Annotated in this window: 45 protein-coding genes and 1 pseudogene (1 of these 46 running past the window's edge); 27 read left to right on the top strand and 19 right to left on the bottom strand. The window is 71.8% G+C overall.

Annotation, left to right across the window (positions count from 1 at the left end):
• Together IH48_RS0131615 and IH48_RS0131610 are read right to left on the bottom strand one after the other, a co-directional pair.
• On the bottom strand, nucleotides 1-184 hold the start of the coding sequence (locus tag IH48_RS0131615; RefSeq protein WP_030912540.1) for a hypothetical protein. The gene continues 203 nt to the left of window position 1, outside the view; only the first 184 of its 387 coding nucleotides appear in the window; the start codon lies at nucleotides 182-184; its stop codon lies beyond the left edge, outside the window.
• Nucleotides 185-503: 319 nt separating this feature from the next.
• On the bottom strand, nucleotides 504-1,577 hold the full coding sequence (locus IH48_RS0131610; RefSeq protein WP_037843837.1) for a hypothetical protein: 1,074 nt from the start codon (nucleotides 1,575-1,577) through the stop codon (nucleotides 504-506).
• 124 nt (nucleotides 1,578-1,701) lie between these two features.
• On the opposite strand from IH48_RS0131610, the gene dapE reads away from it, so the two are divergent.
• The 4 genes and pseudogenes from dapE (at nucleotide 1,702) to IH48_RS0131590 (ending at nucleotide 5,687) form a co-directional block, all read left to right on the top strand.
• A complete protein-coding gene (gene dapE / locus IH48_RS0131605; protein WP_030912525.1) occupies nucleotides 1,702-2,778 on the top strand; it encodes a succinyl-diaminopimelate desuccinylase in 1,077 nt (358 codons plus the stop codon).
• 201 nt (nucleotides 2,779-2,979) lie between these two features.
• Entirely contained in the window at nucleotides 2,980-3,738 is a 759-nt protein-coding gene (locus IH48_RS0131600; protein ID WP_030912523.1) for a TIGR00730 family Rossman fold protein, read from the top strand.
• A gap of 774 nt (nucleotides 3,739-4,512) precedes the next feature.
• A pseudogene (locus IH48_RS37560) lies at nucleotides 4,513-4,893 on the top strand (DivIVA domain-containing protein); the annotation flags it as partial.
• Nucleotides 4,894-5,087: 194 nt separating this feature from the next.
• On the top strand, nucleotides 5,088-5,687 hold the full coding sequence (locus IH48_RS0131590) for a DNA-3-methyladenine glycosylase I (protein ID WP_030912516.1): 600 nt from the start codon (nucleotides 5,088-5,090) through the stop codon (nucleotides 5,685-5,687).
• Between the two features lie 24 nt (nucleotides 5,688-5,711).
• On the opposite strand, the gene IH48_RS0131585 is transcribed toward IH48_RS0131590, so the two are convergent.
• Nucleotides 5,712-6,515: an enoyl-CoA hydratase/isomerase family protein gene (locus IH48_RS0131585; RefSeq protein ID WP_030912513.1), complete on the bottom strand. Its 804-nt coding sequence runs from the start codon at nucleotides 6,513-6,515 to the stop codon at nucleotides 5,712-5,714.
• A gap of 280 nt (nucleotides 6,516-6,795) precedes the next feature.
• On the opposite strand from IH48_RS0131585, the gene IH48_RS36020 reads away from it, so the two are divergent.
• Nucleotides 6,796-6,963, top strand: coding sequence for a DUF3117 domain-containing protein (locus tag IH48_RS36020; protein WP_003966491.1), 168 nt, complete (start codon nucleotides 6,796-6,798; stop codon nucleotides 6,961-6,963).
• A 147-nt stretch (nucleotides 6,964-7,110) separates the two neighbouring features.
• On the opposite strand, the gene IH48_RS0131575 is transcribed toward IH48_RS36020, so the two are convergent.
• The gene (locus IH48_RS0131575; RefSeq protein WP_078850187.1) at nucleotides 7,111-7,827 is read right to left on the bottom strand and encodes an O-methyltransferase; all 717 of its coding nucleotides are present in this window, start codon (nucleotides 7,825-7,827) and stop codon (nucleotides 7,111-7,113) included.
• A 100-nt stretch (nucleotides 7,828-7,927) separates the two neighbouring features.
• On the opposite strand from IH48_RS0131575, the gene sigE reads away from it, so the two are divergent.
• The 4 genes from sigE (at nucleotide 7,928) to IH48_RS0131555 (ending at nucleotide 11,167) form a co-directional block, all read left to right on the top strand.
• Nucleotides 7,928-8,701, top strand: a complete 774-nt coding sequence (gene sigE / locus IH48_RS0131570) for an RNA polymerase sigma factor SigE (RefSeq protein ID WP_199810044.1) — start codon at nucleotides 7,928-7,930, stop codon at nucleotides 8,699-8,701.
• A complete protein-coding gene (locus tag IH48_RS36430; protein WP_078850185.1) occupies nucleotides 8,698-9,642 on the top strand; it encodes an anti-sigma factor family protein in 945 nt (314 codons plus the stop codon). The genes sigE and IH48_RS36430 overlap by 4 nt, the downstream gene beginning before the upstream one ends.
• A 129-nt stretch (nucleotides 9,643-9,771) precedes the next feature.
• A complete protein-coding gene (locus tag IH48_RS0131560) occupies nucleotides 9,772-10,281 on the top strand; it encodes a sec-independent translocase (RefSeq protein ID WP_030912504.1) in 510 nt (169 codons plus the stop codon).
• Between the two features lie 103 nt (nucleotides 10,282-10,384).
• Nucleotides 10,385-11,167 carry a hypothetical protein gene (locus IH48_RS0131555; protein ID WP_234434457.1) on the top strand — a complete coding sequence of 261 codons (783 nt, stop codon included), beginning with the start codon at nucleotides 10,385-10,387 and terminating at the stop codon, nucleotides 11,165-11,167.
• 56 nt (nucleotides 11,168-11,223) lie between these two features.
• Here the strand turns inward: IH48_RS0131555 and IH48_RS0131550 are convergent, their stop codons facing one another.
• From IH48_RS0131550 to IH48_RS0131540, 3 genes are all read right to left on the bottom strand, one after another.
• Nucleotides 11,224-12,384, bottom strand: a complete 1,161-nt coding sequence (locus IH48_RS0131550; RefSeq protein WP_030912502.1) for an Mrp/NBP35 family ATP-binding protein — start codon at nucleotides 12,382-12,384, stop codon at nucleotides 11,224-11,226.
• A gap of 123 nt (nucleotides 12,385-12,507) precedes the next feature.
• Complete coding sequence (locus IH48_RS0131545; protein WP_051840957.1) at nucleotides 12,508-13,086, bottom strand: DUF1003 domain-containing protein; 579 nt, start codon at nucleotides 13,084-13,086, stop codon at nucleotides 12,508-12,510.
• Nucleotides 13,087-13,180: 94 nt separating this feature from the next.
• Nucleotides 13,181-14,461, bottom strand: a complete 1,281-nt coding sequence (locus tag IH48_RS0131540; RefSeq protein ID WP_030912496.1) for a magnesium transporter MgtE N-terminal domain-containing protein — start codon at nucleotides 14,459-14,461, stop codon at nucleotides 13,181-13,183.
• Nucleotides 14,462-14,628: 167 nt separating this feature from the next.
• Between IH48_RS0131540 and IH48_RS0131535 the strand changes: the two genes are divergently transcribed.
• The gene (locus IH48_RS0131535; protein ID WP_030912495.1) at nucleotides 14,629-15,366 is read left to right on the top strand and encodes a hypothetical protein; all 738 of its coding nucleotides are present in this window, start codon (nucleotides 14,629-14,631) and stop codon (nucleotides 15,364-15,366) included.
• Between the two features lie 477 nt (nucleotides 15,367-15,843).
• Here the strand turns inward: IH48_RS0131535 and IH48_RS0131530 are convergent, their stop codons facing one another.
• Both IH48_RS0131530 and IH48_RS0131525 read right to left on the bottom strand, forming a co-directional pair.
• Complete coding sequence (locus IH48_RS0131530) at nucleotides 15,844-16,350, bottom strand: hypothetical protein (protein WP_030912494.1); 507 nt, start codon at nucleotides 16,348-16,350, stop codon at nucleotides 15,844-15,846.
• A 38-nt stretch (nucleotides 16,351-16,388) separates the two neighbouring features.
• Complete coding sequence (locus IH48_RS0131525; RefSeq protein ID WP_030912493.1) at nucleotides 16,389-17,513, bottom strand: magnesium and cobalt transport protein CorA; 1,125 nt, start codon at nucleotides 17,511-17,513, stop codon at nucleotides 16,389-16,391.
• A gap of 487 nt (nucleotides 17,514-18,000) precedes the next feature.
• On the opposite strand from IH48_RS0131525, the gene IH48_RS0131520 reads away from it, so the two are divergent.
• The 4 genes from IH48_RS0131520 to IH48_RS0131505 all read left to right on the top strand — a co-directional run bounded on the left by IH48_RS0131520 (nucleotide 18,001) and on the right by IH48_RS0131505 (nucleotide 21,071).
• Nucleotides 18,001-18,600, top strand: a complete 600-nt coding sequence (locus IH48_RS0131520) for a suppressor of fused domain protein (RefSeq protein ID WP_030912491.1) — start codon at nucleotides 18,001-18,003, stop codon at nucleotides 18,598-18,600.
• Between the two features lie 72 nt (nucleotides 18,601-18,672).
• Entirely contained in the window at nucleotides 18,673-19,311 is a 639-nt protein-coding gene (locus IH48_RS0131515; protein ID WP_030912489.1) for a DUF6758 family protein, read from the top strand.
• A gap of 92 nt (nucleotides 19,312-19,403) precedes the next feature.
• Entirely contained in the window at nucleotides 19,404-20,270 is an 867-nt protein-coding gene (locus IH48_RS0131510; RefSeq protein ID WP_030912485.1) for a PHP domain-containing protein, read from the top strand.
• A 195-nt stretch (nucleotides 20,271-20,465) separates the two neighbouring features.
• Nucleotides 20,466-21,071 carry a MarC family protein gene (locus IH48_RS0131505; RefSeq protein ID WP_030912483.1) on the top strand — a complete coding sequence of 202 codons (606 nt, stop codon included), beginning with the start codon at nucleotides 20,466-20,468 and terminating at the stop codon, nucleotides 21,069-21,071.
• Nucleotides 21,072-21,180: 109 nt separating this feature from the next.
• Here IH48_RS0131505 and IH48_RS36725 read toward each other — a convergent pair whose 3' ends face one another.
• Nucleotides 21,181-21,333 (bottom strand): hypothetical protein, encoded by a 153-nt coding sequence (locus IH48_RS36725; RefSeq protein ID WP_199810043.1) that lies wholly within the window; start codon nucleotides 21,331-21,333, stop codon nucleotides 21,181-21,183.
• 329 nt (nucleotides 21,334-21,662) lie between these two features.
• Here IH48_RS36725 and IH48_RS33785 point away from each other — a divergent pair, with 329 nt between their 5' ends.
• The gene (locus tag IH48_RS33785) at nucleotides 21,663-22,496 is read left to right on the top strand and encodes an NYN domain-containing protein (RefSeq protein WP_107059420.1); all 834 of its coding nucleotides are present in this window, start codon (nucleotides 21,663-21,665) and stop codon (nucleotides 22,494-22,496) included.
• Nucleotides 22,497-22,526: 30 nt separating this feature from the next.
• Here IH48_RS33785 and IH48_RS0131490 read toward each other — a convergent pair whose 3' ends face one another.
• Together IH48_RS0131490 and IH48_RS0131485 are read right to left on the bottom strand one after the other, a co-directional pair.
• Nucleotides 22,527-23,372 carry an alpha/beta fold hydrolase gene (locus IH48_RS0131490; RefSeq protein WP_030912480.1) on the bottom strand — a complete coding sequence of 282 codons (846 nt, stop codon included), beginning with the start codon at nucleotides 23,370-23,372 and terminating at the stop codon, nucleotides 22,527-22,529.
• A 149-nt stretch (nucleotides 23,373-23,521) separates the two neighbouring features.
• Nucleotides 23,522-25,189 (bottom strand): DEAD/DEAH box helicase, encoded by a 1,668-nt coding sequence (locus IH48_RS0131485; RefSeq protein WP_037843831.1) that lies wholly within the window; start codon nucleotides 25,187-25,189, stop codon nucleotides 23,522-23,524.
• A 596-nt stretch (nucleotides 25,190-25,785) separates the two neighbouring features.
• On the opposite strand from IH48_RS0131485, the gene IH48_RS0131480 reads away from it, so the two are divergent.
• Entirely contained in the window at nucleotides 25,786-26,505 is a 720-nt protein-coding gene (locus IH48_RS0131480; RefSeq protein WP_234434456.1) for a ferritin-like fold-containing protein, read from the top strand.
• Nucleotides 26,506-26,525: 20 nt separating this feature from the next.
• Here IH48_RS0131480 and IH48_RS0131475 read toward each other — a convergent pair whose 3' ends face one another.
• From IH48_RS0131475 to IH48_RS0131460, 4 genes are all read right to left on the bottom strand, one after another.
• Nucleotides 26,526-26,846 carry a hypothetical protein gene (locus tag IH48_RS0131475; protein WP_051840952.1) on the bottom strand — a complete coding sequence of 107 codons (321 nt, stop codon included), beginning with the start codon at nucleotides 26,844-26,846 and terminating at the stop codon, nucleotides 26,526-26,528.
• Between the two features lie 213 nt (nucleotides 26,847-27,059).
• Entirely contained in the window at nucleotides 27,060-27,287 is a 228-nt protein-coding gene (locus IH48_RS0131470; RefSeq protein WP_030912470.1) for a DUF3107 domain-containing protein, read from the bottom strand.
• Nucleotides 27,288-27,469: 182 nt separating this feature from the next.
• A complete protein-coding gene (locus IH48_RS0131465) occupies nucleotides 27,470-28,108 on the bottom strand; it encodes a TetR/AcrR family transcriptional regulator (protein WP_030912468.1) in 639 nt (212 codons plus the stop codon).
• Nucleotides 28,109-28,254: 146 nt separating this feature from the next.
• Nucleotides 28,255-28,530: a hypothetical protein gene (locus IH48_RS0131460; RefSeq protein WP_234434455.1), complete on the bottom strand. Its 276-nt coding sequence runs from the start codon at nucleotides 28,528-28,530 to the stop codon at nucleotides 28,255-28,257.
• A 127-nt stretch (nucleotides 28,531-28,657) separates the two neighbouring features.
• Between IH48_RS0131460 and IH48_RS0131455 the strand changes: the two genes are divergently transcribed.
• The 6 genes from IH48_RS0131455 to moeZ all read left to right on the top strand — a co-directional run bounded on the left by IH48_RS0131455 (nucleotide 28,658) and on the right by moeZ (nucleotide 35,755).
• Nucleotides 28,658-29,617, top strand: a complete 960-nt coding sequence (locus tag IH48_RS0131455) for an alpha/beta fold hydrolase (RefSeq protein WP_030912464.1) — start codon at nucleotides 28,658-28,660, stop codon at nucleotides 29,615-29,617.
• Nucleotides 29,618-29,867: 250 nt separating this feature from the next.
• Nucleotides 29,868-31,556, top strand: coding sequence for a DUF3492 domain-containing protein (locus tag IH48_RS0131450; RefSeq protein WP_078850190.1), 1,689 nt, complete (start codon nucleotides 29,868-29,870; stop codon nucleotides 31,554-31,556).
• 13 nt (nucleotides 31,557-31,569) lie between these two features.
• Nucleotides 31,570-32,670: a hypothetical protein gene (locus tag IH48_RS0131445; RefSeq protein WP_234434454.1), complete on the top strand. Its 1,101-nt coding sequence runs from the start codon at nucleotides 31,570-31,572 to the stop codon at nucleotides 32,668-32,670.
• A gap of 120 nt (nucleotides 32,671-32,790) precedes the next feature.
• The gene (locus IH48_RS0131440; RefSeq protein ID WP_030912459.1) at nucleotides 32,791-33,771 is read left to right on the top strand and encodes an NAD-dependent epimerase/dehydratase family protein; all 981 of its coding nucleotides are present in this window, start codon (nucleotides 32,791-32,793) and stop codon (nucleotides 33,769-33,771) included.
• Nucleotides 33,759-34,511 (top strand): spherulation-specific family 4 protein, encoded by a 753-nt coding sequence (locus IH48_RS0131435; RefSeq protein ID WP_030912457.1) that lies wholly within the window; start codon nucleotides 33,759-33,761, stop codon nucleotides 34,509-34,511. The genes IH48_RS0131440 and IH48_RS0131435 overlap by 13 nt, the downstream gene beginning before the upstream one ends.
• Nucleotides 34,512-34,576: 65 nt before the next feature.
• On the top strand, nucleotides 34,577-35,755 hold the full coding sequence (gene moeZ, locus IH48_RS0131430) for an adenylyltransferase/sulfurtransferase MoeZ (protein WP_030912454.1): 1,179 nt from the start codon (nucleotides 34,577-34,579) through the stop codon (nucleotides 35,753-35,755).
• Between the two features lie 72 nt (nucleotides 35,756-35,827).
• On the opposite strand, the gene IH48_RS0131425 is transcribed toward moeZ, so the two are convergent.
• Both IH48_RS0131425 and IH48_RS0131420 read right to left on the bottom strand, forming a co-directional pair.
• A complete protein-coding gene (locus IH48_RS0131425; RefSeq protein WP_030912450.1) occupies nucleotides 35,828-37,390 on the bottom strand; it encodes an alpha/beta hydrolase in 1,563 nt (520 codons plus the stop codon).
• Between the two features lie 1,047 nt (nucleotides 37,391-38,437).
• Nucleotides 38,438-41,341, bottom strand: a complete 2,904-nt coding sequence (locus IH48_RS0131420; RefSeq protein WP_030912448.1) for a lysylphosphatidylglycerol synthetase family protein — start codon at nucleotides 41,339-41,341, stop codon at nucleotides 38,438-38,440.
• A 164-nt stretch (nucleotides 41,342-41,505) separates the two neighbouring features.
• Between IH48_RS0131420 and IH48_RS0131415 the strand changes: the two genes are divergently transcribed.
• From IH48_RS0131415 to IH48_RS0131405, 3 genes are all read left to right on the top strand, one after another.
• Complete coding sequence (locus tag IH48_RS0131415) at nucleotides 41,506-41,955, top strand: MGMT family protein (protein WP_234434453.1); 450 nt, start codon at nucleotides 41,506-41,508, stop codon at nucleotides 41,953-41,955.
• Nucleotides 41,956-42,152: 197 nt separating this feature from the next.
• The gene (locus IH48_RS0131410; RefSeq protein WP_030912444.1) at nucleotides 42,153-45,818 is read left to right on the top strand and encodes an ATP-dependent DNA helicase; all 3,666 of its coding nucleotides are present in this window, start codon (nucleotides 42,153-42,155) and stop codon (nucleotides 45,816-45,818) included.
• Between the two features lie 143 nt (nucleotides 45,819-45,961).
• Complete coding sequence (locus IH48_RS0131405; RefSeq protein WP_037843846.1) at nucleotides 45,962-46,333, top strand: AQJ64_40280 family protein; 372 nt, start codon at nucleotides 45,962-45,964, stop codon at nucleotides 46,331-46,333.
• Between the two features lie 118 nt (nucleotides 46,334-46,451).
• Here the strand turns inward: IH48_RS0131405 and IH48_RS0131400 are convergent, their stop codons facing one another.
• Nucleotides 46,452-49,421 carry an FG-GAP-like repeat-containing protein gene (locus IH48_RS0131400; RefSeq protein WP_158710387.1) on the bottom strand — a complete coding sequence of 990 codons (2,970 nt, stop codon included), beginning with the start codon at nucleotides 49,419-49,421 and terminating at the stop codon, nucleotides 46,452-46,454.
• A 503-nt stretch (nucleotides 49,422-49,924) separates the two neighbouring features.
• Here IH48_RS0131400 and IH48_RS0131395 point away from each other — a divergent pair.
• Both IH48_RS0131395 and IH48_RS0131390 read left to right on the top strand, forming a co-directional pair.
• A complete protein-coding gene (locus IH48_RS0131395; RefSeq protein ID WP_078850182.1) occupies nucleotides 49,925-57,001 on the top strand; it encodes an RHS repeat-associated core domain-containing protein in 7,077 nt (2,358 codons plus the stop codon).
• Between the two features lie 12 nt (nucleotides 57,002-57,013).
• Nucleotides 57,014-57,520 (top strand): hypothetical protein, encoded by a 507-nt coding sequence (locus IH48_RS0131390; protein ID WP_158710385.1) that lies wholly within the window; start codon nucleotides 57,014-57,016, stop codon nucleotides 57,518-57,520.
• Nucleotides 57,521-57,671: the final 151 nt, after the last annotated feature.

Below are 57,671 nucleotides of genomic sequence, written 5' to 3'. Positions count from 1 at the left end.
GCTGGGCGCCCCTGTCGAGGGTGTTGCCGACGTTGGCGCCGTCGAGCGAGGAGACCGCTCCCAGGTCGGTGGCCCCCGGCAGCGACGCGGCATTGGCGGCGCCCGCGGCGACGACAGGGGCGGCCGCGCCGGCGGCGACGAGCAGCGCGGCGCGGGCGATGCGGCGGGTCATGGGGAGGGACATGATGCTCCTTCGACGGTTGAGCGGCGTCCGGGGGCCCCGCCGGGTCGGCGGGCGCCTTCGTGTCGGGCGCCGGTCTGACGCCGTGACAACCGCTCGGAGGGCGGGGGAGGTTGCGGCGGGCCAACGTAAAGAATCGGCAATGCGTCGTATTGTCGGAGTCGGACGAAAACGGCAAAGGATCAGCTTCCGCACCCGGCTGGCGAACCGTCACTCCCCGGGCGCCGCAAGGGCATCGGGGCGATGGGGCCGCTCGTGGGCGATCTTCGGGAAAGTGCCCCGCGAGTGTGCCGGGCGCGCACCGTGCGAGTGACGGTCCGAACTACCGGCCGAACGCGATCGTGACCTCGGACGTGGAAGTGTCGTCCGGATTACCGGACTTGTCGACGCGCTGCCACCCCGCGCCCGCGTCCTGCGCGCTCCACACCCGGCCCGCGTACGCGACGCGCTCCAGGCGCAGCACCCCGGCCTGCGCCACGGCCCAGTGCGCGAGCTCCCAGCCGCGCTGCTCGGTCGCCGCCGCCGCCATCTCGCCGTGCGTACCGCCGCCCGAGCCCGGCAGCGCCCGCACCGGGACGGACAGCTCGCCGGCGGCCGCGTCCGCCGTGCGCGCGTCCGCCACGCCATGGTGCGGCGGCGCGGAGGCCGCGACCGCCGCCGTGCCGGAGGCGGCCTTGCCGCTACCGGTGGACGTGCCGCTGCCCGCCGGCGCCGTCTTCGGCTTCGACGGCAGCACCTCGGGGCCGAACGCCTCCACGAGCGCCGCGCGCACCTTCGCGGGGTCCCCCGGCTTGCGGTCGACGGGACCCGGGCACGTGAGCACCGCGGGCGCCTGGCCCGTGAACGCCGCCGCGAGCAGCGACGCGTCCGCCTCGTGCTTCGCGTACGCCCCGGGGAAGCCGCTGTGCTGCACCCGCTGCGCCGCGACCGTCAACGGCAGTTGACCGTAGCCGTGGATCTTCGCGAGGCGCGTGTAGAACTGCTTCGAGGCGTAGACGGGGTCGAGGATCTGCTGCCGCGTGCCCCAGCCCGCGGAAGGGCGCTGCTGGAACAGGCCGACCGAATCCCGGTCCCCCTGGCGCAGGTTGCGCAGCCCCGACTCCTGTATCGCCGTCGCCAGCGCGATCGTGACCGCGCGCTCCGGCATGCCGCGCGTGATCCCGACCGCGGAGATCGTCGCCGCGTTGGCCGCCTGCTCGGGCGACAGCTCGTAACTGGCGGCCTCCCCACCGCCGGCAGGGGCCTTCGAGGCGTGGACCGTGCACGACGTGGGAGCGCTGCCGCCGCCGGTGACGTACTGCACACCGGCGTACGAGGCGACACCGGTCAGCACGGCGAACGCCGCTGCCCAGCGCAGGAAGCGGCCGCCACGTGATCGCTTGGAGGTCTCGGACACGAGGGTCACCGTAGCGGAGTGCGGCCCCCGGCACCGCCCCTGTGGAAAACCGCCTGTGGACAGCCGGGCGGCCCCGCGGACCACGCGCTTCGGGCCCCGCACCGGGGCACGTTAGTGTCACTCCATGTCCGACAAGCTCGACCTCACACTCGACGCCGCCACGCTCACCGCACGCCTCGTCGACCTGCCCTCGGTCAGCGGCTCCGAGGAGGTGCTCGCCGACGCCGTCGAGCAGTCGCTGCGCACACTGCCGCACCTGCGTGTGGACCGGCACGGCAACAACGTCGTGGCCCGCACGCGGCTGGGCCGCGCCGAGCGCGTCGTGCTCGCCGGCCACATCGACACGGTCCCCGTCGCGGACAACCTGCCCTCAAGGCTCGACGCGGACGGCGTGCTGTGGGGGTGCGGCACCACCGACATGAAGTCGGGCGTCGCGGTGCAGCTGCGCATCGCCGCCACCGTCCCCGAACCCAACCGCGACCTCACGTTCGTCTTCTACGACAACGAGGAGGTCGCCGGCCACCTCAATGGACTCGGACACGTCGCCGACGCGCACCCCGACTGGCTGGCGGGCGACTTCGCCGTCCTGCTCGAACCGACCGACGCGCAGGTCGAGGGCGGCTGCCAGGGCACCCTGCGGGTCAAGCTCACGACCACGGGGGAGCGGGCACACTCCGCGCGCAGCTGGATGGGGTCCAACGCCGTCCACGCCGCCGCCCCGATCCTGGCGCGCCTCGCCGCCTACGAGCCGCGGCAGCCGGTCGTCGACGGGCTCACGTTCCGCGAGGGGCTGAACGCGGTACGCGTCGAGGGCGGCGTCGCGGGCAACGTCATCCCCGACGCGTGCACCGTCACCGTCAACTACCGCTACGCGCCCGACCGCAGCGCCGACGAGGCGGTGGCGCACGTGCGCGAGGTGTTCGCGGACTGCGGCGTCGCCGACTTCGTCGTGGACGACCACTCGGGCGCCGCCCTGCCCGGCCTCTCGCACCCGGCGGCCGCCGCGTTCATGGCCGCGGTCGGCGGCACGGCGCAGCCCAAGTTCGGCTGGACGGACGTCTCGCGCTTCGGCGCGCTCGGCGTGCCCGCGGTGAACTACGGGCCGGGCGACGCGCTCCTCGCCCACAAGGCCGACGAGAGGGTCGCGGTGGAGCGCATCGCCCACTGCGAGGAGCGGCTGCGCGGCTGGCTCACGTCCTGAGTGACGTGTCATGCGCCGTACCGACGGCCGGAATTTCGCCGTTCGTCATGTTCGTGCCCTTAGGCTGGCGAGGAGAGCGGAAGTCGGCCGGAACCGTACGGAACGGTCGGCAACTGTGTGTAAACACGCGATTTTCCGCCGATAAGCAGAGAACAACAGGAACGAGGACAGAACATCAGCAAAGTACGAAAGGGGCGGCTCATGGACGATCCCACGAGACCGGCGCAGTCGGGGGAGCAGCGGCTCGGGCCCGTGCTCCGGCGGGGCGGCCAGGTGCAGGCCGGCACCACGGACCAGAGGCTCCTGGACACGGGGGGTGACTCCGAGTGGGTGCACACCGACCCGTGGCGGGTCATGCGCATCCAGTCCGAGTTCGTGGAGGGCTTCGGCGCCCTCGCGGAACTGCCGAGCGCGATCAGCGTCTTCGGCTCCGCACGCACGCCCGTCGACTCCCCGGAGTACGACGCGGGCACGCGCATCGGCAAGGCGCTCGTGGAGGCCGGCTTCGCCGTGATCACGGGCGGCGGGCCGGGCGCGATGGAGGCCGCGAACAAGGGCGCGAGCGAGGCGGGCGGGGTGTCCGTGGGCCTCGGCATCGAGCTGCCCTTCGAACAGGGGCTCAACCCCTACGTCGACATGGGCATCAATTTTCGGTACTTCTTCGTCCGCAAGACGATGTTCGTGAAGTACGCCCAGGGCTTCGTCGTGCTGCCCGGCGGCCTCGGCACCATGGACGAGCTGTTCGAGGCGCTCACGCTGGTACAGACGCGCAAGGTGACGCGCTTCCCGATCGTGCTGTTCGGCACGGAGTACTGGGGCGGGCTCGTCGACTGGCTGCGGAACACGGTGGTGGCCCAGGGCAAGGCCGCCGAGAAGGACATGCTGCTCTTCCACCTCACGGACGACGTGGAAGAGGCCGTCGCCCTGGTCAGCAAGGAAGCGGGCACGGACCGCCTGTAGCGCGCCGGAGCCCGCACTCCCGTGCACGTGCCGCACGCGTGCGGCTGTCCCGGCGGCCGGGCCCTGCCGGCGCGACGGCCGGCGACATCTGCGACGGACGCGGGCCGTCCAGCGCCTGACGGGGTGCGGTGGGCCCGCGGCACCCGCAATGGACGCGGGCCCGTCCAGCGACTGTCGGCCCCCGCCGTCTCGTGCCGGCCGCACGCGTGCGCCCGGCCCGGGCCGCCAGGTCCCAGCGGGGAGCGGTGCTCCCAGGACGCGGCCACCGCAGGCACACGCCATGCGCCCGGCCCGGTCCCGGCCAACGCCTGGGGCGAGCCCCGCTCGGCACCCACCGGTGACCGGCGGCCCGCCCCGGCGCCGTGCAGGGCCGCCCGGCCATACCGTCCGGCAGCGGAGCCTGACCCGCCCGGCCGCCTTCGTACGCACCGGTGTCCGCGCCCGTGCCTGCTGCCCCCGGAGACCGGCTCCGGGCCCCGGCGGTCTCGTGCATGCGTCGCACGCGTGCGTCCGGCCGGGCGGCCAGGCCTCTGCGGGGTGTGGGGCCCCAGGGATGCGGCCGTCCCCCGGTACGGCGGTCCGGTCCGCCGAGCGAGGTGGAAGCCGTCACCCACGGAGCCTCGCTCGCTCCGCCGTATGCGGCAGCCCGGTCCTGGCCAATCCCTGGGGCGAGCCCCATGCGCGGGCCGATAGGGGCCGGGCGCGTCGGCGGTGTCAGTGGGGCGTGGCACGATCGGTCTGACGTAGTTCGGCTTCGGCACCGGGGAGAAGCGCGTGTTCTGGTTCTTGCTCATCGCGATGGTCGTGGTGGTCGCCGCGGTCACGATGGCCGTCGTGGGCGGGGGCGACCGCACCGTCCTGCCGGAGACCGCGCCGCAGCGCCTGATCGACCCGCTGCCCGAGACGCGCCCGGTCAGCCGCGCCGACATCGACGCGGTGCGGCTGCCCGTCGCCGTCCGCGGCTACCGCATGGCCGACGTCGACGACGTGCTCAGCCGCCTCGGCGCCGAGCTCGCCGAGCGCGACGCGCGCATCGCCGAGCTTGAGGCCGGCCTCGCCGGGGCGCGCGCGGGCGCGGCCGCGGGGCCCGGCGCGCACCCGGGGGCAGCCGCAGGCCCCGGCGGCCCCGGCCAGGGCGGTCACGCGGTCCAGGGCGGCCAGGGCACGCCGGGCTACGGCACGCCGGGCTACGGCACGCAGGGGTACGACGCACGGGGCTACGGGGCGCAGGGCTACGGCGCGCAGGAGGCGTGGCCCGGCCACCGGCAGGACCCGCCGCCGTGGTCCCCGCCCGGCTACCAGCCGGGCCAGGAGCCCGGTCACGGGCAGGAGCAGGAGGGGGGCGGCCGATGAGCGCGGGTTCCCCCGCCGCGGCCGGCCCCGACGGGCTCCCGCGCTGCCCCTGGGGCCTGTCCGCCGAGGACTACGTGGCGTACCACGACACCGAGTGGGGCCGCCCGGTCCGCGGCGACGACGCGCTGTTCGAGCGGCTCAGCCTTGAGGCGTTCCAGTCCGGCCTGTCCTGGATCACGATCCTGCGCCGCCGCGAGACCTTCCGCGCGGCCTTCGCCGGATTCGGGATCGCGCGGGTCGCCGCGTTCACGGAGCAGGACCGCGAGCGGCTGCTCGCCGATCCCGGCATCATCCGCAACCGCCTCAAGGTCGACGCCACGATGGCCAACGCGAAGACGCTCGCCGCGTGGCAGCCGGGCGAGCTCACCGAGCTCATCTGGTCCTATGCGCAGGACCCGGCCGGGCGCCCGCTGCCGGTGACGACGGCGGACGTCCCGGCCGTGACGGCCGAGTCCACGGCGCTGTCCAAGGCGCTGAAGAAGCGCGGCATCCGCTTCGTGGGGCCCACGACCGCCTACGCGCTGATGCAGGCGTGCGGCCTGGTCAACGACCACCTGGCGGCCTGCGCCTTCTCGGACGTCACCGCCCCGCGGTGACCCGACGGTGATGTGGCGAAGGGCTCAGCGGCCCAGGTAGCGCGGCTTCTCCTTCGCCAGGAACGCCTCGACGGCCAGCCCGTGGTCCTCGGACGAGCCCGCCCTCGACTGCCCCTCGTCCTCCTTCTCCAGCGCCTCGTCCAGCGAGTGGTCGGTGCCGTACGCGAGCGACTCCTTGATCGCCGCGTACGCCACGGTCGGCCCCTCCGCCAGCGCGCGGGCCACGGCCGCGGCCTCGCCCGCCAGGTCGGCCGCCGGCACGAGGCGGTTGACCATGCCGAGCTCATACGCCTCCTGCGCCCGCACGGTCCGCGGGAAGAGCAGCAGGTCGGCGGCGCGGCCCTGGCCGATCATGCGCGGCAGCGTCCAGGACAGGCCGGAGTCGGCGGACAGCGCGACCCCCGCGAACGAGGTGTTGAAGCTCGCGGTCTCCGCGACGACCCGGTAGTCGGCGGCCAGCGCGAACCCCATGCCCGCACCGGCGGCCACGCCGTTCACGCCCGCCACCACCGGCTTCGGCATGGCCGTGATGGCACGCGCGATGGGGTTGTAGTGCTCGCGCACCGTGCGCATGGTGTCGGTGGACCCCGCCGCCTTGGCCTCGGCGAGCAGCGCGACGTGCTCCTTGAGGTCCTGGCCCACGCAGAAGGCGCGGTCGCCCGCGGCGGTCAGCAGCACGGCCCGCACGGCGGTGTCGTCGGCCGCCTCCCGCAGCGAGTCCCTGAGCGCCACCTTCGTCGCCACGTCCAGAGCGTTCATCGCCTCAGGACGGTTGAGGGTGATCGTCGCGAGGCCGTCGCGCACCTCGTACAGCACCGTGTCCGCCATGTTCCGGGTCCTTTCGTGGGCTCGTCTTCCCTCGTGCGGGCACCAGCATGACGGACCGCGGGGGCGCGGTGGTGTGCCAGGGCGGCGAAGTATCGCAGGCAGATCGCCGAATTGGGGGGTTTTGCGCGAACGCGTTGCGCAAGCGATGCCGTCCGATGTTGGTCATCGGGTCGTGCGATGCGGGATAATGCGCAGGAAGCATTGTGTTCGATGCCGGTGTCACAGCGCCTGCCACGGGGCCGCCGGCTGCGACGAGCTGGTTTCAGGAAGGGGAACGAGCATGGCGGCCATGAAGCCGCGGACGGGCGACGGCCCGCTCGAGGTGACCAAGGAGGGGCGGGGCATCGTCATGCGGGTTCCGCTCGAAGGCGGTGGTCGGCTTGTGGTCGAGCTGACCCCGGACGAGGCGGACGCTCTCGGCGACGCGCTGAAGAAGGTCGTCGGCTGAGTAGGACGGCCATCGCCACCGTCCCTCCAGCCTTCGCCCCGGGGGTCACCCCGACGGAAACCGTCGCTGCCCCGGTACGGACGAACGCGGTCCGTACCGGGGCAGTACTGCGCCCGGACCGGTACACGCCCCGCTGACGGCCCTCCCTCAGCCCCCCGAAGGGCCCCTGCGCACGGCGCACAGCAGGCCGTCGCCCACGGGTAGCAGCGAAGGCAGCAGCTCGTCGCTCTCCCGCACCGCCCTCAGCAGCTCCCTCACTCTGAGCACCTCGGTGGGCTGGACCGCCGAGTCGACCGTGCGGCCCGAGGCGAAGACGCCCTCGAAGCACACGAGACCTCCAGGTCGCAGCAGGCGCAACGATTCAGCCAGGTACTCCAGGGACTCCAGCCGGTCGCCGTCGCAGAAGACGATGTCGTAGCCGCCGTCGGCGAGCCTCGGCAGCACGTCGAGCGCATGGCCGGGGATGAAGCGTGCCCTGTTGCCCGTGAAGCCCGCGGCACGGAACGCCTGCCGGGCGAACTGCTGCCGCTCGGGTTCCACGTCCACGGTGGTCAGCACGCCGTCGGGGCGCATGCCCCGCAGCAGGTGGATGCCGGATACGCCGGTGCCCGTGCCGATCTCGGCGACGGCCTTCGCGTCCGCCGCGGCGGCGAGCAGCCGCAGCGCGGCGCCGGTGCCTGGCGACACCGAGCGGAGCCCACTCTCCCTGGCCCGCTCGCGGGCCCAGCGAAGTGGATCGTCCTCGGCGACAAAGGCGTCGGCGAACGCCCAGCTCGTCTGCCGGTTGGCGGTAATGACCCTCTCCTTGTCCCCCGGTGTCGGCGCAACCGTGACTGTATCCGCTGGGGGCGGGAACCCGCCGATGGCACCGGACGTTGAGCGGGGGTAAGGGCACGACGGGGGAATCGGCCCGGATCCAAATTCGCGTAAAGATTCTTATCCGGAGCTGACGGGCGAGGTGGTTATGGTAGGGGCTCTACTGGACACCACCAGAGCCGACAGGGGAGGTGCGGCCGCGACTGTGGATCGGACGGGAGTGCTTCGGCGCTTCCTCGGGTCGGCAGGTGAGCCGAAATCCGTGACCGACACTGCTGACCGTTCCCGCTCCACCGACTCCGCGGTCACCGCGACCTTCGCATCGGATGCGGAGTCGCAGGCGTGGACGCCTCCCAGCTGGGAGGAGATCGTCAGCACGCACAGCGGACGCGTCTACCGCCTCGCCTACCGCCTCACGGGCAACCAGCACGACGCGGAGGACCTGACCCAGGAGGTCTTCGTCCGCGTCTTCCGCTCGCTGTCCACGTACACGCCCGGCACGTTCGAGGGCTGGCTCCACCGCATCACGACCAACCTCTTCCTCGACATGGTCCGCCGCAAGCAGCGCATCCGCTTCGACGCGCTCGGCGACGACGCGGCCGAGCGTCTCGCGAGCCGCGAGCCGTCCCCGCAGCAGGCCTTCCACGACACGCACTTCGACGCGGACGTGCAGCAGGCGCTCGACACGCTCGCGCCCGAGTTCCGCGCGGCGGTCGTGCTCTGCGACATCGAGGGGCTCTCGTACGAGGAGATCGCGGCCACGCTCGGCGTGAAGCTCGGCACGGTACGCAGCAGGATCCACCGCGGCCGCTCGCACCTGCGCAAGGCACTCAAGCACCGTTCCCCCGAAGCACGCGCCGAGCACCGCTCCTTCGTGGGGGTGGCAGGCGTCAGCGTGGCCGGGGAGGGCGGAACGGCGTGAGCGCCTTGGGCCCGACCCCCTCGGAACACCACCTGGGGGACCGGCTTGCCGCCCTTGTGGACGGTGAGCTCGACCACGACGAGCGCGAGCGCGTACTCGCGCACCTGGCGACGTGCGCCCGTTGCAAGACCGAGGCGGACTGCCAGCGCAGGCTGAAGAGCGTCTTCGCCGAGGTGGCGCCGCCGCCCCCGTCCGCGGGGCTGCTCGCGCGGCTGCAGAGCCTGCCGGGCGGCGGATGCACGTCCTCGCGTGACGACGACGACAAGCGCGGCCCCTTCGGCCGCGGACTCCTCGGCGACGGCGGGCATGACTCGTTCGGCCACGGCGTGTTCGACGCCCCCGACGGCCACGGCCCGCACATGGACACCTTCCGGTACGCCGGCGCGCACGGCGCCTCGGTCTTCCCGATCCACGAGGTCGGCAAGCGGGAGTCGGAGCGCTCGCCCTGGCGTGCGCGCCGGTTCGCGTTCGCGGCAGCCGGTGCCGTCTCCCTCGCGGCGATCGCGCTCGGCGGGTCGCTCCCCGCCGCGTCGGGCCCCGGCGCGGCGGCCCGCAACAACGTCGTCCCGCTGCGCGTGGCCGGATCGTCCACGGCCGCCGAGGCCGGCCGCCGCCAGGGCTTCGGCGGCGGACAGCTGCCCGGTGCCGGTACGTCGGCGCGGTCCGCGGCCGCCCCGGGCACGCTCCAGGCGCGGAACCTGCCGGTGCACGCCGCGCTGTCGTCGCGTACGTTCGCGGCCCCGTCCTTCGCGTCGCTGCCTTACGCCGCGCCGTCCGTCCCGAGCCTCGCCTTCGGTACGCCCGCGTTCCCCGCCGACGCGGTCAACAGCGCCCCGCCGGCCCCCCTCGCGGCCGCCGCCGGCGCCCTGCGGACGATGAACGGCTCCATGGCCCCGATCGGCCTTTCGGGTGGGCCGGGCCCGCTGTCCGGGTCCGGCTGACCGCGCCGGGGAGGGTACCGCCGGGACGGTGGGTGCGGGTACCGTGTAACGGCCCGGACCTTGACCCCACCGCGGACCAGGACGGACCGACCCGTTCCCGCCGGCACGGAGAGCACAAGGAGCTGCTAGGTGTTCAACGACATTGGCCCACTGGAGATCCTCGCTCTCGTGATCCTCGCCGTGATCGTTTTCGGTCCCGACAAGCTGCCGAAGGTCATCCAGGACGGCGCGCGGCTCATCCGCAAGGTCCGCGAGTTCTCGGAGAACGCGAAAGAGGACATCAGGTCGGAGCTGGGCCCCGAGTTCAAGGACTTCGAGTTCGAGGACCTCAACCCGAAGACGTTCGTGCGCAAGCAGATCCTGGAGAACGACGACTTCAAGGAGATCCGCAGCAGCCTCGACCTGCGCAAGGAGATCTCCGATGTCGCCGACATGAAGAAGGACTTCGGCGTCTCCGAGATGAAGAAGGAGATGGCCGAGGTAGCGGACGCCGTGCACGGCCGCGACACGGCTGCCGCGGCCGCGCCGATCGCCTCCGCCAACGGCTCCGCGGCCGCCTCCACCACCCCCGACCTGCTCAAAAAGCGTGAGGAGCCGGACGGCGGCGACCACCCGCCGTTCGACTCGGACGCCACCTGAGCACCGCCTGTCCCGCCCCGCGGGGGCGGGATGGCTATCCTCCAACTGTCCGGCAGGTGTGAGTCCCCGGACCCAGGGCAGATCGAGGAGGCGGGCCGGACCGATGGAGACGACCAGTCAGGCGGCGACCCAGCAGGTCGCTGACGAGGCTGAGGAGCGGGACACGCTGGAACCGTCGAGACCCGTCGACGGGTACCTCAGAGCGGGCTTCCCCTGGTACGGCCTCGACGCCGCGTACACGGGACCGCGCAGCCTCATGCAGGCCGTAGCCGCCGCGGACGGCACGGTGCAGCACGGGGCGGTGCGGCACGGCGGAGAGCCCGCGGTCAGGCCCGAGTCGGTAGCGGTGCCCGCCGCCGCGTCCACCGGCGGCGACGACAGCGGCGAGGACAGGCAGCGCTTCGTCGTCGTGATCACTGTCGCGGCGAGCCCCGCACGGGGCAGCGGGGACGGCACGGGCCGGCTGGACGCGACGACCGCGTCCTCCGCCGCGTGGCTCGCGGGCTCCGGCCTGCTGTCGTGCACCTGGCCGGGCCAGCTCGACCACACCCTGCGCGACGACTGGCTGACCCAGCAGACGGAGACCGCCTTCGAACTCGCGGACGACCTGGAGAGCCCGGAGTGGACCGTCCTGTCGCTGCCGGTCGACGGCGTGCCGACACCCTTCCGCTACCGCGAGTCGGAGTACGGCTGGGTGCTCGCGGGATCCACCCACGGCGTGCACCTCGGCGCGTACGGGCGCGGCATGAGCGCGTACGGCCTCGGCTTCGCGCGCATCGAGGACATCAGGACCTACGAGCCCCAGGACCGGAACGCGGCCGGGACCGAGCCCGCTGACCCGGGCGTGGCACGGGCTCAGGCCGAGGCCGAGGACGCCCAGGTCTGACGGTCTGCCGGGCACGGCCTCGCGCGGCCCAGCGCGCGGCCGCGCCCGCCACCGCGTCAGAACTTGTTGCGCGGCGTGATGCCCAGAGACAGACCGGACAGCCCGCGCTTGCGCTCGCCCAGGCGGTCCGCGATGGAGCGCAGCGCCGCACCCGCCGGGGACTCCGGGTCGGTGAGGACCACGGGCCTGCCGTCGTCGCCGCCCTCCCGCAGCCGCACGTCGATCGGGATCGCGCCCAGCACCGGCACCTCGGCGCCCGTCGTGCGCGTGAGCCCCTCGGCGACCAGCTTGCCGCCGCCCGTGCCGAACACGTCCAGCATCTCGCCGCAGTGCGGGCACGGCAGCCCCGCCATGTTCTCGACGACGCCCACGATCTTCTGGTGCGTCTGCACGGCGATCGACCCGGCGCGCTCGGCGACCTCGGCCGCCGCCTGCTGAGGCGTCGTGACGACGAGGATCTCCGCGTTCGGCACGAGCTGCGCCACCGAGATGGCGATGTCGCCCGTGCCGGGCGGCAGGTCGAGCAGCAGCACGTCCAGGTCGCCCCAGTACACGTCGGCGAGGAACTGCTGCAGCGCGCGGTGCAGCATGGGGCCGCGCCACACGACCGGCGCGTTGCCCGGCGTGAACATCCCGATGGAGATGACCTTCACGCCGTTGGCCGACGGCGGCATGATCATGTTCTCGACCTGCGTGGGCCGCCCCTCCGCGCCGAGCATCCGCGGCACGCTGTGCCCGTAGATGTCCGCGTCGACGACGCCGACCTTGAGGCCGTCAGCGGCCATCGCCGCCGCCAGGTTCACCGTCACCGACGATTTGCCGACGCCGCCCTTGCCCGAGGCGACCGCGTACACGCGCGTCAGCGACCCCGGCTGCGCGAACGGGACCTCGCGCTCCGCCTGGCCGCCGCGCAGTGACGCCGCGAGCTCACGGCGCTGCTCGTCGCTCATCACGTCGAGCTCGACCGAGACCGACGTGACGCCGTCCACCCGGCTCACGGCCTCGGTGACCTCGCGGGTGATGGTGTCGCGCAGCGGGCATCCGGAGACCGTCAGGTACACCGCCACGGCCACCGCGCCGTCGTCCGCGATCTCCACCGATTTGACCATGCCGAGATCGGTGATCGGCCGGTGGATCTCGGGGTCGTTCACCGTCGCAAGCGCCTCGCGCACCGCGTCCTGCGCGGGGACGGTGGTTCCGTACGTGTCGGTAGCCATACCGAGATGGTACGGCGCCCCGCACCCTCCACGGGAAGCGCCGAGCCGCCGTTGAGACTGCCGTCACGGCCGCGCGGTGCGCGCCGCCTCGGGGCCGCCTCGAAAGCCCGCGCGGGAGGCCGCTCAGCGCTCCCGGCCGGTGTGGTCCCTGGCCGCCCCGTTCAGCCGCCGGTCGTCGCGAATGTCCTCGCGCCTGCCGTCACGCCGGTCGTCCAGTTCCCGCACGAGATCCTCCAGCTCCGACCTGATCCAGTCGCGGGTCGCGACCTCCCCGAGGCCGATGCGCAGCGCCGCGATCTCGCGCGTGAGGTACTCCGTGTCCGCGATCGACCGCTCGTCCTGCTTGCGCTCCTGCTCCCTGGTGACGCGGTCGCGGTCGTCCTGCCTGTTCTGCGCGAGCAGGATCAGCGGCGCCGCGTACGAAGCCTGGAGCGAGAGCGTCAGCGTCAGGAAGATGAACGGGTACTGGTCGAACCTCAGGCCCACGGGCGCCGCGACGTTCCACACCACCCACACGATGATGACCAGCGTCATCCAGACGATGAAGCGGCCCGTGCCGAGGAACCGCGCCACCCGCTCCGACAGCCGGCCGAAGGCCTCCGGGTCGTACTCGGGCAGCAGCCTGCGCCGCTGGGCCCTCGGCTGGTCAAGACGCACCCGCGAACGGCTCTCGCCCGGGTCGCGCCGCCGGCCGTCGCGCAGGCGCCTGCGCGCCTCGCGCCTGCCGCCGCCCTTGCCGCGCACCGCCGTCGCGCCGTGCGGGCGCGGTGCGCCGCCGGCCCCGTCCCCGCGCTGGTCACTCGCCACGCGCCGCAGCCCCCTCCATGCCGTGGAAGCCGGACTCCCGCCAGTCGTCGGGCAGCAGGTGGTCGAGCACGTCGTCCACCGTGACCGCGCCGAGGAGCGAACCCCCGGCGTCCACCACCGCGGCCGACACCATGTTGTACGCGGCGAGATGGCTGGTCACGGCGGGCAGCGGCGTGTCGGGCGCCAGCGGCGGCAGATCGCTGTCCACGACGGACCCGACCATCGTGAACGGCGGCTCGCGCAGCAGCCGCTGGAAGTGGATCGTCCCCAGGTACATGCCCGTCGGCGTGTCCTCCGGCGGCCGGCACACGTACACCTGCGCGGCCAGCGCGGGCGACAGGTCACGCACCCGTACGCGCGCGAGTGCGTCGGCGACCGTCGCGTCGGGCCGCAGCACGATGGGCTCCGTCGTCATCAGGCCGCCCGCGGTGCGCTCCTCGTACGACAGCAGCCGCCGCACGTCGGCGGCGTCGCGCGGCTGCATCAGCGCGAGCAGCCGCTCCTTGTCGTCCTCCGGCAGCTCGGACAGCAGGTCGGCGGCGTCGTCCGGGTCCATCGCCTCCAGGACGTCGGCGGCGCGCTCGTCCTCCAGCTTGCCGAGGATCTCCACCTGGTCGTCGTCCGGCAGCTCCTCCAGCACGTCCGCGAGGCGGTCGTCGTCGAGGACCGCGGCCACCTCGGCGCGCCGCTTCTCCGTCAGGTTGTGCAGCACGTTGGCGAGTTCGACGGGCCGCAGCGTCTCGAACGTCGCGACGAGGTTCTCCGCGCCCTGGCCCTCCTCTTCGAGGAAGAAGCCGGTGACGTCGGACCAGTCGGCCGTGAACGCGTCCTTGCGCCGCCGCAGCGCGCCGGCGCGGCCACCGCGGCGCACGAACACCTTGGCGACCTCCCAGTCGCGCCGCGCGGGCAACTGCTGCACCGCCACGTCGAGGACGGTGACCTCGGCGCCGTCCTCCACCATCCGTACCCGCCGATCCAGCATCTCGCCGAAGATCAGCCGCTCCGTGGGCCGCTGCTCGAACCGGCGCACGTTCACGACACCGGTGCTGATGATCTGACCGGACGCGATGTCCGTGACGCGGGTCATCGGCAGGAAGATCCGCCGCCTGCTGGCCACCTCCACGACGAGGCCGACGAGGCGCGGCGGCATGCCGCCGACGCGCAGCATGGCGACCAGGTCCCGCACCCGGCCGACCGGATCGCCCTGCGGGTCGAACACGGGTACGCCCGCGAGGTGGGACACGAAGATCCTGGGGGCGCCTCCGGCCATGTCGCGCGCCTCCTCGATGCCGTCGCCCGCGTCGTGATCAGGCTAGCCCGTAGGCGCCCCGCGCGCCCCGGCGGAAGGGGGTGACCCCCGTCGACGCGCGGAACGCGGCCGCTCGCACCACCGGTAGCCTGCGATCTGCCGTACCCCCCACACGTGAAGAGGCCTGTGTGTCCGTGACCCTCCCGCACCGCCGTTCCAGCCGACTCGTGGCCTGCGCCGCGCTCTGCGCCGCGCTGGCGGGGGCGGTGGCCGGGTGCGGGGACCCCGACGCCGGCACGAACGGTGTGGGGAAGCTGTCGGCGCGTGGGATCGAGCGGAAGGCGCGGACGGCGGTGGACGGGGCGACGGCGGTACGGGTCTCGGGGAAGCTCGTCACGAGCGGTCAGACGTACACGCTGGACATGCGGCTCACCGAGAACGGCGCGACGGGGTCGGTCGCCTCGCACAAGACCACCTTCACGCTGCTGCGCGTGGGCGACGCGCTCTACCTCAAGGGCTCGGACGCGTTCTGGCACCAGGCGGCGGACGGAACGAGCCCCGCGGTCGCGGACAAGCTGGGCGGCAAGTACGTCAAGGTCCCCGCCGACGACCCGTCGTACAAGCGGCTGCGCGGCTTCACGGACATGCGGGCGCTGCTCGACGGCCTGCTCGCGCTCGGCGGCACGCCCGCCAAGGGCGACAGGAAGACCCTGGACGGCGTGAAGACCATCGAGGTCACGGGCGGCGACGACGGGAAGGGCGGCACGCTGGACGTCTCCCTGCGGGGCAAGCCCTACCCGCTGCGGCTCGTGCGGGCCGGCGGAGCGGGGACAGTGACGCTCAAGGACTGGGGCAAGGCGGTCGCGCTGAAGCCGCCGTCCAAGGACCAGCTCGTGGACTACGGCAGCAAGATCCCGCACACGTGAGCGAGGCCCTGCGCACGTCCTGAGCCGCGCTTTGCACGGGTCGCGCTCGGCCCGGGCGTGCGGGCCTGACTTGAGCCGGCCGTTCGGCTCGGGCGTCGCTTTGCTTGGCATGGGCTGTGCGCGTTTGGGTTGTCGCCTGGCCCGGGCGTGCGCCTGGCTTGGGCCTGCGGTTCGGCTCGGGCGTCGCTTTGCTTGGCATGGGCTGTGCGCGTTTGGGTTGTCGCCTGGCCCGGGTGCGCCGCCTGGCTTGGGCCTGCGGTTCGGCTCGGGCGTCGCCTTGCTTGGCACGGGCCGTGCGCGTTTGGGCTGTCGCCTGGCGCGGGCGCGCGCCTGGCTTGGGCTTGCCGTTCGGCCCGGGCGTCGCCTTGCCTGGCCTGGGTCGCGCTTGGCACAGGCGCCGCCCGGCTTGAGCCGCTTGCCGGCCCGGGCCGTGCTTGCTCGAGCCGCGGTCTGGCCCGGGCGGCGTCCGGCCCGGCGTCAACCCCTGCGTCCGCGGCGGCGCCGCGCGAGGAAGCCGGGGAGCGGGCCGCGCGTCGTCGCCGGCGTGGCGGCGGGGCGCGCGGCGAGCGACGCGTCCGGCAGGTCCGTCGACGCCTGCCGCACCGTCAGGCGCAGCACCCGGCACTCGCGGGCCCAGCGGTCCGCCATCGCCTCGCCGTCCGGCGCGTTCAGGCGCTTGCCCCTGAGCTCGGCGACCGCGGCCGCCCACTGCGGTGAGCCCGGCGCGAGCTCGCCGACCTCGGCCGTCCAGGACACGACACGCCCGCGCTTGTCCTTGCTCGGGACGGTGACCTCGGCGCTCGCGCCGTCCACAAGGCCGGACGGCAGCGGCTGCTCGCCCGGGCCGTCGCCGACCAGGTACGCGGCGCCGTCGAGCCACACGTGCCACACAGGCCTCGCACGTTCGGTGCCCCGCACCCAGACGAGCCCCGACTTCTTCGTGGCCTCCTCCACCAGGGAGCGGGCCGCCTGCGACTCGGGCACAAGTCCTCCTGCCGGGGTGGGCGGTTGCGGGCGGGCCGTCAGAGCCAGCCGTTCTTCTTCAGCGTCCGGTGGATGACGAGGCAGACCACCACGATCGCGCCGAGCACCATCGGGTAGCCGTACTTCCAGTGCAGCTCCGGCATGTGCTTGAAGTTCATACCGTAGATGCCGCACACCGCCGTCGGCACGGCGATGATCGCGGCCCAGGACGTGATCTTGCGCATGTCCTCGTTCTGGGCGACCGTCGCCTGCGCCAGGTTCGCCTGGAGGATCGAGTTGAGGAGCTCGTCGAACCCGATGACCTGCTCGTGGACGCGCACGAGGTGGTCGGCGACGTCGCGGAAGTACTTCTGGATCGCCGGCTCGACCAGCCGCATCGGCCGCTCGCTCAGCATCTGCATCGGCCGCAGCAGCGGCGAGACCGCGCGCTTGAACTCGAGCACCTCGCGCTTGAGCTGGTAGATCCGCTGGGCGTCCGGGCTGCGCTGTCCGCCCTTGGCGTTCTTCACCGGCTCGGAGAAGACGTCGATCTCGACCTCGTCGATGTCGTCCTGCACCGCGTCGGCGACGGCGAGGTAGCCGTCCACGACGTGGTCCGCGATCGCGTGCAGCACGGCCGAGGGACCGTGCGCCAGCTGCTCCGGGTTCTCTTCCAGGCGGTGCCTGAGGCCGCGCAGGGACCCTTTCGTGCCGTGCCGGACGGTGATGACGAAGTCCCGGCCGGTGAAGCACATGACCTCGCCCGTCGCCACGACCTCGCTGGTCGCCGTGAGCTCGGCGTGCTCCACGTAGTGGATCGTCTTGAACACGGTGAAGAGCGTGTCGTCGTAGGGCTCCAGCTTGGGCCGCTGGTGCGCGTGGACGGCGTCCTCCACGGCGAGCGGGTGCAGCCCGAACTCGGCGGCGATGCCCGCGAACTCCTGCTCGGTGGGCTCGTGCAGGCCGATCCAGGCGAACCCGCCCTCCTCGCGCACCCGCAGCATCGCCTCGTGCGGGGTCGCGCATGTGCCGGTCGTCACGCGGCGGCCGTCGCGGTAGACACCGCAGTCGACGACCGCCGTCGACGCGGACGCGTCATGGGCGGTGTCGTAGGAGCGGTAGGAGCCGCCGTTCTTGCGGAACGACGGACGAACGGCTGCACGCAGGTCACGGATCATCGACATGGCAGGCTCCTTCACGACAGAGACCGTCAGGCGAGGCGTGGCGCAGCCCGGAACGGGGGCGTGGACTCGGACTCGACGAGACCTGCACGTCCGCGAAGCGGGCGGCGCCGGGGGATCGCGATGACGGTGTGCGCTACCGACAGGTGAAAAACACAAGCTGGGGTGATGCGCTCATCCGCCGGACGGAAAGCCGGTGCCCGGCCGATCGGTGCGCGGTCGCGGTGCGTGCGACGTGGCGGGCCGGTCAGGGGGGCGGGCTCAGCTCACAACGTTGTGAAGCCGTACGGAGAGCGGCTGGTACTGGCCGGGTGACTTCGATCCACCGCAGCCCCACCTCCTCCGGTCGGTCCCCCGTGGGGGATGACGTGTGCGTCGGGACTGGAGAGCAAGGCTTCTGCCTGCTGCCCCGATCGGCGCCTCAGCTTAACAGCCTGAGCGCGGCCAATCTTGCGTCATGCCCGATCCTTACGCGATCTATGCTCGCCGAGTGGCAGAAATTCTTCCGCTGGTCGAGGACCGGCTGCGCGCGGCGCTGGGCGAGCCGGACGCGCGCGCGGCGGTGACGTTCGTCGGCGCCGACCGCATCGAGGTGCTGCGCTTCGTCGACACCACGAACCCCGCGGGCCCGGTCGTGCGGTACGCGACGCTCGGCATGTCGGCGGCCCCGATGAGCGACGGCACGTCGATGGCCGCTGACGCTGTGCGGGGACCGCGCGCGGAGCTGCTGCTGTCCGTGAAGGCGGGGCTCGCGCGCACCGACGAGGTGCTGCGGCCGCTCGCGGTGCTGGCCGCGTCGCCCCAGGTCGAGGGCGTTGTTGTGGCACCCGGCGCGGCGCTGGACGTCGGCGGTCCGCTGTGGCCGGGGGCCCCGTTCGCGTCGGTCCTGGTCGCGGAGGGCGGCGGCCTCGTCGCGGATCTGGAGCTGGCGGAGCCGATGGATCCCGTCCGGTTCCTCCCGCTGCTCCCGATGACGGCGCACGAGGCGGCGTGGAAGCGCGCGAGGGGCGCACAGGAGCTCCAGGAGCGCTGGTTGTCCCACGGCACGGACCTTCGTGACCCTCTGCGCGGTGCCGTACCACTTGACTGAGACGCCGCCACCGCACTCCCGGTCGCGTGATCGCCTTGACGCGGCGTCGGCCGGGGAGGACCGTTGGCGGATATGAGGGGCCAACCCAGTTGCCCGAAGTGCGGTGGGCGCGTGAGGGCGCCAGGTCTCTTCTCCGACTCCTGGCAGTGCGACGCGCACGGGACGGTGCACCCGCTGCAGCCTGTGATCCCGCCCAGCGTCGAGTCCCTGGGCGTCGTCGTGAACCGCGCCAGGGTCCCCGTCTGGATGCCGTGGCCACTGCCCGTCGGCTGGCTGTTCACGGGCGTGTCGCACGCGGGCGACGACCGCAGCGGCGGCACGGCGACCGCCGTCGCCTGCTCGGGCCCGGGACCGCTCGGGGGCGTGGGCGAGATGCTGCTCGTCGCGGAGGAACTCGGCGTGGGCCTCGGCGCGCGGTACGCGGGCGTCGAGGGCCCCGACCCGGGCCCGCTGCTGCGCGTGGACGAGCCGCCCCGCGCCAAGCTCCTGGCGGCCGGCCGGCCCACCCCCCTGTGGCGCGTCTCGGGCACGCCGGACGACCGCGTGGCGTTCGCGGGGGAGGCGCTCGGGCTGTGGCTGTGGGCCGTGGCGTGGCCCGAGGAGTCGGAGCTGCTGCTCTACGACGAGCTGGTACTGACGGACCTGCGGGACGCGGGCGCGGAGGTAGACCTGCTGCCGTGCGGCGCGCTCTCCCCGCGTCTGCTGTCCTGACGGCCGGGCGTCGGGGCGTGGCGGGGGAGGTGGCGTGGGGCCGTTACGCTGGATGGGTTGCCGTCGACCCAGCGAGCCCAGGAGCATCCCCCGTGCGCATCGATCTGCACACCCACTCCTCGGCCTCCGACGGCACCGACACCCCCGCCGAGCTCGTGCGCAACGCCGCCGCCGCGGGGCTCGACGTCGTGGCGCTCACCGACCACGACTCCACCCGCGGCCACGCCGAGGCGGCCGCCGCGCTGCCGGACGGGCTCACGCTCGTGACCGGAGCCGAGCTGTCCTGCCGGATCGGCGGCGTGAGCATGCACATGCTCGCCTACCTCTTCGACCCCGCCGAGCCGGGACTGCTCGCCGAGCGCGAGCTCGTGCGCGACGACCGCGTGCCGCGCGCCCACGCCATGATCGGCAAGCTCAACGCCCTCGGCGTGGGGATCACCTGGGAGCAGGTGGCACGGATCGCGGGGGACGCCTCCGTCGGCCGCCCGCACATCGCGTCCGCCCTCGTCGAGCTGGGCGTCGTGCCCACCGTCTCCGACGCGTTCACCGCCGACTGGCTCGCCGACGGCGGCCGTGCGCACGCGGAGAAGCACGAGAGCGACCCGTTCGAGGCCATCCGCCTCGTCAAGGCGGCCGGCGGCGTGACCGTCTTCGCGCACCCCGCCGCCGTGAAGCGCGGCCGCACCGTCCCCGAGGACACCATCGCCCGCCTCGCGGCCGCCGGGCTCGACGGCATCGAGGTCGACCACACCGACCACGACGCCGGGACCCGGGACGCGCTGCGCGGCGTCGCCCGCGACCTCGGGCTGCTCGTCACGGGTTCGAGCGACTACCACGGCAGCCGCAAGGACGTCGCGCTCGGCGAGAACACCACGGACCCCGAGGTGTACGCCGAGATCGTGCGGCGCTCCGCCGGCGCCTTCCCCGTGCCCGGCGCGGGCGGTCACGTCACCGCCTAGGCCCTGCCCGCCGCAGAGCCCCCGCCGCGCCCGCGTGCTCCGCACGACCCGGGCGCGCCCGGGGGCCCGGCCCCGCCACGTCCCGTCCTGTCCCGGCCGGTCGCCCCCAAGGCGCGACCGGCCGGGCCCCGCGCGCGTGCGTGCCCGCACGCCGCGCCGCCCTCCCCGTACGACACTCCTCACCAAGGCCACGCCGTGTTCGACTTCGCCGTGTTCGGCTCCCTCTTCCTGACCCTGTTCGTGATCATGGACCCGCCCGGGATCACGCCGATCTTCCTCGCGCTCACCTCGGGCCGCACCGCCAAGGTGCAGCGCGCCATGGCTTGGCAGGCCGTCGCCGTCGCCTTCAGCGTGATCGCGATCTTCGGGGTCCTGGGCCGCCAGATCCTCGACTACCTGCACATCTCCGTGCCCGCCCTGATGATCTCCGGCGGGCTGCTGCTCCTCCTGATCGCGCTGGACCTGCTGACCGGCAAGACGGAGGAGCCCAAGCAGACCAAGGACGTCAACGCCGCACTCGTGCCGCTCGGCATGCCGCTGCTCGCCGGGCCCGGCGCGATCGTGTCCGTGATCCTCGCCGTGCAGCACGCGCACGGGGTCACGGCACAGGTCTCCGTGTGGGCCGCGATCGCCGCCATGCACGTCGTCCTGTGGCTGGTCCTGCGCTACTCGCTGCTGATCATCCGGCTGATCAAGGACGGCGGTGTCGTACTCGTGACCAGGCTCGCCGGGATGATGCTCTCCGCGATCGCGGTGCAGCAGATCATCAACGGCGTCACGCAGGTCGTACGGGGCTCCTGATCCGCCCGGGACCGGCTGCGCACAGCACCGCGCCCCCCGGAATCGCCGGGGGGCGCGGTGGAGTCGTCTGCCGAACCGTATGATCGCATCGGGGCGGCGGGAAAGAGAGTTACGAGGCCGGCGTCTCGGCCGGCCGGATGTAGATGCGCTGGCCCATCGCGGCGGCCTGCTGCACGATCCGGTTGACGGAGGCTGCTTCAACGACGGTGCTGTCCACGGCGGTGCCGTCGACGTCGTCGAGTCGCGTGATCTCGAAGCGCAAGGCTTCTCCCTTCGTCTGATCCTCCTGGTGGAGAACTGCTGAACTGCTGATGACAGCGAAACTATCGAGCGAGTATCGATCGATACATCGGAATCAACGACTTTCCCTGTGCAAACATTCCCTACGCTAAAGAAATCTTTCGAGCATCTAACTACTGGCCGGTACGGGTGCCTGCCATGGAGAACGAAGCGCGTATGAGCGAGGCAAGCGAGCCGCAGGCGGAGACCACCACGACAAGCGGGGGAGACGCGCCGTGCCACGCGCCGGGCGGCGCCTTCGCCGATGACCTCGTGTAGCGGCTCTCGCACACCAACGAGCTGCTCACCCGCATGCTCGCCGAGGTGGCGAAGACGCCGTCCACGCACGCCATCTTCGTCGACGCGGGTTACGTCTACGCTTCGGCCGGGTTGCTGGTGGCGGGCACCGAGGACCGCCGCTCCTTCGACCTCGACGCCGAGGGCCTCATCGAGGCGCTGATCGACAAGGCGCGCCTCATCTTCGCGGACAGCAGGCTGCTGCGCGTGTACTGGTACGACGGCGCGAGGCGCCGCATCCACACCACGGAGCAGCAGGGCATCGCGGAACTGCCCGACGTCAAGGTGCGCCTCGGCAACCTCAACGCGAACAACCAGCAGAAGGGCGTCGACTCGCTGATCCGCACGGACCTCGAGTCCCTCGCACGCCACCGCGCCATCAGCGATGCCGCACTCGTCGGCGGCGACGAGGACCTGGTCTCGGCCGTCGAGGCGGCGCAGGGCTACGGCGCGCGCGTGCACCTGTGGGGCATCGAGGCCGCCGACGGGCGCAACCAGGCGGAGCCACTGCTGTGGGAGGTCGACAGCCAGCGCACGTTCGACCTCGACTTCTGCAAGCCGTTCGTGACCCGCAGGCCCGTCAGTACCTGGGAGCACGAGGCGCAGCCGCCGCCGAGCCGCGACGAGGTGCGCTTCGTCGGCGCGCAGATCGCGGCGACCTGGCTGGTCGAGCGGGGCCGCGAGACGATGGCCGAGCTGCTGCCCGGCCACCCGTACCTGCCCGGCGCCGTCGACCAGGATCTCCTCATCGAGGCCGAGCGCCTCCTCCAGCGGTCCCTGCGCGGCCACGCGACGCTGCGCAGGGCGCTGCGCGACGGCTTCTGGCAGCACCTCCAGGCGCAGTACTGAGTCGGTCGGTACTGGAGTACGCGGTACTGCTCAGCGCTGGTCGTCCCAGAACCCGATCAGCGCGGCCGCCGTCGGGTCCGGCCTGTCCGTGTTGGGCGAGTGCCCCGCGTCCGGCACGACCGTCCTGCGCGCGCCGAGGCGCCGCGCCATGTCGTCGAGCAGCGCCGGCGGCCAGATGCCGTCCTCGTCGCCCGAAACGACGTGCAGCGGCAGCGGCGGCCGCACCGCCGCCAGCTCGTCCACCCGGTCGGGCTCAGCCACCAGCAGGCCCGCCGCGGCGACCAACTGCGCCGGATCCGTCGCCATCCAGCGCCTGCGCAGGTCGTCGCCATCGACCGGTGTCTCCTCCATCGGCGCCATCTCCGCCATGGCGTTCCACACCTGCTCCATCGTCATCACAGCGAGCGCGTCGATCAGCAGTTTCGCCCGCTCCCGCTCCGTCCGGGAGATCTCGGCGGGCCCCGACGACATCAGCGTGAGCGAACGGAACGGCCGCGCGTCGAGCAGCACCGCCGCACGGGCGATGTGCCCGCCGAAGGAGTGGCCGAGCAGATGCACGGGCGCCCCGAGCGCCTCGGCCTGCGCCAGCACGTCCGCCGCCAGCTCGGCCTGCGCGTAGCCGCCGGGGTCCGCGGGCGGCGCGGACTCGTACTGGCCGCGCCCGTCGACGGACACGACCCGGTAGCCGGCCGCGGCCATCGGTTCGAGCAGCGCGTTGAAGTCCTCCTTGCTGCCGGTGAACCCGGGCAGCAGGACGGCCGTCGCGACGGCTTCCCCGGCGGGCAGCGCCTCGATCACGGCGAAGTCGCCCCGGGAGGTGGCGAGCGTACGGGCGCGGGCGCAGGCGGGCGGGGCGAAGCTGTGGGGCCGACTCATGGCACGAGGCTAACGGTGCGGCGACGGCGCGCGCGCCGGTGATCCGGGCACGCCCGGTGCCCGGGACCTGGGCGTGACATGCCGGTGGCCCGGAACCCCTCGGGGTCCCGGGCCACCGTCGCGTCGGATGCGGGCCGACGGCCGCCGTCTCACGCCTCCGGCTGGGCCTGCTTCGACGAGCGGGTGCGGCGCCTGCGCGGCGTGGCCGCGGCGTCCGTGGCCGCGCCGTCCTGTGCCGCCTGGGCGGCGGGAGCCGCCCCCTCGCGGTCGGCCGCGGCCGCCTGCTTGACGGGGCGCGTGCGGCGACGACGGGGCTTCGCGGGCGCCTCCTCGGCGCTGCTCGCCGTGTCCGGCGCCTCGGCGGGTGCGGGGACGGCCGCCTCCGCGGTGGCCGTCGCGCCGGAGCGCGTGCGGCGCCGGCGGCGCGGGGCACGCTCGGCGGAGTCCGCGTGGTCCGCCGTGCCGGCACCCGTGGCGCCCTCCGCCGTGTCCGCCGCCTCGACGGCGGCCGCCGTGGCGTCGTCCGGGCGGAGCCCGCCGCGGGTACGGCGGCGCTGGCGCGGCGTGCGGGTACGAGCGGGGCGCTCCTCGGCGGCGGGTGCGCCACCGCGGCGGCCGCGGCCGCCCGTCTCGCCCAGGTCCTCGACCTGCTCCGCCGACAGGCCCGCGCGGGTGCGTGCGGCACGGGGCAGGATGCCCTTCGTGCCCTCGGGGATGTCCAGCTCCTCGAACAGGTGCGGCGAGGTGGAGTACGTCTCGGGCGGGGACGGGAAGCCGAGGGAGAGCGCCTTGTCGATGAGCTGCCAGCGCGGGATGTCGTCCCAGTCCACCAGCGTGACGGCCGTACCCGTCGCGCCCGCGCGGCCCGTGCGGCCGATGCGGTGCAGGTAGGTCTTCTCGTCCTCGGGCGACTGGTAGTTGATGACGTGCGTGACGCCCTCGACGTCGATGCCGCGCGCGGCGACGTCGGTGCACACCAGCACGTCGACCTTGCCGTTGCGGAACGCGCGCAGCGCCTGCTCGCGCGCGCCCTGGCCGAGGTCGCCGTGGACGGCGCCGGCGGCGAAGCCGCGCTGCATCAGCTGGTCGGCGATGTCCGCCGCGGTGCGCTTCGTGCGGCAGAAGATCATCGCCAGCCCGCGGCCCTCCGCCTGGAGGATGCGGGCGACCATCTCCGGCTTGTCCATCGAGTGCGCCCGGTACACGCGCTGCGTGGTCGCGGCGACCGTCGCGCCCGCGTCGTCGGGCGACGTGGCGCTGATGTGCGTCGGCTGCGACATGTACCTGCGGGCGAGGCCGATGACCGCGCCCGGCATGGTCGCGGAGAACAGCATCGTCTGCCGGCCGGTGGGCAGCAGCTGGATGATCTTCTCGACGTCGGGCAGGAAGCCCAGGTCGAGCATCTCGTCGGCCTCGTCGAGCACGAGCGCCCGCACCTGCGACAGGTCGAGCTTGCGCTGGCCCGCCAGGTCGAGCAGCCGGCCGGGCGTGCCCACGACCACGTCGATGCCCTTGTTGAGGGCCTCGACCTGCGGCTCGTACGCGCGGCCGCCGTAGATCGCGAGGACGCGCACATTGCGCACCTTGCCGGCGGTCAGCAGGTCGTTCGTGACCTGCTGGCACAGCTCGCGCGTGGGGACGACGACCAGCGCCTGCGGCGCGTTCGTCAGCTGCTCGGGCGTCGCCCGGCCGGCCTCCACGTCTGCGGGCACGGTGACGCGCTCAAGCAGCGGCAGGCCGAAACCGAGGGTCTTGCCCGTGCCGGTCTTCGCCTGGCCGATGACGTCGGTGCCCGAGAGGGCCACCGGAAGCGTCATCTCCTGGATGGGAAAGGGGGACTGGATGCCGACGGCTTCGAGGGCCTCGGCCGTCTCGGGAAGGATCCCGAGATCGCGGAACGTCGTAGTCAGGGTGCTGCCTCTTCCGTGAGGTGCGGTGCGAGGCGAACGCGGGGGTTCGTACCGCGCCGGAGTCCGCGCTGGTCGGATATTCCGGTCGTGAGTGACCGGATGGCGCGGGACCCCTGCCGTCGCTCAAGCGCTCGTACCGCTCAGGGGGCCCCTCATGTGCGGGTTCGTGTGCAGCTCGGCGCACGGACCGCGCTGAGGGCGGTCGGGTCGGAGCCGATCGGGCCACCGACCGGGCATCCTCATGGGGCCTGTCCGAAGGCGGCCTGACCTCACACGCCGTGACGGTGCACAGCGGTCCTGTCGACCCTCGGCCAAACGTTGTGATCGCCCGCCGAATACTCGGCACGGCGCATTACCACCATACCCCGGATTCGCGCACACGTGTTGTGCGAAGTTCACCAGGCGGTTCCCGGCCATGCCAGGACCGGAACTTTCCCGCGGCCGGCGCGGACTATTGTGCGGTTACGCGGGTTACGACGAGCACACGAATCGGAAGGTTTGCCGTGGCAGACGCAGACAGCGGGAACACCGGGATCGCCGGGCAGGACTGGGCCACGGCGTCCGCGCAGCCGCAGTACCACGCGGCCGTCGTGGACCTGCTCGGCGCTCTCGCCTACGGCGAGCTCGCGGCCTTCGAACGCCTCGCCGAGGACGCGAAGCTCGCCCCGTCGCTCGCCGACAAGGCCGCGCTCGCACGCATGGCGTCCGCCGAGTTCCACCACTTCGAGCAGCTGGACCAGCGGCTGATCGAGATCGACGCGCACCCCACCGAGGCCATGGAGCCCTTCGCCAAGGCGCTGGACGAGTTCCACCGCCAGACCGCGCCGTCCGACTGGCTCGAAGGCCTGGTCAAGGCGTACGTCGGTGACTCGATCGCCAGCGACTTCTACCGTGAGGTCGCCGCCAGGCTCGACACCGACACGCGCGCGCTGGTCCTGGCCGTGCTCGACGACACCGGGCACGGCAACTTCGCAGTGGAGAAGGTGCGCGCCGCGATCGAGGCCGACCCGCGTGTCGGCGGCAGGCTGGCGCTGTGGGCGCGGCGCCTCATGGGAGAGGCGCTCTCGCAGGCCCAGCGCGTGGTGGCGGACCGCGACGCGCTGTCGACGATGCTGGTGGGCGGCGTGGCCGACGGCTTCGACCTGGCCGAGGTGGGCCGGATGTTCTCCCGCATCACGGAGGCGCACACCAAGCGCATGGCCGCGCTGGGCCTCGCCGCGTAGCGCACGGAGCGCACGGGCCCCTACGGGATCGCGCGCCCGGCGACGGACGTGTTGCCGACGACCGGCACGCTCCCCGCGACCGGCGCGGACGCGGACGCCGCGGCGGCCGGGCGCAGCAGCAGCGAGATCATCACCGCGGACACGCCGAGCGCGCCGAGCAGCGTGGCCGGGACATGCCCGGGGCCGAGAGCCTCATGCGTCACGTACGCGCCGAAAAGGGCGCCGAGACCGCCCGCGAGCAGCACCAGGTGCCGGGCGGGCAGGCGGCGCGCCAGCAGCACGGCGGCGGCCGCGGACAGGCCGAGGCCGATCAGCGCAGAACCGAGAATCTCCAGGATCACGGGATCACCTCGCGGCTTCCGGGCGGCACGCCGGGCGAGTGGCCGGCGCGTCCAGCCGGTCATTACCCGGTGTGCACACCCGGCAACCCTGCCGTGACGGGCGGCCCCGCGATCAGGTGACGCGACACGACGCGACACGGATCGGCCCGGCAGGGCCATCCCTGCCGGGCCGATCCACATCGCGATGCGCCGGGCGCGCGACGGCGCCGAATGCTAGACGGTGCCGAAGCCGACCCGCCGCTGCGTCGGCGCGCCGATCTCCACGTACGCGACCCGCTCCGCCGGCACGAGGACCTTGCGGCCCTTGTCGTCCGTGAGGCTGAGCAGCTGCTCCTTGCCGGCCAGCGCCTCGGACACGGTGCGCTCGACGTCCTCGGCGGACTGCCCGCTCTCCAGAACGATCTCCCGAGGCGCGTGCTGCACGCCGATCTTGACCTCCACGGCTATGTCCCTCCGAACGGTCAGTGCGTTGCGCGGCCTGACCGCGCGGTACGCAGCACACATTAGCCCGCGCGGAGGGCGCGCAAGACGCCGCGCTGCAACGCCCGCAGCGAACACCGGACGGGAACAAAGCCGGTCAGCACCCGCTCCCGTCCTTCCGCCGTGACGCGCGTGCGCCCCGATCAGTGCCCCTCGCCGTGCAGCGGGAAGCCGGCGATGCCGCGCCAGGCCAGCGACGTCAGCAGCGAGACCGCCTTCTCGCGCGGCACGGGCGACGCGCTGGACAGCCAGTAGCGCGCCACCACCTGCGAGACCCCGCCGAGGCCGGTGGCCAGCAGCATCGACTCGTCCTTCGACAGGCCGGTGTCCTCGGCGATCACGTCCGAGATGGCCTCGGCGCACTGCATCGCCACCCGGTCGACACGCTCGCGCACCTCGGGCTCGTTCGTCAGGTCCGACTCGAAGACCAGCCGGAACGCGCCGCCCTCGTCCTCGACGTACGCGAAGTACGCGTCCATCGTCGCCTCGACACGCTGCTTGTTGTCCGTCGTCGACGCGAGCGCCGTGCGCACGGACTGCAGCAGCGCCTCGCAGTGCTGGTCGAGCAGCGCAAGGTACAGCTCGAGCTTGCCCGGGAAGTGCTGGTAGAGCACCGGCTTGCTGACCCCGGCACGCTCGGCGATGTCGTCCATCGCCGCCGCGTGGTACCCCTGGGCCACGAAGACCTCCTGAGCCGCACCGAGCAGTTGGTTGCGCCGGGCGTGACGCGGCAGGCGCGTCCCTCGCGGCCGCGCCGCCTCCGTCTGCTCCATGGCTGTCACGCCGCCTCCCATATCGTTCTGTGCGCCGCGAAGGCCCCGTGGTCCACGAGTGGCCGGCGTGCGCTGTGCCCCGACTGGCCATCGTACTTTTCGGTAACCCTGTAGCGCGCGGTACGGGAGGGAATTTCACATACCGGATGCCGGGCTCAGCGGTAGTCGTCGTCCTCGCCGCCGCCCGCGGAACGCGCCTGCTCCGCCAGGTCCGCCTCGTCGGCCTCGTCCGTCGCGCCGCGCGCGGGGCGCTCCTCCGCGTCGTCCTCCCGCACGTTCGCCCGCTGCTCGGCGGCGTCGGCCTCCGGGGTCTCGGCGTCCGGCTCGCCGTCCGCATCCACGTACTCGTCGTACTCGTCAGGTTTCTCGGGGACCGACATGTCTGCCCTTCCCGCCGTGGCGCGCGTGTCCGCCGCACCTCGCTTCGTCACCTGTTCTTCCGTCCTCCTTCGACCCGTGCCCCGATTCGAGCGTAGAAGTCACCCGTGCGCGACGCCACGCGGCCTGTGACCGCCGCCACACGAACGTGTGCGTGACTCTCTACGTAGCATTGCGGACATGTCTTCGACCGAGCTACCGGAATCCGCCGCGGCCTCCACGGCTCCGCGCGTGGCCCCCGTGGCCGTGGCGGAGGGGGAGCGGCTGAGCGCGGTGGAGCTGCCGGGGCTCACCCTCACGGTCCGTGCGCGCCCCGGCGCGCGCGCCGGACTGCCGCCCGCGCTGTACGTGCACGGGCTGGGCGGCTCCTCGCAGAACTGGTCCGCGCTGATGCCGCTGCTCGCCGACGTCGTCGACGGCGAGGCGGTCGACCTGCCCGGCTTCGGGGACTCGCCGCCGCCCGACGACGGCAACTACTCGCTCACCGGGCACACGCGCGCGGTCATCAGGCTGCTCGACGCACGCCGCCGCGGGCCCGTGCACCTCATCGCGAACTCGCTCGGCGGCTCGGTCGCCACCAGGGTCGCCGCCGTACGCCCCGACCTCGTCCGCACGCTGACGCTGGTCTCGCCCGCGCTGCCGGAGATCCGCGTGCAGCGCGGCGCGCTGCCCACCGCGCTGATGGCGCTGCCCGGCGTGACACCGCTGTTCACGCGCCTCAGCAGGGACTGGACGGCGGAGGACCGCACGCGCGGCGTGCTCGCGCTCTGCTACGGCGACCCCGCGTCGGTCGGCGAGGAGGAACTGGCCGCCGCCGTGACCGAGATGGAGCGCAGGCTCCGACTGCCGTACTTCTGGGACGCGATGACGCGCTCGGCGCGCGGCATCGTCAACGCGTACACGCTGGGCGGCCAGCACAACCTGTGGCGGCAGGCCGAGCGCGTACTCGCGCCGACGCTGCTCGTCTACGGCGGCCGTGACCAGCTCGTCTCCTTCCGCATGGCACGCAAGGCGTCGGCGGCCTTCCGCGACTCCCGGCTGCTGACGCTGCCGGACGCGGGCCACGTGGCCATGATGGAGTACCCCGAGGTGGTCGCCCGTGCGACGAGGGACCTCATCGCGGACAACGACGTGAGCTGATCCGCGCGCCGCACCCCGCGCGCCGGCCGTCACGTCGCGCGCCGGGCTCGCGCGCCCCGCTCGCACGCCGCAGGTGCGCGCCCCGTAGCCGCTCGAACGCGCCCGCAAGCGATTGGTTACGTGCATTCACCCCTTCCGGTGGCGCGATGGACAACCGTCCATCGCGCCACCTTCATATCCGCATACCGTCGTTCCGCAGCGGGTCGCCGGTCCGGAGGCGGCCTCCCACAGAAGGAACGGGGGAGTGCTCGTGCGGATCGGACTGGTCACGGACGGTGGTTATCCGTACGCGAACGGCGAGTCCGGGCCCTGGTGCGACCGGCTCGTACGCGGGCTCCACGACCATGAGTTCGACGTCTACGCGCTCAGCCGCAGCGCCAGGCAGGAGCGGTCCGGGCTCGTCGACCCGCCGCCGCAGGTGCACCGGGTGCACACCGCGCCGCTGTGGGCGCCGGTCGACGACGGGGGCGCCTACGGCAGGCGCGAGCGCCGCCGGTTCGCCGAACACCTCGGTCGACTCGCGCTCGCCGTGTGCGACGAGCGGGCCGACACCGACGAGCGGGCCGGCGGCTTCGCCGCCGGCCTCTACGGCCTCGCGGAACTCGCCAGGGAACACGGCGGGTTGTACGCGGCACTGCGCTCGGAGACCGCCCTGCGCGTCCTGGAGTCCGCGTGCCGGGCACCCGGCGCGCGCCGGAGCGTGCGGGACGCTGCCGTGGCCGACCACCTCGCCTTCGCCCACGAGTTGGAGCGCGCTCTGCGCCCCCTGTCCCTCGACTGGTACGACACCGAGGAGGGCGGCCTCGGGTCCGTGGACGTCTGCCACGCGACCTCGGCGGGACCCGCCGCGCTCCCCGGCCTGCTGGCCAAACGCTTCTTCGGCGTCCCCCTGCTGGTCACCGAGTACGGCGTCCGGCTGCGGGCGCACTACCTCGGCACCGACGGCGGCCGCGAAGAGCCCCGGAGCGCCCCCCTGCGTGCGCTGCTGGCGGCCTTCCACGGTGCGCTCGCCGCCGAGGTCTACCGTGCCGCCAGCCTCGTCACGCCGGGCAACGCGCACGCGCGCCGCTGGCAGCAGCGGTGCGGCGCCGACCGCGCCAAGCTCCGCACCGTCCACCCGGGCATGGAGGCCGAGCGGTTCATCGAGGTGGGCGAGGGCGACGACACAGGCGACCGCGACACACTCGTCTGGGTCGGCGTGATCGAGCCCGCCAAGGACCTCGAGACACTGCTGCACGCGTTCGCCCGGATCCGCGAGGAGCGGCCGCAGACGCGGCTGCGCATCGTCGGGGGCCCCGCCGGCACCGGCGAGGGCCCCGCCTACCTCGCCCACTGCCGCACGCTCGCCGCCCAGTTGTTCCCCGACGAGGCCACGGGCGCGTACGCGGTGGGGGAGAACCCCGTCTCGTTCGAGGAGGCCGGCGGGCCCGAGTCGGCCGAACTGGCCGACGCCTACGCAGGGGCCGGGATCGTCGTGCTCTCCAGCGCGGTCGAGGGCTTCCCCGTCAGCCTCGTCGAGGCCATGTTCTGCGGGCGCGCGACGGTCTCGACGGACGTGGGCGCCGTGGTGGAGGTCATCGGCGGCACCGGCCTCGTCGTCCCCGCGCACAACCCGAAGGCCTTCGCCGACGCGTGCCTCGGGCTGCTGGGCGACGACGGGCGCAGGCGGCGCCTCGGCGCGGCCGCGCACTCGCGCGCGCTCGAACTCTTCACCATCAGCCAGAACGTCACCGCGTTCCGGGCCGCCTACCTCGAAATCGTCTCCCACACCCCGGTACGGCGCGTGGCGCAGGCGGTCGGCGCGGGCGGCGCACCGCTGCCCTTCGCGGCCGCCGCCGAGGTGTACGTGCCGGTCCGCTGGGCCACGGAGGCCCCGGGAGACAGGCGTGAGGCGGTCGGCGCGGGCGCGGCGGCGGGCGCCGGAGGCCGCGATGTCTGACGGAGGCACCACCATGGCACGCACCGCACCGGGCACCGCCGACCCGGTGAAGCCGCTCCTGAACCGGCACAGGGCGCTGTGCGAGGACGCCGTCGACCCGCTGGAGATCGCCGCGGCCCTCGAAGTGCACGGCATCACCGACAGGGCCGCGCTCTCCCGCTTCCGCCACCGCGACGTCTTCGCCCTGGCCGAGGAGTTGTACGCGCGCGTCCCGCACGACACATCGCGCGCGGCAACGACCGTGGCGGCACAGGCCCCCGCTTCCGGGCGCCTCGCACCCTGGATGCTGGTCACGCCCGCGCCCGGCCTCGTCGCCGCCCTCACCCTGTTCCTCCTGGACAGCACCGGCGGGGGGAGCCGGCTCGCCGTCACCCTCACCGGCGCCGTGGCGCTCTCCTGCGCCGTCGCCGCGAGCCTGCGGCACGGGCCGCTGCGCGCCGAGGGCCGCCGCGCCCCCGCAGCCCGCCTGTGGGTGTACTGGCTGCTCGCCTACGCCGTGTACGGCGACGGGCTGCTCACCGCGCACGTCGAGGGCGGCTCAGGCACGTCCTGGAGCGCCACGCCCACCTCGCTCGTCGCCCTCTCGTTCGCCGTCGCGCCCGCCGCCTGGTGCGCGCACCTCTTCTCCCTGCGCGCCAGGCGCGGGCTCTCCCGCAGCCGCGACCTCGCGGACTTCGCCGCGTCCACGAGACCGGTACTGCTCGCGGTGGTCGCGCTGTACGCGTGCGCCCTGACCGGGATCGCGCTGCTCGTCCCGCTGCTGTTCCACGGCTTTCACGGCTTCCACGGCGTACCCGGCTTCCACGACGGCGGAGACCCCGCGCACGTGGCCGCCCTCGCGACCCTGCTGCTGCTCGCCAGGCTCCTGACCGTGCACGGCTACCCCGCCGCGGCCGCCGCGGGGCTGGCCGCCGCCTGCGCCGTCGAGGCGCTGGCCTGCCTTTCCGTCCTCGTGGCCGGCGTGCCCGGCTGCGCCGTACTCGGCACACCCGTCGCGCAGGCCGTGCACGCCTGGGGCGCGGGCGCCGTGCCCGCGTTCGCCTGCGGCGCGGCCGCGGCGGGGCTCGTCTGCCACGCCGCCGTCAGCCTCGCCAGGGCGTCGGCGCACACCTGAGGGCCCGCCCGTGCCGCCGGGCCGCAACCCCTTCACCACCACACCAAGGAGACCAACCGTCATGATCCCGCACCCCAGGACCCGGGCCCAGGTGGCCGCGACCGTGAGAGGGGCGTCCCGATGAGGGTCCTGCTGCTCGGCGCCAACGGCTTCCTCGGCCGCTTCGTCGCGGACCGCCTGCTCGCCGACCCCGCGGTCCACCTCACCGCACTCGGCAGGGGCGACGACGCCGACGTGCGCTTCGACCTCGCGGGCGGCAGCCCGGGAGCCCTGACGCGCTTCATGGACGCCGTGCACCCCGGCGTGGTCATCAACTGCGCGGGCTCCACCCGAGGCGGCGCCCGCGACCTGATCCGCCACAACACCGTGTCCGTCGCGACCGTCTGCGAGGCCCTCAGGCGCAGCGGCTGCGGCGCGCGCCTCGTGCAGATCGGCTGCGCCTCCGAGTACGGGCCATCGCAGCCCGGCTCGTCCACCGCGGAGGACGCGGTGCCGCGCCCCGGCGGCCCGTACGGCGTGAGCAAGCTCTCCGCCACGGAGTTGGTGCTCGGCTCGGGGCTCGACGCGGTCGTGCTGCGCGTCTTCTCGCCGGTCGGCCCGGGCACGCCCGCGGGCTCGCCGCTCGGCCGGCTCGCCGAGGCGATGCGGCGCGCCATGCAGGCGGGCGACCCGGAGCTCAAGCTGGCCGGACTCGGCGTGCAGCGCGACTTCGTGGACGTGCGTGACGTCGCGCGCGCCGTCCACGCGGCCTCGCTCTCGGCGGCCCAGGGCGTCGTGAACATCGGCACCGGCAGGGCGGTCAAGCTCAGGGACGCCGCCGCCGTGCTGGCCAGGGTGGCCGGTTACGCGGGCGCGCTCAACGAGCTGGACGCGCCGTCCCCCGCCGTCGCGCGCGCCCACGGCCACGGCCCGATCGGCTCGCCGCGCGGCGAGCCCGCGGCCGAGCACCTGGGCGTCGGCCCCTTCCCGTACCCCGACGGCTGCGGGACATGGCAGCAGGCCGACGTCCGCACGGCGCGCGACCGGCTCGGCTGGCGCCCGAGGATCGGTCTGGAGGAGTCGCTGGCGGACATCTGGATGGAGGCCGCGTGCCGCATCTGACCAGCACGGGACGGCCGCGTACCGGCACGGCGGCGGGCAGCACGGGGTTCGGCGTCCCCGGCTACGCGCACCCCCTGCTCGCGCCCGTCGAGTGGGCCGAACTGACCAGGCCGGGCACGCCGCTGCACTGGGCGGTGCTCAACGTGGCCGACGGCCCTGGCGATCGGCCCGACCCGCACTGCCTGGAGGCGGCGGGCCGGCTGACCAACGCCGGGGCCAGAATCCTCGGCCACCTGGACCTGCGCCACGGCACCTGCGACTTCGCCGAGCTGGTGCGCGACGCCCAGCGGTTCGCCGACTGGTACCGCGTCGGCGGCTTCTACCTGGATCGCGCTCCGTCGGGCCGGGAGGACCTCGCCGCCGTGAGGAGGATCACCGCGACCCTGGAGGCGGTGCTCGAAGGCGGGCACCTCGTACTCGGCCACGGCACGCACCCGTACGCCGGATACGCGGAGGCCGCCGACCAGTTGGTGACGTTCTGCGGGCCGTGGGCCGACTACCGCTGGTCGCAGGCGGCCGAGTGGACGGCCGCCTATCCGCAGGACCACTTCGTCCACCTGGTGCACGGGGTACCGCGCACGCACCTGGACGAGGCGGTGCGCATCGCGCGCTGGCAGGGCGCGGGCACGATCTTCTTCACCGACCGCTCCGACCCGAGCGGCCGCGGCGACCCGTTCGCGGCGCTGCCCGGGTACTGGGACGAGATCGTCTCGCTCGTCGGACCGGGTATCTCGGAATGAGAAAGCGCATGGCACTGTTACAGGGAGAACAGTTTCCGAATTGACCTACCCCTGTAGAGGTCCCTGTGTCGTTGCCCCCCTTGGTCGAGCCCGCCGAAGGGCTCACCGTCGACGAGGTCCGCAGGTACTCCCGTCACCTGATCATCCCCGACGTGGGCATGGACGGGCAGAAGCGGCTCAAGAACGCGAAGGTGCTCATCGTGGGCGCCGGAGGACTCGGGTCCCCGGCGCTCATGTACCTGGCCGCGGCCGGTGTCGGCACGCTCGGCATCGTCGAGTTCGACGAGGTCGACGAGTCGAACCTGCAGCGCCAGATCATCCACAGCCAGTCCGACATCGGCAGGTCCAAGGCCGAGTCCGCGAAGGACTCGATCAAGGGCATCAACCCGTACGTGAACGTCGTCCTGCACGAGGAACGGCTCGAAGCCGAGAACGTGATGGACATCTTCGCGCCGTACGACCTGATCGTGGACGGGACGGACAACTTCGCCACCCGTTACCTGGTCAACGACGCCTGTGTGCTGCTGAACAAGCCGTACATCTGGGGTTCGATCTACCGCTTCGACGGCCAGGCCAGCGTCTTCTGGTCCGAGCACGGCCCCTGCTACCGCTGCCTGTACCCGGAGCCGCCCCCGCCCGGCATGGTCCCGTCGTGCGCCGAGGGCGGCGTGCTGGGCGTGCTCTGCGCGTCCATCGGCTCCATCCAGGTCAACGAGGCGATCAAGCTCCTCGCGGGCATCGGTGAGCCGCTCGTCGGGCGTCTGACGATCTACGACGCCCTGGAGATGCGCTACCGCGAGGTCAAGGTCCGCAAGGACCCCGACTGCGCGGTCTGCGGCGAGAACCCGACGGTCACGGAGCTCATCGACTACGAGGCGTTCTGCGGTGTCGTGTCGGAGGAGGCCCAGGAGGCCGCCGCCGGTTCGACGATCACTCCCAAGCAGCTCAAGGAGTGGATCGACGACGACGAGAACATCGAGATCATCGATGTCCGCGAGCCCAACGAGTACGAGATCGTGTCCATCCCGGGCGCCAAGCTGATCCCGAAGGACCAGTTCCTGATGGGCAACGCGCTGGAGACGCTCCCGCAGGACAAGAAGATCGTCTTGCACTGCAAGACGGGTGTCCGCAGTGCGGAAGTCCTGGCGGTGCTGAAGTCCGCGGGCTTCTCCGACGCGGTGCACGTCGGCGGTGGCGTCATCGGCTGGATCAACCAGATCGAGCCGACCAAGCCCGTCTACTAGTCGCCACGAGTCGCTACGAGTCGCCGAAGGGCCGGTCCGCGCACGCGCGTGGACCGGCCCTTCCCCGTCAGGTCACCGGCAGACCGTGCCGGCGGCCGGCAGCTTCCCGTCCAGCAGGTACGTGTTGACCGTGCGCTGCACGCACGCGTTGCCGCTGTCGTACGCGCCGTGGCCCTGCCCCTTGTACGTGAGCTCCACGGCGACGCCCTTGCCCAGCGCCTTCTCCATCGCCTTGGCGCCCTCGTACGGCGTGGCCGGGTCCCCCGTGTTGCCGACGACGAGGATCGGGGCCGAGCCGGGCGCGCTGACGTCCGGGTGCGTCCAGCGCCCGGCCACGGGCCACTTGGAGCAGCTGAGCATCCCCCAGCCGAGCAGGTCGCCGAAGACGGGCGACGCCTTGCGGAACTCGGCCAGGTCCTGCTGGGTCCGCGCCAGGCCGAAGCGCTCCTTGGAGTCCAGGCAGTTGACGGCGGCGTTGGCGGCCTGCGTGTTGCTGTAGCGGCCGTGCTGGTCGCGGCCGTTGAGCGAGTCCGACAGGGCGAGCAGGAGCTGTCCGCTGCCGCCGTACGCCTCCTCGATGCCCTGTTCGAGCAGCGGCCAGAAGTCCTTCGAGTACAGCGCCTCCACCACCCCGTTGGCGGCCTCCGTCTGCGTCAGCTTGCGCGATCCGATCCCGGGGATCGGGTGCGCGTCGAGCTTGTGGAACAGGTCGACGATGGGCTGCTCGACCTCCTTCGGCGTGGAGCCGGGGAGGTGGCAGGCGTCGCCGCGCGCGATGCAGTCCTTGGCGAAGTTGTCCAGGGCGAGCTGGAACCCCTTGGCCTGGCCGAGCGCGCCCTGCAGCGAGTCCTGGGTCGGGTCGACGACTCCGTCGAAGACCGCCCGTCCGACGTGGGTGGGGAAGAGGTGCGCGTACACGCCGCCGAGCTCGGTGCCGTACGAGATGCCGAAGTAGTACAGCTTCTTGTCGCCGAGCACCTGCCGCATCAGGTCCATGTCGCGTGCGGCCTCGGTGGTGCCCACGTGCGGCAGCCTGCCGGACGAATTGCTCTTGCAGGCGCCCGCGTACCGGGCGAGCGCCGCCGTGTACGCCTTCTTCTCGGCGGCGGTGTCGGGCGTCGAGTCCATGGCGTAGAAGGAGTCGAGCTGCTTGTCGTTCTCGCACTCGACGGGGGCGCTGTCGCCGACGCCGCGCGGGTCGAAGCTGACGAGGTCGTAGCGCGCCCGCAGCTTCTCGTAGTCCTTCGCGAACGACGGCAGGCCGGTGACGCCCGAGCCGCCGGGGCCGCCGAAGTTGAAGATGAGCGAACCGATGCGGTGCTTCTGGTCGGTGGCCTTCACACGGATGAGGGCGAGGCGGATCGTGCCGGACGACGGATGCGTGTAGTCGAGCGGCACGGACATGTCGGCGCACTGCCAGGTGCCGCCGTGCGGCAGCGGTTTGGGCGCCGCCCCGCCGCCCTGCGCCACGCTCGGGGCGCCGCAGGCGCGCCAGTCGAGTTTCTGCGTCGCGAGGTCGCTCGGCGCGGGCGACGCTCCCGAGGCCGGGGCCGAGCCGCTGTCCGCGGCATCGGAGCATCCGGCGAGGGCGACGAGGGCGAGGGCGGACACGGCGGCGACCAGGGATCTGCGCATGGTCCCATGCTGGAGCCGCGCCCGCGCCGCCGCCTGCGGCCACGGTCCAAGCGGGTGGCGGCGCCACCACCCGCTGCCGGGCGCCCCGCCGGTTGCCGGTCGCACCAGCACAGCCGCGTCGGGTGCCGGCCATGGCCCACACCGCAACGGGCCGCACCGCCGCCGCACGCCCCGCCCCCAGGGTCCGCACCCGGTGCCACCCGGCCGGGGCCGCCCCGGCGGGCGGCGGCCACTGGCACCGGGCGCGAGGCCCGTCGTGGTCCCGTACCCCGGGGGCCGGTCCCGAGCCCTGTGCTCCGGGGCCCCGGCGGGAGGCGGCGGCTGGCCTTGTGCGCGAGGCCCGTCGTGGTCCCCGTGCCCCGGGGGCGGGTCCCGAGCCCTGTGCTTCGGGGTCCCGGCGGGAGGCGGCGGCTGGCCTTGTGCGCGCGGCCGGTTGTGGCCGTGTGCCGCGGTCTTGGCCCCGCACCCCCGTGCCCCCCGGTCAGTGGCAGCCTCAGCGGGAGGCGGCGGCTGGCGTTGTGTGCGCGGCTGGTCGTGGTCGTGTGCCCCGGGGGCCGGCCCCCCGGCCCCGAGCCGGGCCTGCCCTGCGTGAGGGCTCCGGCAGGCCGGGGGAGACGGGCCGCGTCGCCAACGACGGGGCTTGCCCCGCCCGGGCGGCTTGCGCCGTTCACGGCCCGCGCCTGGCGAGGGCCCCGGCAGTCGCCGGTTCCGGCAGGTGCTGGAAGACGGACGAGCCGTCGGGTACCGGCCCGGGGCGGACGACCGACGTGCCGCGTGCCCGGCTGTCCGGCGCGGCCGGTGCCGTTATGGGCGGCGGCCGGCCGCGAAGGCGGGGTGCCTGCTTCGCCGCGGCGCCGCACGGCGGGCGGCGCCGCGGGGTGACTCGTGTCGGCGCGGGAACGCGTGGCGACGGCGAGACGGCCCGTCGCGCTGCCTTCCCGGCGCCGCACTCCACAGCGGGCGGGTTCGGCGCCCATAACGGCACCGGTCCTTACGCCAGGCCGGGCAGTGATCCGTAGCCAGGCGGCCCGGGGCGCACCCGTCGCGTCAGAGTGAGCCTCTGCGGGTCAGCTGGTTGAAGCAGATCCACCCCGGCAGCACCGGCACCCACAGCGTCATCAGGCGGAACAGCAGCACCGCCGGCGCCGCGACCTCCTTCGGCAGGCCCACGGCCAGCAGGCCCAGCGTCAGCGCGCCGTCGATCGCGCCCACACCGCCCGGGGTGGGCGCCGCGGAGCCGATCGCGTTGCCCGCGAGGAAGACGACGGCGATGCTCGCGTAGCTCAGCTGCTGGTGCCCGTTGTCGAACGCGCGGATCGACGCGTCGAGGCACATCACGAACATGCCCGTCAGCAGCAGCTGGCCGCCGATGCCCGTCGCCAGCTTCATCGGCTGCTGCAGGACGTCCAGCATGCGCGGCACGACGCCGGCGAACAGCGACCGCAGCCGTGTCACCACCCACTTGCGCAGGAACGGGATCGCCGTCACCACGAGGACGAGCACCGCGACCGTCAGCAGCCCCGCGATCACCGTCCTCGACGGGGTGAGCGACGTCGTCTTCTCCGTACCCGTCAGATAGCCGAAGGCCGCCAGCAGCAGGATGTGCGCGCCGAGCCCGAACAGCTGGGACGCGCCCACGCTCGCCACCGCGAGTCCTGGGCGCACCCCGGAGCGCTGCAGGAACCGGGTGTTCAGCGCGACACCGCCGACCGCCGCCGGTGCGACGATCTTCACGAAGGACCCGGCGACCTGCGCGGACACTGTGCGCAGGAACGGCACACGCTCCGGCACGAAGCCGAGCAGGCTCATCGCGGCCGCCACGTACGACGCCGCCGAGAACAGCACCGCGGCCACCACCCAGCCCCAGTGCGCCTTGCTGATGACCATGCCGAAGTCGAGCTGGGTGAGCTGCGACAGCAGGAAGTACGCGGCGATCGCGCCCGCGATGAACCCGATCAGCGTGCGCGGCCTGATCCGTTCGAGGCGCACAGGCTCCACCGGCGCCTGCGGCCTGATCAGCAGCACCTGCCCCCGGATCTGCGAGAGCAGGTCCTCCTCGCGTGCCCCGCCCAGAGCGTCGTCTATGGCACGCTTCTCGGCCTGCTTCTCCGCCCGCAACGACTTGCGTGCGGCCTTCTTGCCACCGTCCTTGTCGCCGTCCGCCGCGGCGGACGCCTCCGCGAGCCGCGCCTTCTTGTTCGCGGCGGACGCCTCAAGCACGGCCTCGCGCTCGCGCTGCGACCGTTCGCGCGCGAGCCTGCGCAGCGTCGCACGCGTCGAACGGCTCAGCGCGATCGGCTGGAGCAGCGGCAGGCAGTCGGCGACCGCGTCGGGCCCCAGCACCCCCACCGCGGCCGCGACGGAGCGCTCCGCGCCGACCCGCAGGCCGACCGTGGTGAGCAGCTGCGCGGTGTCCATGCGCAGCACCACGTCGCTCGCGGCGATCTCGCCGCCGCGCAGCTCCGTGAGCGTGACGAGCCCCGTACGGTCCACGAGCAGCGCGTCCCCGGTCAGGCTGCGGTGCGCGATGCGCCGAGACTGCAGTGCCCGCACCTGCTCCCAGGCGCCGCGCATCAGCTCGTCGGTGATCTCGTCGTCCGCGAGGGCGTCGAGCGTGCGCCCGCCGAGGTGCTCGTACACGAGCATGACGGCGTCGGGCCCGAGCTCCGATGTGGCGATCAGCTTGGGGGCGCGCGCGCCCGCCGCGATCGCCGCGTATGCGAGCAGTGCCTCCTGCTCAAGCGCCTGGCGCAGGGACGGGATGGACCTGCCCGAGGTGATCGAGCGCAGCGTCAGCCTGCGCCACACCCGGTAGAAGAAGCCCTGCGCCTGCTGCTCGCGGTCGACGACGGTGACGTCGAGCGGCGGCCCGTCCTCCAGGGAGACGAAGTACCGCCGGCCCCGGTCGGCCGCCTCGATCGGCTCGGACGACGGCTCCTCGGCGCGCATCGCGCTGACCGGACGGAAGCCGACCCTGCGCAACCCCGCCATGAGGGTCTGGCCGGTGGGCCGCACGTTCGGCGAGCCGACCGCGTAGAGCGTGCCGTAGGCCACCGTCCAGCCGATGAGCACGGTCAGAATGATCGAGAAGGGCGTCGTGTAACCGGCGACGAGCATGGCGAACGCGTCGAGCAGCAGCACCGCCCACAGGACCACCCGCCAGCGCGGCCTTCGGGCCATGCCGACGGCCGTCATGTAGGCGATGACGGGCGCCAGGTAGCCGTGCACCGGGTCCGTCGCCCCGCTGCCGACCTGCGGCATGGTCAGCGCGGCCTGCAAGCCGTGCGGGGCCGCGCGCGCCACCCACAGGTCGGTGGCGAGGGTCACACCGTGGGCGAGCACCGCAGCGAGCACGCCGTCCGCGATGCGCAGCCCGTCCCGTTTGATCAGGCGCTCGATCGCGAACGCGACGGGCACGAGCAGCACGGCGATGCTGGACAGCAGCCCCGCGAACTTGGCGAGCAGGTCCGGCGCCTGGCCCGTGCCCCTGCTGATGTCCTGCTCAAGACCCGACGTGGTGCCGTGGGCGAACGCGGACAGCAGGAGTACGAGGGCGATGGCGAGCAGCCCCACGAGGAGGCGCAGCAGGTCGGAAGGGCGGTGCACGCGCGCGGCGAGCAGCGGCTCGTCGCCGGAGACGCGGTCGGCGTGCGGGACCTCGTCCTCGTCGCCGACGGGCTCCGTCTGGGCGCGCACGGCCTCGGGGGACTCGCCGTCGGGGGACTCGGCGGCAGAGGACTCGGCGTCAGGGGACTCGGCGTCGGCGGACTCGGTATCGGGGGATTCGGTATCGGGGGACCGGCCGTCGTCGTCCGTCACGGCCGTGTCCTCCCCGGCGGCGGCGGACGGCGCGCCGTCACGGTCGCACGGCTCACCGCCGGAGGGGCCCTCGGCCGTGGCAGGCCGTCCGGCCTGCCCCTCCGTCGCGTCCGTGTCTTCTCGATCTTGTATCACCAGTCACCGCCCGCACGATGGTGGCACGTGAGGTCCGCGCACGGGGGCAACACAGGGCGTTGCGCGCACAGATGAGCAGCGGGACGTGGCGCTTTGCCCTGGTATGCGGGCACTGCGCCCGCCCGCCGCGACTGTCCGTGCCGTGAGGCAGGATGGGACGGATGAGGCGGCAGGAGCACGAACGGGACGGGAAGCGGGTGGCCGGGCCGGGCGAGGGCCCGGGGCCGGCGGACGGCGCGGCGGAGCTGCCGGAGTACGCCGAGAGGGTCCTCGACGTCGCGGAGCTGATCCCGCCGGGCCGGGTCATGACGTACGGCGATGTCGCCGAGTGGATCGAGGAGGGCGGCCCGCGCCAGGTGGGCCGCGTCATGGCGCTGTACGGCGGCGCGGTGCCGTGGTGGCGCGTGGTGCGCTCCGACGGCGTGCTGCTCGCGGGGCATGAGCTGCGGGCGCTCGACGCCTACCGGGCGGAGGGCACGCCGCTGCGGGAGGCCGCGCGCGGCGCAGAGGGCCACCTGCCCCGCCTCGACATGCGGCGCGCCAGGTGGGACGGCGGCGCGGTGGGCGGCGGGCAGGCCGCGGAGCACGCGGGCGATCGGTCTCACATATGACAGTTTCCGCCATCGTGGTGCGGGATGGAGAGGCCCGGTCGGTTTCGCACCACTGCCTGCGTCCCCGGGGCCCGGCGGCGTAGCGTCTGGCGCACGCGTCACGCACGGCTCCCGCGCCGCTGCCGGGCCCCACACGGCCCGCTCGACTCCTCGCACCTCAGCACCCCCTCGTACGACTTCCAGGACCGGCGATCGACGTGAGCTCCTCCACCACCACCGGGCGCCCCCCGCACCAGGGGGCGCGGCAGCGGGGCGCCGGCGCCTACCGTCTGGTACGCACCGCCCCCGAACCGGCGGACCTCCCTGTGCTGGACGCGGCACAGCGCGCGGTGGTTGACCACGCGGCGGGACCGCTGCTCGTGCTCGCAGGCCCCGGCACGGGCAAGACCACGACACTGGTGGAGTCCGTCGCGGCACGCGTCGCGCGCGGCGGCGACCCGGCGCGGATCCTCGTGCTGACGTTCAGCCGCAAGGCCGCGGTCGAGCTGCGCGACCGGATGGCGGCCCGGCTCGGCGGCGCACGCGCGCCGCAGGCGACCACGTTCCACTCGCTGTGCTACGCCCTGGTACGCGCGCATCAGGACGCCGCCCTGTTCAGGGAGCCCCTGCGGCTGCTGTCGGGCCCCGAGCAGGACGTCGCCGTGCGCGACCTGCTCGCCGGCCAGATCGACCTCGCGCGCGAGGGACGCTCGCGCGTGCGCTGGCCCGACGACCTCAGGGCCTGCCTGACGACGCGCGGCTTCGCGGACGAGGTGCGCGCGGTGCTGGCGCGCAGCCGCGAGCTCGGCCTCGGCCCCGACGCGCTCGGCGCGTTCGCGGCGCGCACGGGGCGCCCCGACTGGCGCGCGGCGGCCGCCTTCCTCGCCGAGTACCTCGACGTGCTCGACCTCCAGGGCGTGCTGGACTACGCGGAGCTCGTGCTCCGGGCGGCGCTGCTCGCCGGCCTTCCCGACGTGGGCCCGAAGCTGGCCGCCTCCTACGACGCGGTCTTCGTCGACGAGTACCAGGACACGGACCCGGCGCAGGTCAGGCTGTTGCGTGCACTGGCGGGCGGCGGGCGGACGCTGGTCGCGTTCGGAGATCCCGACCAGTCGATCTACGCGTTCCGCGGCGCCGACGTCAACGGCGTCCTCGACTTCCCGCGCGCGTTCCCGCGCGGCGACGGCCGCGAGGCGCCGGTGGCGGTCCTCACCCGTACCCGGCGCTCGGGGGCGCGCCTGCTGGCCGCGACGCGCGAGGTGGCACGGCGGATGCCGCTGCCGCGCCTGCCGCGCGAGGCGGTCAGCGCGCACCGCGGGCCCGAGCCGGTGCGGGACGGCGGCAGGGCGGAGGTGTACACCTTCCCCACGCCGTCCACGGAGCTGGACAACGTCGCGGACATCCTGCGCAGGGCTCACCTTGAGGACGGGGTCGGCTGGGGCGACATGGCGGTGCTGGTGCGCGCGGGCGGCCGCACGATCCCGTCGATCCGCAGGGCGCTGACGTCGGCGGGCGTGCCGGTCGAGGTGGACGGCGACGACATCCCGCTGCGGCACGAGCCGGCGGTGGCCTCGCTGCTGACGGCGCTGCGCGCGGTGGCGACGGCCGCGCTCGCGCGCCCCGCGCCGGGCGCGCGCCCGGGGGACGCGGGCCACGCGGTCGCGGGGTCTGACGCACGCGCGCACGACGCCACCGGGCCGGCCCCCGCAGTCGGAGCGGACACCGGCGGGGCGCCGGATCCGCAACCGCCGGATTCGCAACCGCAGGTGTGCGACGCGACGGGGCCGGGCTCGCAGACGAGCCCCGACCCGTGCGCGCAGGCGGCAGACGGGCGGTCGCCGTCCGACGCGCGCACGGGCTCCTCCACGTCGGCTGCCCCCGGCGCCGATGTGGCGCCCGCGGCCGAGGGGGACTCCGTCGCTGGGGCGGCTCCCGCCGCTGCGGCGGCCTCCGCCGAGGGGGCGGCCCCCGCTGGGATGGAGGTCCCCACCGGGTCGGGGGACGCCGGCGCGGCGCTGCCCGTCGATGTCGCGCTCGCGCTGCTCGGTTCGCCGCTCGGCGGCATGGACGCGGCCGACCTGCGCCGCCTCGGGCGCGCCCTGCGCGAGGACGAGCGGCGCGCGGGCGACCGGCTGCCGGCGCCGTCCGACGTGCTGCTCGCGCGCGCACTAGCCGAGCCCGAGCGGCTCGTCACGCACGATCCCGCCTACGCGCGCGGCGCGCAGCGCCTCGGCGACCTGCTGCGGGGGACCCGGGAGCTCCTCGAATCCGGCGGCACCGCCGAGGAGGCGCTGTGGGCGCTGTGGGACGGCACCCCCTGGCCCGCACGCCTGGAGCGTGCGGCGCTGCGCGGGGGCGCCGCGGGCCGCAACGCCGACCGCGACCTCGACGCCGTCTGCGCGCTCTTCGACGCCGCCGCACGTGCCGAGGAGCGCACCGGCGGCCGCGGCGTGCTCAACTTCCTCGAAGAGCTGGACGCGCAGGACATCGCAGCCGACACCCTCACCCGCCGTGCGGTGCGCCCCGACGCCGTGAGCCTGATGACCGCGCACCGCTCGAAGGGCCTTGAGTGGCGCCTCGTCGTCGTCGCCGGCGTGCAGGAGGGCCTCTGGCCCGACCTGCGCCGCCGCGGCTCCCTGCTGGAGGCGGACCGCATCGGCCGCGACGGCCTGGCCGAGCCGCTCACCCCGGGCGCGCTGCTGACCGAGGAGCGCAGGCTCTTCTACGTCGCGGCCACGCGCGCCCGCGACCGGCTCGTCGTCACGGCCGTAAAGTCAGCCGCCGACGACGGCGACCAGCCGTCCCGCTTCCTGACCGAACTCGGCGTCGAGCCGCGCGACATCACGGCGAGGCCCCGCCGCCCACTCGCCGTCGCGCCGCTTGTCGCGGAGCTGCGGGCCACGACCGTCGACCCGGAGGCGAGCCCCGCGCTCAGGGACGCGGCCGCGCGCCGCCTCGCGCGCCTCGCCGCGCTCACCGACGAGGAGGGCACGCCGCTCGTCCCCGCCGCGCACCCCGACCGGTGGTGGGGCCTGTACGAGCCGACACTCAGCGCGGTGCCGGTGCGCGACAGGTCGCTGCCCGTCGCGCTCTCGGGCAGCGCGCTCGACCAACTCGCCAACACCTGCGCGCTCCAGTGGTTCCTGGGCCGCGAGGTGAAGGCCGACGCGCCCGCGACGACGGCGCAGGGCTTCGGCAACGTGCTGCACGTACTCGCGGACGAGGTCGCCTCGGGCCGGACGCCCGCGGACCTCGCCGTCCTGATGGAGCGGCTCGACACCGTCTGGGACGGCCTCGCCTTCGACGCGCCCTGGAAGTCGGTGCAGGAGAAGGACCAGGCGCGCGCCGCACTCGAACGCTTCCTGCGCTGGCACGTCACGGACCGGGGCGGGCGGCAGGCCGTCGCCACGGAGCACGAGTTCGACGTGACGATCGGGGCGGGGGAGTACGAGGTGCGCGTCCGTGGCTCCATGGACCGCGTGGAGAAGGACGGCGAGGGGCGCGCGTACGTCGTCGACTTCAAGACGGGCAAGCAGGCCCCGACGAGGGACGAGGTGGCGCACCACGCGCAGCTCGCGGTGTACCAACTCGCGGTCGGCGAGGGCGCGGTGGACGGCGCGTTCGAGGGCCGCGGGCCGCAGCCGGGCGGCGCGGAACTCGTCCAGCTGCGGCAGCCCGCGCCCGCCAAGGAGGGCGGCGACGCGCAGCCCAGGATCCAGGCCCAGGAGCCCCTGTCCGGCGACTGGGCACCGAGGCTCCTGGCGGAGGCGGCGGGCCGCGTCCTGGACGAACGCTTCACGCCCACCCCAGGCGCACACTGCACGCACTGCGCGTTCCGCGCGTCGTGCAGCGCACTCCCGGAGGGCCGCCAGGTGGTCGACTGACCCGTCCTCGCCCGGCCCGGGCAACCTTCGCCGGCGCCACGCGGCCCTCGTGCCTGACACCGTCGCCGGGCTGCCGACGTGCCGGTATCAAGCGACAGAAGTACAGAAGCAACGTGCACACTGCCTGAGCAAGGGTGGAGCTGATGAATCCGAACACCGTGGTGACGTGGGTCGACGCACGCGAGAGGCTGCCGGAGCCCGGCATGCCGGTGCCGGCGGCCATCACGGGCCGGTATCCGGCCCAGCCCGGCACGCCGCCGCCGGGCGAGGAGTTCTGGCTGGTGAGGCCGATGGTCTTCACCGACCGGTACTTCACCGAGGACGGGACGGAGCACCGGGACTGCTTCTTCGACTCCGACGGCGTCGTCCGTCTGCCCTACGGCCTGGACAGCGAGGAGACCGTGACGCACTGGTCCGAGCTGCCCACCCTGCCGGGCGGGACGACGCACCTCGTCCTCGGGGACGACGTGCAGCCGGCCCAGCGGAACGCGTGGGGCGCGGGCCCCGCCGTCTGACCTCCTGCGAGCCCGCCGCCCGGCGGTGGTGGAGCGGATGACGGTGGTGGCCTCAGTTCGGGCGGGCCACCACCGTCATCGCGTGCGTACGAAACAAGCGCGTGCAGAGACGCGATTGTCAGCCGATGTCGGTCACGCTCTGCCAAAGCGGGCTCGTGCTGACGACATTGTGTGCGCCGAGCGCTGACGTGCCGGACAGGGCGTGTCCCATATTGGCCCAGAGCCGGCGCTCTTTGATGATGGAGAGGACATCGGGATAGCCGTCTCCATCAAGGTCACCCAGACTGGTGATCATGGGGCGGTTCGCCGCTGAGAAGTCGGGTGTGCCGACCTGGACGGGACTGCCGAGTGTCGGGGTTGTCGCGGGGAGGGCGTACTGGAAGATAACGCCATCGCTATTGCGACGCGTCCACAGCTCGGGACGACCATCGCCGTTGGCGTCCCCCGGTGCCATCAGGGTGCGGTTGCTCCAGTCGAGCGTGCTCAGGTTCTCGGCTGCATCGAACTGGCCGGATGCGGCGGAGCCGAGATACAGCCAGAGCTGCTTGTTCTCGACGGTGATGAGGTCGGGGTGACCGTCCCCGTTGACGTCTCCGGGCGCGATCATCTGTGTGACGTGGCTCCAGTCGGTCGCGTAGGCGGTGCAGTCACCGGCCGTGCAAGGCGGTCGAGAGGTGATGTCGCTGTGGTTCGCCCGGGTGTAGTAGAGGTTGCTGTTTCCTGCCAAACCGCCTTGGTTGTTGAGGTTGTTGGCATAGAAGGAGAGGTGGCCGTTGCGGTAGGCCCACAGGTCGTCGACCCAGTTGCCGGTGGAGCTGTGAGTGGCGGATGAGCGGTGCGCGAGAAGAGTGTCGGCCCAGGAGTGGCTGCCGTCGCTGCCGGTCGGGCCGTTCGCGGCGTTGGAGGCGAGCGGCGGTGCGGGTGTGCCGCCCGAATTGGGGACTTCGTGGCTCGGCGCGATGAGGTCCAGATTGCCGGACGTGCCGTCGGCCGCGAGGAGGTCGGGCGTTCCGTCGCCGTCCACGTCGCCCGGGTGGACTGTCTTGGTGAGGTCTGCGGGGACGTAGAACTGGACGGAGACCGTTGCCGACTGGTTGCCTGCCTTGTCCACGGCGGACACGTAGAGGGTGTTGCTGCCCCAGGCAGTGGGAGTGAGGGTGACTGTGGCGCCGCCGTTGGCATTGGCGCTGACGTGGGTGCCGCCGTCGCCTGCGAGGGCCGCGGCCGACGCGGTCGAGTAGTCGAAGTGGCTCAGGCCACTGGCGTGCGCGCCCGAGGGGGCGGGGTCGGTGGCGGACAGGGCGAAGGTGGCCGGGTCGCCCTCGTGCTTGGTGCCCGTGCCGTCCGTCGGGAAGTCGCTGGTGGTGGCGTGGATGGTGTTCGGTGCGGTGTCGTCGTACCAGAAGTAGCAGTAGGCGGATTCTGCTGAGGTGTCTATGCCGTCGTTGGTGCGGACGTGCCATCCGTACTTGTGGCCGTCGGAGAGCCTGCTCGTGGCGACGGTGATGGCCGAGGTGCCCCCGCTGCCCGGTACGTTGTTGCCCTCACCGGCGGCGTCGCCGGTGCTGATGAGGTTGTGAGCCGTTGCGGTGCCGGAGCCGCCCTTGTCCCAGAAGGCGAATTCGCCGTGGATGTTCTGCTTGCTGCCGTCGGGGTCACTGACATGGGCGGACACGCGTACGCTGCTGGTTTTCCCGATCCAGCCGTAAGTGTCCGAGTCGCAGCCCTGGGTGGCGGGGCTCACTGGCGCGGGCGAAGCCTTCAGCGACGACGGGACGTTGGGCTTGGTGTTGTAACGGATGGCCAGTGTGGCCTTCTTGTTGAAGCGCTTGAAAGCGGTCCGGTTGCTTTCGCTGCCCGTCAGACGGAAGGTGACGGTGCCGTCCCCGTCGTTCGCCACGGCTGAGGTGACGTTGAAGCCGCCCCTTGTGCCACCCGCGCAATCCTTGTTGTTGGACCCTGTGAACGGCTCGGTGTCGGTATCGCTGTAGAGGCCTGGCTGAGCGTTCCACGTGGTGGTGGTGTGAATGGGGCCGACGTTGCGTGCTGTCACGTTGTACTTCGTGCAGCTCCAGTCGGCCGAGTAGCTTTGCGTCACGTCCAGTTCGGCCGAGTGGATGTGCTTGTCACCCATGGTCGAGCCGATACTGAACTGGTAGTACGAACGCTCCGCGCCCGTCGGCGATGTCCATCCCTGGTCCCCGACGCCGAGGCTGTTGCCCTTGTCGTTGTAGTTGCTCGTGCCGGGGTAGGCCGACTGTACGTACGTGGAGGCGGACGACGAGTGGGAGACCGGCACCCATGTCGGGTCTATGTAGACGGGGTAGTGCGTGGCGGAGTCGTTGAGCAGTCCGGCATCGGGAGTCAGGGTGAGCTGTCCGTCCGTGCTGCTGACTTCTACAGGAGCCTGGTGGGCGCCTGGCGCCGGCTCGTCGACTGCGTCTGTGGTCACGGTGCCGTCGGCGGCAGTCTCGTCGGCGTTTGTCACCGTGCGGGCGGATGTCCGCGCCGGCGAGGCCCCCGAGGTGGGATCTGTCGCCGTCGTCGACGAGTCCCACATGATCGGCGCGGCGGCGTGAAAGACGGCGTCCCCTGTGGCCACGTCGCTGGCCGTGAGGTTGCCTCCGGAGTCGGCGGCTACCTGGACACCTTGGGCAGCCGTGGTGAGCTCAAGGTGTGTGAGTTCCGGATTTGCCGCTGAGTCCTGAGACTTGACGATGAGGACCTCGGAGAAGCCGCCCTGCTCATCGGCACTGACTCTCAGGTCCACCCCGGGGAGAACGTCTTGGTACAGGGCAGTGTCCCCGGTGACCGTCGGTGTGGGGAGCGGTGAAGGGAAGGTGAGGGACAGTTGCCGACTGCCGTCTTGCATCACGGCGAGAGGGCCCGAGCCGCCGCCTGAGAGCGTGAGCTGAGACGTGGTCGTCGTTGTCGCATAGCCCCCTCCTTCCGCCGGGTGCAGCGTGGCATCCAGGGGAACCCAACCGCCGCTGCGTTGGAGGCGCACGGGCTGAGAGCTGATGGTGCGAAGGAACGAGCCGTTCGGTTCTGCGGTGAGGGTGCTCACCGTGTCGGTGGCAGCGTCCACAGCGACAGGCTGCCCGCTGCTCGCCGCCTGCGCGGCGGCAGTGTCCTCAGCCTGCTCCAGCGTGGTCGGTGAGGCCGCGGGTGGCGTGGTGTCTGCGTAGGAGACGCCTGTTGTGCCGGTAAGCATCAACAGCGCCGCGCTTCCTGCGAACCATGCTGGGACGCGTCTACGGAACCTCCCATTCCGGCTCTGAGTGCGGATCACGCTTTGTCTCATGTGCCCTCATCTCTCGGAGAAGCCCGGAGGAAGCCCGGAGGATCCCGAGCGGCAGCGCACATTAGTCCACAACCCGAAGGAGTTGTGGGGACAGTGTGCTGAACAACGCCCAACACATCGCCGTTAATGGGTACGTACTGGGCCAAGCGACCACGACAAGCTCGACTGCTTGGCCAATTCTTTACCTCCCCATGAAGTTTCAGCCCCGAAGTCGGAGAAGCTCATGACCTGCTCATGATGTTTTGACGTGCTCGCGTCGCTTAGATTGCATCGATTGCTTGAAGATCATGGCCGAGTGGTGGGGATCTGTGATGGCTCGCGGACGTTTCGTGAAGCTCAAGTCGGTGCGTACGGTGGTGACGGCGCTTGCGTCCTTCGCACTGTCGAGCACGCTGCTCACCCCGGTCGCCGCGGCAGCAGCGCGCCCCGATCTCTGGTCCCCGTTCCCACTTGCGAAGGCCCACTCGGTCGATGTGACGGACGTCGGCGGCTCCGCTTCAAGTAGTGCTGCAAAGCCGGTGATGAAGGCCTTCCACGCCTCCCATGTGTCGTGGCCGAAGGCCGCCACAGCCAAGGTCACGCTGAACGCTGCTCCGGTAGCCCCGCTCACGTCACCCCTCGCGGCAGCCGAAGCGCAGCCCTTCACGACATCACATGCACCTGTCCAAGCTGCCGGAACTCCGGTGACCATCGGCGCCTCCGGCGTTCTGGACTCAGGTCTCCTGCCACGCCGTTCGGACGTCAAGTCCGCGCTGTCCAAGGGGGCACATGCCGCAGCGCCGGGTACGGTGCACGTCACTGTGGCGAGCCACAAGACAGCACAGGACGCCGGCATCAACGGTGTGATCGTCTCGCTCACTCGTGCCGACGCGCGCCAGGCCGAACCTGCTCACGCGTCCATAGCGCTCGACTACTCTTCCTTCGCCGAGGCCTACGGTGGCGACTACGCCTCCAGGCTACGTCTTGTCAGTCTGCCGGCGTGTTCTGTGACCACCCCGGAGAAGGCCGCCTGCCAGACTCGGACGCCCGTGACCGCGGCGGCGAATGATGTTGAGAGCAAGCGTCTCGTCGCTGACGTCGCTCTCCCCGCAGCAGACACCGGAACAGCCGGACAGCCCGTCGTGCTGGCAGCGTCTGCGGCCCCCGCCGGCACGGCCGGAACGTATTCGGCGACGTCGCTTGCCCCGTCAGGCAAGTGGGGCACCAGCGGCAACACAGGCGCCTTCACCTACTCCTATCCGCTGACAGTTCCACCCTCTGTGGGTGGTGACGCGCCAAGCGTGTCCTTCGACTACAACTCAGCTTCTATCGACGGGCGCACCTCCGCCACGAACAACCAAGCATCCTGGGTGGGCGACGGCTGGAGTTACAACACGGGATCCATCGAGCGCGCCTACCGCCCCTGTTCCGACGACGGCCAGACCAAAGACGGTGACGAATGCTGGGCAGGTGACAACGCGACTCTCTCCCTGGGCAGTTCATCGGGCACGCTGGTCCCGGCCGGATCGGGCAAGTGGCGTATAGCGAACGATGACGGGGCCCTGGTCGAGGAGCTCTCCGGTGCGGACAACGGTCTGAACGGTGGTACCTACTGGCGCCTCACGAAGGATGACGGCACGCAGTACTACTTCGGCGCTGATCACCTTCCGTCTGCCGCGGGTGGCAACGGAAGCGACGCCAGTACCAACTCTGCGTGGGGTGTGCCTGTCTACGGCAATGACACAGGTGAGCCGTGTCATGCATCGACGTTCGACAAATCGGAGTGCACTCAAGGCTGGCGCTGGAACCTTGACTTCACGGTTGATCCCAACAAGAACATCACCGTCTATCACTACGCAGCGGAACGCAACTACTACGGCCGTGGTAGCACTCATACGCTGACGTCGTACACGCGCGGTGGATATCCCACGCTCATTGCCTATGGCCAGCAGGTCAAGGACTATGTCGCGAAGGCCACTCCTGCTGCGGAGATCTCCTTCGCGGTCGCGCAGCGCTGTGACGGCAAGAGTGGCGTCGACTGTACGAAGGCGCCGACAAGCGCGACGGCATCCCACTGGCCGGACGTCCCTTATGACCTAAACTGCGGCTCTTCGGGAACGTGCGACAACTACAGCCCTTCCTTCTGGTCCACCATGCGGCTGAAGAGCGTCACGACGAAGGTGTGGGATGAGTCCCTCGCCACACCGGCCTGGTCGACGGTGGACACCTACAGCCTCAGCCAGAGCTACCCCGACCCGGGTGACGGCACCAAGCCTGCGATGTGGCTGTCCTCCGTTCAGCGCACCGGCGCTGACACGCGAGGTGGCGGCTCCAAGACGACGACTCCCGCAGTCAAGTTCTCTGGGCAGGCGGGGCTCCCGAATCGGGTGGACGGGCTGGAGCAGCCGGAGAACATACCCCCACTCAACCGCTACCGCCTCCAATCCATCACCACTGAGTCCGGCGAAACCATCACGGTCACCTACGACAGCAGCCATACCTGCAGCCGCACGGCGCCGCCAAAGGAAGACGCCGACACTTCCACGTGCTATCCGGTCCGATGGAGTCCGCCTGGTTACCCGGATCCGATCCTCGACTGGTTCTACACGTACCCGGTCACTGAGGTCGACGAGAACGACATCGCCGCGTCCGGCTCGCCTTCGATCGTCACCACGTACGAGTACAAAGACGGCACTGCCTGGCATCACGATGACAACCCCATCACCGCGAAGAAGGACCGGACATGGGGCGACTTCCGCGGTTACAGCGAGGTCATCACCCGGACAGGCAAGAGCCCGGACCCGGTGACCAAGACGGTCACGGACTACCTCCGCGGCATGAACGGGGACGCTACTTCGACCGCCGGAACGACCAAGAGCGTCAAGGTCACGGATCTGACGGGGACCTCGATCACGGACGACGACGCGCTGAGTGGCTTCGTCTACCAGACCACCGTCTACGACAAGGACGGCGGGAAGCCTCAGAGCGAGTCGGTGAGCCACCCCTGGCTGTCGGCTCCCACAGCGACGAAGGATGAGGGCGATGGGCTTCCGGATCTGGTCGCACGCCACAGTGGGATAGGCGAGGCGATCAAGAGGGACCTGAAGAAGGACGGCAGTTGGCGCACCACCGAGACTGACACCACGTACGACGCCGGAACCGGACTCCCCGTCCGGGTCGACGACAAGGGGGAGGTCGGCTCCGACGGCAAACCTGTGGCCGGCAGCACCACTCCGGAGCAGTGCACGACGACGCACTACGCATCCGATGCCGATCGCAACATGACCAACTTCCCCTCCGAGGTCATCAGCGAGGCCGGAGCATGCGTGAACGCTCCGGACGCCCATACAACGGCCGACACAAAGACGTGGTACGACAAGAGCACCACACTCGGGGCAATACCCGGTCCGGGGAACGCGACCAGCACGCAGAGCGCGAAGTCGGTGTCCTCCGACGGGACCCTCACCTGGGCCGCAGCGGACTCCACCTCGTATGACGCATACGGGCGTGTGACGGCGACGTCCGACCCCCTCGGCCGCAAGACCAGCACCAGCTACGGCAGTACCGCCACCGCGCAGAAGTACCTGCCGGTGACCAAGGTGACCAAGAACGCCAAGGGCTGGCCGACCACCACCACGTTCGATCCTGGCCGGCAGGCAGCCCTCACCACACTGGACATGAACCAGCGGCTGACCACGGAGACCTACGACGGGCTTGGCCGCCTTACAGCAGTCTGGCTCCCCGGTCACGCGAAGTCGTCCAACCCCAACCAGCCGAACGACAAGTTCACCTACACCCTGTCCAGCACGGCACCGTCCGTCGTGGAGAGCCAGCAGTTGCTCGACTCCGGTGATTACAGCGTCGACTATCAGATCTACGACGCACTGCTCCGTTCGCGCCAGGAACAGTCCACACCGAAGGACGGTTCCACCGGTCGCCTGATCGCCGACACGGCTTACGACTCCCACGGGTGGACGACGGAAACAGACGCCCCCTTCTACAACGCCGACTCGGCACCCTCGGGCAAGCTCGTCGCCCCCGTACCCGGTCAGATCCCGTCCTCGACGCACACCACGTTTGACGGACAGGGGCGGACCGTCGACAGCGCGCTGTACTCCCTGGGGACGAAGCAGTGGAGCACGGTGACGGCCTACCAGGGAGCCGACGAGACAGACGTCACACCCCCGGCCGGCGGCACGCCGACCGCCACCCTCACGGACGGCCGTGGCCAGACCACCGAGCTCAAGCAATTCGACGGCCAGTCACCCACCGGCACGTACGACAAGACCCTCTACACGTACGACTCAAGCGGCAACAACGTCACCAAGACGGGACCGCTGCCGTCCGCCACGGATCCTGACAGCACAGCGGGCAAGGCGGTCACCTGGTCCAGCAGCTACGACCTGCTCGGCAACGTCGTCTCGTCCAAGGACCCTGACACAGGGACGACGACCACCACCTATGACGACGACGGTGAAGTGCTGACGGCCCGCGACAATGCGGGCAAGAGGTCGCTCACCTACGACTACGACGCTCTGGGCCGAAAGCTCCACGAGTACAACGGAACGAGCACAGACGGCAGTCTGCTGGCTGCGTGGACCTACGACCCCAGCGGCGCTCTCGGCCAGATGGCCTCGTCCACGAGCTACGGAGCGTCGGGCAAGCCCGAGTACACCGCCTCGATCCTCGGCTACGACGTCGGCTACCAGCCCACGAAGACGGTCACCACGGTCCCGGCCGGCGTTTACCACAATGCCTCCCCGATCACGTACACCAGCACCAACACGTACACGCCGGTCCAGGCCCTCCCGGACACCACTCGCATGGCAACGACCGGCGCAGGTTCCCTGCTGCCCGACGAAACCGTCCACCACGGCTACAACGGCACCGGCCTGCCCACCACGCTCGGGGGCAGCGACGTCTACGTCGCCTGGACCAACTACACGCCCCTCGGCCAGGTCACGCGGGCAACGATGGGCAACCAGCCGGCACAGGTCGTCACCACGAACAACTGGGAAGCAGCCACCGGCCGCCTCCTGACGGCCACCACGAACGCCGAGAACAGCACGGCGGCCGTCGATACCGTCTCCTACACCTATGACGCGTCGGGCCGCATCACCTCCGACAGCGACGCCCAAGACGCCGCGCACACCGACACCCAGTGCTACACCTACGATTACCTGTCGCGCCTCACCCAGGCATGGACGGACACCCAGGGCACCAACACCGCGCCCTCCCCGTCGATCAACGGCATCGGCGACTGCAACAGCGCGACCCCCAAGGCCTCCAACATCGGCGGCCCCACGCCGTACTGGCAGTCCTACACCTACGACGTGAGCGGTGACCGCACCGCAAAGACGGACCACGACCCGACGGGCGACACCGCTAAAGACGTGGTCACCAAGGAGGCATACGACTCACCCGGCTCCACGCACGCGGTCTCACAGGTAACCGTCGGCCAGACGACGCAGAACTACACCTACGACGCTGACGGCAACCCGACGGCCATCGCCACAACGAACTCCGCGAACGCCCAGGACAACCAGGACGCGAAACTGGCCTGGACCGCCACCGGCAAGCTGTCCACGCTCACCACGGACAAGACAGGCACCGAGCAGCACGCCACTGGCTACCACTACGACGCGGACGACAACCAGGTAGCCCGCACCGACGACGGAACCACCACCCTCTACCTGGGCAGCGACGAGCTCACCATCGGCTCGGACGGCACCGTGACACAGGCGACGCGCTACTACGCGATGGCCGGCGCCCCCACAGCGGTGCGCACGGCTACCGCGGGCAAGAGCACGTCGACCCTCGGCTACCTGGTCAGTGACCCTCAGGGCACCGCCACCATCGACATCGACGCCGCCACGCTCGCAGTCACCCGCCGTGCCTACACCCCCTTCGGCGAAGCCCGCGCTGGCGACGCCGCGGGGCCTTGGCCCGGCGACAAGGGATTCGTGGGCGGCACACAGGACACGACGACCGGCCTGACCAATCTCGGCGCACGCGAATACGACCCAGCCCTCGGCCGGTTCCTGAGCCCCGATCCACTGCTCGTGAACGACGATCCCCAGCAATGGAACGGCTACGCCTACGCCGACAACAACCCTGTCGACAACGCCGATCCCTCAGGGCTGCGAACTGCGGACTGTGTGGGCGGATGGGACGAGTGCGGACCAGTGTCATCCCACCGTGGCGCCTTGGTCGACGACCCCGGTCGCCACCAATCACCTGGTGACGCGGACAACATTAAGGCGGGCGTTGAAACAAGTGGCACGGATGAGAACAACGATGGCAAGATAAAACTTCTTAAGCACTACTCGATTAATTCCAAGTGGAAATACGCCAAGGAGTTCGCAAGGCAGTTCATCAGGGAAGGCATTAAGAATTGCTATATAGGTGACCTGTCTTGCTATGGAGTGGATAACCAGGCAGATCGCGAAAACTTCGCATCACTCAAGTGGAATACCTGCATAGGGCTGGGCAAAAAGTCAGATTGCTTCCGTCAGGCCAACTCGTCGCTGTCGGAGTTCACGGCGGCCCTCATTGGAGTGGCGTTCGGTGAAGGAATATCCGGCGGCAAAAAAGGTCCAAAGGGCTCCTCGGGTCCTTGCAGCTTCACCCCGTCAACTCCCGTCCTCATGCAGGACGGAAAAACCAAAAAGATCGGCGATATTCAAACCGGCGACGAGGTAGAAGCGGCAGACCCGGACACGGGTCGGCACAAGGGGCCGGAAGAGGTCACAGCAACACATATCAACCACGACTACGACCTCGTAGACCTCACGATCCAGACCTCACCGGGCCACACGGCCGTCCTCCACACGACGTCGAAGCATCCCTTCTGGGACGACAGCACGCACACCTGGGTCCCAGCCGGCCGGCTCAAGCCCGGCCAAGCCCTGATCACAGCGGCAAACAAGCATGTCCGCGTTGCACGAGTCGTCACGATCGCCGGTGACGCGGACATGTACAACCTCACTGTCAACCAGCTGCACACGTACTATGTACTCGCTGGTCAGACGCCGGTCCTGGTTCACAACAGCAATGGGTGTGTGAACTGGGCTTCTAACAGCGTGAAAACGTGGGGTCACACATTCAAGACTCATGGCGCTGGGGCGAAGAACACGAAGGCTCTGACTGATCGTGCTCGCAGTACTGGGAACCAGCAAGGTCAATGGTTGGACAACGACGCTGCTGCAGATTTCCTCAAGGGGCTCCATGTCGAAGGAGCCGGTCCCAGGTCGGTGCAGATCCCGGAGGGAATGGGGCAGGTGATCATGCCGGATGGGAGCATTGTCCAGGCGCGCGCAGCTACCGTCGTACCGAGTCCAAATGGTCTGTACAAGACGGGATTCCCGATCATTGGCCCGAACTAGGAGGCTGGAGAGATGACCTTCTCTGTGTCGTTCAATCTGGCCGTGCCGTCAGGTGCCCTAACTCCTGATTCAGCGAGTCTGGAGCCCGGTGGAGAGTACGAAACTCTCGTTATGGAGGCGTGTAGCGCACTCTCCGATGTTGGAGGCGGCAGATTTCACATTGGCGGCTTCGGGAATGATGAGTGGCCGCTCGATGTCGCGTATGACTTGTCTGCCTTCATGGAGCAACTCCCGTCGCTTCTGGTGAGTGTGCGTGAACGCCGCGAAGTCGAGGTGGATCTTTACTCGCAAGGCATCGAGAGGACTTTGACCTTCCGACCAAGCGGAGATCTCGTGATGATTCACTGTGATTCGCGGACCAATTGGGTTCCAGACCCGGAGTGCGAGAGCATTGCGCAGAGTGAGCTAGTTGCGATGCTCTCGAAATTGGCCGAGGACTTCGCTGGAGGGCTGAAGGCGATCAATTCCGAGCTGTCGGAGGTCGCGCCATTCGAACGTTGGCTGGAGGGTGAGGTGTAGCCTCACTGCCCGATCCCGCAACCCTCTCGCTGGATAGCAACAGCAAAGTTGACCTCGATTCGTCAGCGGGGTTCGATCGCTGATCGACCCGGCGGTTTGCCCGTAATGTCCTGGGCCGGTGGATGACGGGCCGTCGCGTGACGCTGCGGCT

It is taken from the genome of Streptomyces sp. NRRL F-5126 (assembly GCF_000721265.1).
Lineage (GTDB): Bacteria > Actinomycetota > Actinomycetes > Streptomycetales > Streptomycetaceae > Streptomyces.
The sequence above is the reverse complement of the archived record's forward strand: the minus strand, read 5'-3'. Positions and strand labels throughout refer to the sequence as shown.

Coding starts and splice junctions, on each gene's coding strand:
- dapE (WP_030912525.1), top strand. CDS start 1,702: ATGTCCGACAAGCTCGACCTCACACTCGACGCCGCCACGCTCACCGCA.
- IH48_RS0131600 (WP_030912523.1), top strand. CDS start 2,980: ATGGACGATCCCACGAGACCGGCGCAGTCGGGGGAGCAGCGGCTCGGG.
- IH48_RS0131590 (WP_030912516.1), top strand. CDS start 5,088: ATGAGCGCGGGTTCCCCCGCCGCGGCCGGCCCCGACGGGCTCCCGCGC.
- IH48_RS0131585 (WP_030912513.1), bottom strand. CDS start 6,515: ATGGCGGACACGGTGCTGTACGAGGTGCGCGACGGCCTCGCGACGATC.
- IH48_RS36020 (WP_003966491.1), top strand. CDS start 6,796: ATGGCGGCCATGAAGCCGCGGACGGGCGACGGCCCGCTCGAGGTGACC.
- sigE (WP_199810044.1), top strand. CDS start 7,928: ATGGTAGGGGCTCTACTGGACACCACCAGAGCCGACAGGGGAGGTGCG.
- IH48_RS0131555 (WP_234434457.1), top strand. CDS start 10,385: ATGGAGACGACCAGTCAGGCGGCGACCCAGCAGGTCGCTGACGAGGCT.
- IH48_RS0131550 (WP_030912502.1), bottom strand. CDS start 12,384: ATGGCTACCGACACGTACGGAACCACCGTCCCCGCGCAGGACGCGGTG.
- IH48_RS0131540 (WP_030912496.1), bottom strand. CDS start 14,461: ATGGCCGGAGGCGCCCCCAGGATCTTCGTGTCCCACCTCGCGGGCGTA.
- IH48_RS0131525 (WP_030912493.1), bottom strand. CDS start 17,513: ATGTCGATGATCCGTGACCTGCGTGCAGCCGTTCGTCCGTCGTTCCGC.
- IH48_RS0131515 (WP_030912489.1), top strand. CDS start 18,673: ATGAGGGGCCAACCCAGTTGCCCGAAGTGCGGTGGGCGCGTGAGGGCG.
- IH48_RS33785 (WP_107059420.1), top strand. CDS start 21,663: ATGCTCGCCGAGGTGGCGAAGACGCCGTCCACGCACGCCATCTTCGTC.
- IH48_RS0131490 (WP_030912480.1), bottom strand. CDS start 23,372: ATGAGTCGGCCCCACAGCTTCGCCCCGCCCGCCTGCGCCCGCGCCCGT.
- IH48_RS0131485 (WP_037843831.1), bottom strand. CDS start 25,189: ATGACGCTTCCGGTGGCCCTCTCGGGCACCGACGTCATCGGCCAGGCG.
- IH48_RS0131455 (WP_030912464.1), top strand. CDS start 28,658: ATGTCTTCGACCGAGCTACCGGAATCCGCCGCGGCCTCCACGGCTCCG.
- IH48_RS0131445 (WP_234434454.1), top strand. CDS start 31,570: ATGGCACGCACCGCACCGGGCACCGCCGACCCGGTGAAGCCGCTCCTG.
- IH48_RS0131440 (WP_030912459.1), top strand. CDS start 32,791: ATGAGGGTCCTGCTGCTCGGCGCCAACGGCTTCCTCGGCCGCTTCGTC.
- IH48_RS0131425 (WP_030912450.1), bottom strand. CDS start 37,390: ATGCGCAGATCCCTGGTCGCCGCCGTGTCCGCCCTCGCCCTCGTCGCC.
- IH48_RS0131415 (WP_234434453.1), top strand. CDS start 41,506: ATGAGGCGGCAGGAGCACGAACGGGACGGGAAGCGGGTGGCCGGGCCG.
- IH48_RS0131405 (WP_037843846.1), top strand. CDS start 45,962: ATGAATCCGAACACCGTGGTGACGTGGGTCGACGCACGCGAGAGGCTG.
- IH48_RS0131395 (WP_078850182.1), top strand. CDS start 49,925: ATGGCCGAGTGGTGGGGATCTGTGATGGCTCGCGGACGTTTCGTGAAG.
- IH48_RS0131390 (WP_158710385.1), top strand. CDS start 57,014: ATGACCTTCTCTGTGTCGTTCAATCTGGCCGTGCCGTCAGGTGCCCTA.